Here is a 57,671-nt window from a genome sequence, read left to right as displayed (position 1 = left end):
CGCCCAGCGCGGACAGTACCTGCCGGGCGTACCTGACCTCGTCGCTCGTACGGTGGAAGTTGGACACGTTGGTGAAGACGCCGTCGGAGGAGGCGGCCGAGGCGGCGCCCGCCTGTTTCAGCAGGGCGGCCTGTCTGCCGGGCGGGTTCCACGCGGAGTGGCCGGCGTCGTAGTAGACGCGGGCCCGCGGATCGGCGGCCTTGAGGACGCGGCCCGCGCGGGCCAGCGAGGCGAAGCGGGCGGCCCGGTCACGGGCGGGGAGGCAGCCGGCCTGGGCGATCGAGTCGGGCTCCAGGACGACGATCACCTCGTCGTCCCCGAGGCCCGCCGCGAAGTCGTCGATCCAGCCGTCGTACGCGGCGAGGTCGGGCGCGCCGCCCTGCGAGGCACCTCCGCAGTCGCGCTGCGGGACGGCGTACGGCACGAGGACCGGGACCCGGTCCTCGGCGGCGGCGCTCGCGGTCACCGCCGCGACCCGCGCGGTGATGGTGGCCGGAGCGAAGTCCGCGAACCAGACGGCGGCCGGGCGGTCGGCGATCCGGGACTCGATGACCGCGCGCCGGAAGTCACCGGGATGGGCGGCGACCCAGTCGAGGACCTGGGAGTCGGGGTGGCGGTAGAGCAGGGCGGGGGCGATCACGGGCGCCGGCTCCTCCCGGCTGGGGAAGGGCGTCGGGCTCGGCTTCGGGGAGGGGGCGTGCGACGACGAGAGTGGTGCGGACGAGGCCGAGGACGAGGCCGGTGCCGGTACGGGGGTCGGTACGGCGGGCCGCGGCTGGAGGCTGGGCGAGCGGGCCACCAGCGGTGTCGCCGCGGCGGAGGGGCGCCCGCCGTCGAGCGCGGACATCATCCCCGTCACCGCGCCGACCGCGACGACGACCGAGGCCGCCGCGACCATGGCGGCACGCCGGGCCGCCCGCCTGCGCTCGGCCCTGCGTGCGGCCAGGCGCTGGGCACGTAAGCCTGACACGTGGTGCTCCCCCCGGTTTTCCGCCATTTCCCGCTGTCGCCTGCCGCTCCCGGCCGGCCCCTGCCCCCGCCGTTCCAGGCCGTTCCGGGGCCGGTTCCGCGCCCCCGACACCCGCATGTTCCCCCGTTCTGGGGATGCGCCCGGCCAGGCGGCACTCCGGTCAGCCTAGGACTGGGACCCTGCCCCCATGACGCAGTTGGAACAGTTCGCCCATTCCGTGCGCGCCGTGGACACGGTCGTCTCCCGGATGCGCACGCTGGGGGCGGGCCTGCCGGAGCGGGACGGGGTCGCGGTCTTCAACCGCGTCTACCTCGCCGTCACCGAGGAGGTCGACCGACGTCTGGACGCCGGGGAGTTCCCGGACGGCGAGGCCGCGGTCACGCTGGATGTACGTTTCGCCGAGCGCTATCTGAGGGTGGCCGAGGAGGGGTCCCCGACCGCCTGCTGGCGTCCGTTGTTCCAGTTCCGGCGCCATCCCGGGGTACGCCCGCTGCAGTTCGCGCTCGCGGGTGTCAATGCGCACATCGGGCACGATCTGGCGCTCGCCGTCGTGGACGCCTGTCGTACGCTCCACTGCGAACCGGCCGACCTGGAGGACGAGTTCGACCGCGTGGGTGACCTCCTCGTCTCGCTGGAGGAGCGCGTCCGCGAAGATCTGATGCCGGGCCCCGATCTCCTCCAGATCGCCGATCCGCTCACGCATCTGCTCGGCTCGTGGAGCCTGGAGCGCGCCCGTGACGCCGCGTGGTCCGCGGCGCGGGCGCTGTGGGCCCTGCGCGGACTCCCCTGCCTCGCCCAGGAGTTCGCCGACCGGCTCGACGCCGCGGTGGGCCTGACCGGCCGGATGCTGCTCACGCCGCTGGGTGACTGATTCCGGCCCCTCCCGGCGCCCACCTCGAACTCCTTTGTGAACGTTATACGTTCGAGCTGAGAAGATCTCTCGCGAAGGAGCACACAGTATGGCGACGCGGCTCGGGCTGGGCCTTCCTCAGATGCGGCAGTACGACATCGGAAAGGACGTGCCCGACGTGGCGCGGGCCGCCGAGCGGATCGGTTACGAGAGCCTGTGGGTCTTCGAACGGGCCCTGTTTCCGGAGCCCGCCACCCAGGGCCTGTACGGCATGAGAGGCCTCCCCTGGCCCGACCAGTACCGGAGCGTGGCCGAACCGCTGGTCACCCTCACGCTGGCCGCCGCGGTCACCGAGCGGGTCCGGCTGGGCACGAGTGTGCTGATCGCGTCGCTGCACGTGCCCATCCAGCTCGCCAGGGCGCTCGCCTCGCTGGACGCGGCGAGCGGCGGCCGGGTGGTCGCGGGCCTGGGCACGGGATGGTCGTTGGACGAGCACGCGGCCGCGTCCGTCCGGCCGTTCGAACAGCGCGGGCAGATCCTCGACGAGCTGATCGAGGTGTGCCGGGCGGTGTGGGGACCGGATCCGGTGTCGTACCACGGGCGGCGCACCCGGATCACCTCGGCCGTGGTCGGCCCCAAGCCCGCCCGGCCCATCCCCATACTGCTCGCCGCGGGCACCAGGAAGGCGCAGCGCAGGCTTGTCGACCACGCCGACGGGTGGCTTCCGGTCGGCCTGGACCTCGAAGAACTCGCCGCCCAGTGGCGGCAGTTGCAGGAGCTGGCCGCCGAGCGCAGACGTCTCAAGCCGCTGCGGTCGGTGCTGCGGATCAACGCGCAGTACCAGGCCAAGGCGTACGGCGGCGCGGACCGCAATCCCTTCCAGGGCAACGCCGACCAGATCGCCGAGGACCTGGCCGTCCACTCCGAGATCGGCCTCGACGAGATTCTCCTCGATCTCCAGGGCAGTCTGCGGGACGCCGAGGAGCTCAAGGACGTGGCCGCCAAGGTGTACGAGACGGCGCGGACGGCCGGGGTCTGAAGCGGTTCAGTCCTCCGGGAGTTCCACCGGCGCGATCTCGTCGTAGACGTCGCCGGGCCCGGGGTTGGTCGGGTCGGTCGCCCCGCCCAGCTGGTGCATGACACCCCAGACCGCGTTCAGCGCGGTCTGTACGGCGCCCTCGGCCCAGCCGGCCGTCCAGGAGATGTCGTCACCGGCGAGGAAGATGCCCCGCTTGTCCTCGGGCAGCGCGTCCTGCATGAAGTGCGTGAACAGACGGCGCTGGTAGCGGTAGTGGCCCGGCAGGTTGGCCTTGAACGCGCCCATGAAGTAGGGCTCGTTCTCCCAGGAGACGGTCACCGGGCTGCCGATGATGTGCTTCCTGATGTCGACCTTCGGGTAGATCTCGCCGAGCGACTTCAGCATGACCTCCATCCGCTCGTTCGCGGACAGCGGCAGCCACTTCAGGCTGTCGTCGCACCACGTGTACGAGAGGCAGATGACGGCGGGCTTGTCCGGGCCCTCGTCCAGGAGGTAGGTGCCGCGGGTCATGCGGTCGGTGAGCGTCATCGACATGACGTCACGGCCGGTCGGATTTCCCCTGTCGTCGACGGCCTTGTCCAGCCAGAACGGCCGGTCGACGGGGACGAACAGCTTCGAGCTCTCCATGTAGTGGGTCCGCTCGATGGCGGTCCAGTGGTCGATCGGGAAGAGCGAGTCGTCACAGGCGATCTTGGAAAGCAGCATCCAGGACTGGGCGGTGAAGATCGCCGCCCTGAAGGTGCGGATGTCGCCGTTCGCGTCCGTCACCGTGATCCGGTGGCCCGCGGTGCGGTGCAGCCGGGTCACGGCCGGGCGCGGGGCGCCGTCGTGCAGCGTGGCGAGCGAGGTCCCGTACGCCCAGTGCACGATCTTCTCCGGCTCGCGCTCCCACAGGCGCAGCGGGAGCTGCTGGGAGCCGCCGACGATGCCGCGGTGGTGGTCGTCGGCCTCGGTGTAGACGACCCGCAGGATCTCCAGGATCGAGTTCGGGAAGTCCGTGTCCCAGCCGCCCGTGCCGAAGCCGACCTGGCCGAAGATCTCGCGGTGCCGGAAGGACTTGAAGGAGTCCGAGTCGCAGAGGAATCCGTAGAAGGTCTGGTTGTCGAGCTTCTCGACGAGCTTCGCCCAGATCTCGCGGATGCGCGGCACATCGCGCTCCCGCATGGCCTGGTTCATGTCGGAGAAGTCGGCGCCCTCTTCGAGGCAGGCGTTCCAGGCGTTCATCACGTCGCGGTAGACCTGCGGCAGGTCGTCGACGGTGGTCGCGTAGTGCGACTCGCCCTTGAGGTCGACGACCGTGGAGGGCGTGGACTCGGCGAGGGGGTTGGGGAACGGCCGGGTCTCCAGGCCCACCAGGTCGATGTAGTGCTGGAGGGCGGTGGAGGAGGGCGGGAAGCGCATGGCGCCCATCTCGGCGGTGAGGGAGGGGTCGCACCCCTCGAAGCCCACGGTCCGCAGGCGCCCGCCGATCTCGTCGGCCTCGTACACGACGGGCTTGAGGCCCATCTTCATCAGCTCGTACGCGGCCACGATGCCGGACAGGCCACCGCCGATGACGGCGACCTCGGTGCCGTGCTCGGTCGCGGGTATCTGGCCGAGGCCCGCCGGATGGGCGAGGAAGTCGTCGTACGCGTACGGGAAGTCCGGGCCGAACATGGTGATCGGCGGCTGCTGCGCGTCGGCGTGCTGGACGGCGGTGGGCACCGTGGACGTCATGGGGTACGGACTCCTTGCGGGAACGCTGGTGAGGGGAGGCGCCGGGGGCGGCCGGGTGTCAGACGAGCGACCCGTAGAGGCCGGGGCGGCGGTCCTTCAGATACGGGTTCGCCTCGCGCGAGGCCGCGAGGAAGTCGGGGTCGGCGTCGGCGAGGACGAGTTCCTCGCCGCGTCCGGCCCGGGTGCGGGCGATCCCGTCGGGGCCGGCCAGCGTGGACAGTCCGACGAACTCGAACTCACCCTCCGGGCCGACCCGGTTGACGTAGGCGACGTACATCTGGTTCTCGAAGGCGCGCACCGGGACGACGGACTCGGCGACGAACTGGAAGGGGTGCATCTGCGCGGTCGGCACGACGAGGAGGTCGGTGCCGGCCAGGGCGTGCGCGCGGACGTTCTCCGGGAACTCGACGTCGTAGCAGATCATGAGGCCGACACGGAGGCCGTTCAGCTCGGCCTGGACGACGGGCTGCTCGCCGGGCGTGAAGTGGTCGCGCTCGAAGCAGCCGAAGAGGTGGGTCTTGCGGTAGTTCGCGAGCCGGGTGCCGTCGGCGGAGATGAGCTGCGCGGAGTTGTAGACCGTCTCGCCCTCGCGCTCGGGGTAGCCGTAGACGACGGCGACGCCGTGGCGGCCGGCGATCTCGGCGATCGCGTCGGCGGAGTCCCCGTCGGCGGGCTCGGCGAGGCGGGCGATGTCGTCGCCGATCGCGTACCCGGTGAGGAACATCTCCGGCGCGGCCACGAGCCCGGCGCCGCCGGCCGCGGCGCGGCCCGCGGCCTCGTCGAGGACCTTCAGGTTCTCGACGACCGAGCCGGGGCGGCCGGAGCTCTGGAGCAGGGCTGTGCGCATGCGTGATCCTCACCGGTACGGAGGGGGTTTCGGGGGCCGTTTAGACGGTACGGGCGGGGGGCTCGGGGGGACAAGGCGGAGCCGTTGCGTGCCGGTGGCCGAATCGTTGCGTGCGACCGGCCTTGGGCGGTGATTCGTTGCGCGTCCTCGGGCGGCGCCCGGAACCCCCTGAGGCGCAGGTCACAGCCGCCGTGACGAGCCGTCCCGGCCTCCTGGCCCGGGTCCGGTTCTCACAGCTCGCGCAGTCGCCGCACGATCTCGCGCAGCAGCTCCGGGTCGGCCGCCGGGCCGCCGCCCGCGGCCGGCCGCGGCGGTGCGTCGATGCGCACCAGACCGGCCTCGGCCAGGTCGCCCAGCAGCACGCGTACGACGGTCAGGGGCAGGTCGGCATCGGCGGCGAGCTCGACGACCGGGCGGGGACCGTGGCGCACCAGGGCCAGCAGGGCGGCACGGGCGTGGTCGACACCTGGCCGGCCCTCTTCCGTCGTCAGGGCGGTGACCCGCGACATCAGATCGATCGTGTGCCGGTCCGAGGGCCGGGTCCGGCCCCGCGTCACGGTGTAGGGCCGCACCATCGACCCGGTCTCGTCCTCGTACCAGTGGTCGTCGGTCACTGCCGGGTCAGGGGCCCGCGGGGTCCGCGGCGGACCGTACGGCGGCGGTCATGTGGCGGCCGACGCGGCGGACGAGCAGCGCCATCTCGTGGGCGAGCTGTCCGACGTCCGTCTGCACCTCGCTCAGGACGGCCAGCCGGCTGCCGTCGCCCGCCGGGGTGATGAACAGGTAGGCGTCGTCGAGCATCACCATGGTCTGGCGCACCTCCCCCGCCTCGAAGCGTTCGCCTGCCGAGCGGGCCAGGCTGTGGAAGCCGGAGCAGACGGCGGCGAGGTGCTCGATGTCCCGTCTGCGCATCCCGACCGAGCAGCTCAGCGGGAGGCCGTCGGCGGTGAGGAGGACGGCCTGCCTGACATGGTCGGTCCGTGCCACGAGGTCGTCGAGCAGCCAGCCGAGATCCGTGCCGGGTGCTTCGGGGGCGGTGGCCGGGGGCTCGGAGTGCTCGGGGGTCTGGTCACGGAGCATCGTCGGCGTCCGTCCCTTCCTCGGTGTCGGTTCGCTGCGCGGGGCCGGATCCGGTGGACAGTCCCTTGCGTCCGCGATCGAGGCCGCGCTGGAAGGCGCCGAAGACCGCGCGGACCTCCTCGGGGGTGACCTCGCGCTCCGGCGTGTGGTCGGCGGGCGGGCCCTCGGTGCGCAGTTCGGGGGCGAGGGAGGTCTGCCGGACGCGGGTGGGCAGGGCGGGCGGGCTGCTGGCGGGAGCGCTTTCCGGTACGCGGTCCACGTGCCGCTCCCGCGCCTCCCGCTGTTTCTGCAGCACCGCGGTACCCGTCCGGGCGGTCCGAGAGGTACGGGAGGTACGGGAGGTACGGGAGGTACGGGAGGTACGGGAGGTACGGGCGGTACGGGCGGGCAGGTCCCGCCGGTCCGTGTCCGTCACCGCTTCCGGCCGCCCGGGTTCGACCGGCGCGAGGACCGCCTCCGGCAGCAGCACCACCGCCGTCGTCCCGCCGTACGGCGACCGGCACAGCGTGACCTCGATGCCGTGCCGTGCGGCGAGCCGTCCCACCACGTACAGCCCGAGCCGGTCGTGCCGGGTCGGGTCGAAGTCGTCCGGCGTGCCGAGGGTGCGGTGGGCCTCCTCGATCTGTTCGGGTTCGAGACCGAGGCCCCGGTCGTCGATCTCCAGGACGAACCCGCCCCCGGCCCGGCCGGTGCGCAGGGTGACCTGGCTCCCGGGCGGCGAGAACACGGTGGCGTTCTCGACGAGTTCGGCGATCAGATGGACGACGTCGGCGACGGCGTCCGCCGCGACGCCCACCTCCGGCATCGGCGGGACCACGACACGCGCGTACTCCTCGATCTCGCCCACCGCGGAGGACACCACGCGGGCGATCGGCACGGGCCGCCGCCATCTGCGGCCGGGCGCGGAGCCGGAGAGGATGATCAGGCTCTCCGCGTGGCGTCGCATCCGGGTGGTGAGGTGATCGATCCGGAACAGGTCGTCCAGGACGTCCGGGTCGTCGGTGCGCCGCTCCAGGGTGTCGACGAGTTTGAGCTGGCGGTGGACGAGGGCCTGGTTGCGGCGGGCGATGTTGAGGAGTACCGCGAACAGCCCGCGGCGCAGGGTGGCCTGTGTGACGGCGGCCTCGACGGCCGCGAGGCGGGCGGTGTTGAAGGACCGGCCGACCTGGCCGATCTCGTCGGCCCCCGCCTCCCCGTCGGCCAGGGGCGGTGCCTCGGTGGCGGCGTCCACGTCCTCGCCCGCGCTCAACCTGCGCATCACATCGGGCAGTTGGTGGGTGGTCAGGAGGTCGGCGGCGTCCCGCAGCGTCTCCAGGCGGCGCGAGACGCGCCGGGCGCCGCGTACGGCGAACCACAGGGACAGCCCCACGGCGGCGAGTCCGAGCACACCGACGATCGCGGCCCTGGCCAGCTCCTGGTAGGCGAACGTCCGTCCGCGTTCGGCGGAGTTGACGGCCGACCGCGTGCACAGCTCCATGTACCGCTTGACGGCCCGGTCGGTGGTGGTCCGCCAGGAGCCCGCCACGACGGCCTCGCCCGCACCCCGCGCGCCCGCCCGCAGCAGGGCGTCCTCGCCCCGCGTCAACTCCCGGTGCAGCGAGCCGCGCCGGAACGTCTCGAAGAGCGCGCGCGAGTCGGCGGGCAGGTCGGGCACATAGGTCCGCTCGAAGACCCGGCGGTCCTCGATCGTGGCGGTGAGCGTGTCGTACTGGCGGTCGGTGAGCGATCCGGCGGCCCGTGCCCCGGCGACGAGGGCGTCCTCGCGCGACACGAACTCCCGCACCCGCACCAGCTCGATGACGACCTGGGCCTCGCGCGCCAGCTGTCCGGCCTGCAGCGCGGTGAGCGCGGACTGGACGTCGAAGCCCGGCTCGACGAGGGCGCCGTACTCGGTGACGGCCCGGTCCCAGGAGATGCCGCGGGACAGCACACGCCCCCGCAGCCCCTCCAGTCCGTCGAACGAGCGCAGCACGGCGTCGAGCGTCTGCCGCTGTCTGCCGGAGAGCCGGCCGCGGTCCCCGTCCCGGATCGCGGTCCGCATGGCGGTCACGGCGCGGTCGGTGCGGCGCTGCTGCTCCATCAGGTCGAGGGCCGCCGCCGTACGGTGGTCCGCGCCCAGGTACGCGGCCGCGAGCCGCCGTTCGATCTGGATCTGGCCGATCGCCGTGTCGACCGGCGTGCCGAAGGCGTCGTACACCCCCTGGACCCGGACGAGCGCGCGCAGTTCGCCGGTGACGGACACCATGGCGAAGGCCCACAGCGCCATGAGGGCGAGCACCGGGGCGAGTGCGAGCGCGACGATGCGCGTACGGACCGTGGTGGGACGGCCGAAGGGCCTGCGCATGGACTCCCCAGAACGGCAGGACGGTCGGGTTGGCCGGGCTACGGTTGGTTACCCATCGGTGTTACTCGTTGGTGCTACTCATTGGTGCTACTCGTTGGTAGAGAGTGCGGGTCAACTTACGGGACGGCACACCGGGGCCGCAATGGCTTCCTGGACCGACTCCCGGTTCGACGCCCGGTCCCACCCCGGTCGCCGCCGGCACCCGGCCGTGCTCGGTCAGTCGGTGAAGTCCGCGCGGGGCACGGCGAAGGTGGTGACGACGGCGGCGTGGTCCGACGGCCAGTCGTTGCCGGCGACATCGGGCCAGGACCGCGGGCTGCCGCTGACGAGCGCCCGGGAGTCGAGCACCGTCAGCCCCCGGTGCAGCACGAAGTCGATCCGGTCCTGCGGCTCGGGCCGCCCGCTGCCGTCCTCGTGCTCCGGGTGGATCGGCGACCAGGTGTGCCCGGGCTCCCGCACGGGGTCGGGGTGGGCCTCGCGGTAGGAGTCGCGCAGTCCCGCCGCCTCGGCGGCCTTCGTCACGGGCCACTCGACGTCCGGCCAGTCCAGGTGCGAGGGGGTGTTGAAGTCGCCGACGAGGACGACGGGGACGGTGGTGTCGGCGGTGGACTCGGCGATCCGCCGCAGGATCTCCCTCATCTGCTCCAGCCGGACGCCCTCGTGGGCGATCAGTTCGGCCGCCGGGAGCCCGTCGAAGCGGGCCTCGTACGGGCCGTACGGCGTGTAGTCGAGGTGGGCGCTCCAGAGGTCCACCTCCTGGCCGCCCGCCAGCCGGACGCGCACTCCGGTGCCGCCGTAGAAGCCGACGTCCAGGTCGCCGTGGCGGGCGGTGATCGGGTACCTGCTGATGATGCCGAGGTTCTCGCCGGCCCGGTGGTGGTGCCAGCCGAGGGCCGCGGCCAGCTCCTGAGCCGAGGTGCCGTACGTCTCCTGGAGGCCGACCACGTCCGCGCCGCTCGCCGCGATGACCTTGAGCTGCTTCTCGCGGTGGTCGTCGACCTTCGTACCGCCGTACCAGAGGTTCCAGCTCATCACCCGCAGCTCACGGGGCGCGACCATGGCGCGCAGCCGGGCCGGGGTCACCTCCTCCAGGCTGGTCAGGACGGTGCGTCCGGGGACGGAGGCGATCGGCGCGAGCGAGGGCACGGCCAGCACGACGCACCCGGCGGCCTCGGCGGACGCCACGCCCGTCTCGGTGTCCTCCACGGCCACACACGCGGCCGGGTCGACGCCGAGGGCGCGGCAGGCGGCGAGGTAGGGATCGGGGGCGGGCTTGGTGCGTTCGGTGTCGTCGGCGGTGACGGAGACCGCGAAGTGCTCGGCGCCGAGGGCTTCCAGGACGGTGTCGGCGACGGCGCGCGGCGACGCGGTCACCAGGGCGGTGGGGACGCCCGCGCGGACCAGTTCCCCGAGGAGCCGCAGGGCCCCCGGGCGGGGCACGATGCCCGTGCGGACGCGGTCCGCGAACTCCCGGTGCAGCTGGGCGGCGATCTCCGCCGCCCCGGCGCCCGTGCTCGCGTCCAGCCAGGCGGCGGTGTACTCGACGGGCCGGCCGAGCACCTCCGGCTGGTCGGCCCCGGTCACCCGGCGCCCGAGCCCGTCGGCCACCTGCTCCACCGCCTCCCACCACAGTCGCTCGGTGTCCACGAGCGTGCCGTCCATGTCGAACAGGACGGCCTGGAGCGGGAGGTGGGGGGAGGTGGTGCGGAGGGTCACGGTGCTCTCTTTCATTCGGCGGGCATTCAGAGCGGGCATTCGGTGGGGGCATTCGGTGCGGGGGTTCCGGGTCGCTGCGCGTGCCCCGGGCTACCGGGTGCGCTCGGCGACCAGCACCGGGCGTTCCGGCAGGCTCACCGTCACGGCGGCGCCCGAGCCGAGCGCGGCGGCCTCGTGGGTGGGCAGGTCGGCCTTCACCTCGGTGGTGTCCGCGAGCCGGACGGTGACGCGGGTGACGGCCCCGAGGAAGGCGGTGGCGACGACACGGGCGCTGCCGGCGTCGTCCGCGCGCACCCGCACCGCCTCGGGCCGTACCAGCACCTCCACCTCCGTCGCGGCGGGCGCGTCCCCGTCGACCGGCAGCCGCTGCCCGAGCACCTCGACCACGCCGGAGTCCAGTCTCCCCGGAATCCGGCTCATCGTGCCCACGAACTCGGCGACGAACGCGGTCGCGGGCCGCCCGTACAGCTCGGCGGGCGCGGCACACTGTTCGAGCCGCCCGGCCCGCATCACGGCGACGCGGTCGGCCATCGACAGCGCCTCCTCCTGATCATGCGTCACGAACAGTGTGGTGATGCCGAGTTCCTGCTGGAGGCGGCGGATCTCCTCGCGGAGCGTGAGCCGCACCTTGGCGTCGAGGGCGGAGAGAGGTTCGTCGAGCAGCAGCACCCGCGGACGCAGGGCGAGCGCACGGGCCAGCGCGATGCGCTGCTGCTGACCGCCGGAGAGCTGGTGCGGGAAGCGCTCACCCTTGTCGGCGAGCCCCACGAGATCGAGCAACTCGGCGGCGCGGGACCGCCGTTCGGCCGTACGCACCTTGCGCATCCGCAGTCCGAACGCCACGTTGTCGAGGGCGCTGAGGTGCGGGAAGAGGCTGTACGACTGGAAGACCATCCCGGCGTCGCGGCGATGGGCCGGAACCCGGGTGACGTCCTCGCCGTCGACCAGCACCGCGCCGGAGTCGGGGTGTTCGAACCCGGCGAGCATCCGCAGCGCGGTGGTCTTGCCGCAGCCGGACGGGCCGAGCAGGGCGAGGAGTTCACCGGGCCGGACGGTCAGGTCGAGGCCGTCGAGGGCGACGGTCTGGCCGAACTCCCGGCGCAGTCCGCGGAATTCTACGGTGGCGGCCTTGGCGTCGGCGGCCTTCTCAAGCGTGGTGGCAGTCATGGTTCATCCCCGGGAGGCCGAAGCGGAAGCGGAACGGGAGCGCCCGCCGAGCCCGGCGAGCGAGAGCAGCAGGGCCCAGGTGACGAGCAGGCTGAGCACGGAGACGGCGACGGAGAGCTGGGCCTGCGAGCCGCCGACGCTGTAGATCCACACGGCGAAGGGCTGGAAGCCGAGCAGCTGGGCGACGGTGAACTCGCCGAGCACCAGGGCCAGCGTGAGGAAGGAGGCATTGAGCAGCGCCCCGCGCAGATTGGGCAGCACGACCCGCACCAGCGCCTGCGGCCAGTTCGCCCCGCAGCTGCGCGCGGCCTCGACGAGGGTGCGTACGTCGACGGCGCGCAGCCCGGCGTCCAGGGCCCGGTACACGAACGGCAACGCCATCACGACGTACGCGAGGACGAGGACGACGGGGAAGTCGGGGTTCTGCAGGGCCACGAACGTCTCGAACAGCGGGGTGCGGGAGAGGTGTTCGGGGCCCCACTTGAGGACCGTGGCGATCCCGGCGACGAACGCGATCGGCGGGACGACCAGCGGCAGCGAGCAGATCACCTCGACGACGGGCCGCAGCTTCGGCGCGCCGAGCCGCAGCGCGACCATCGCGGGCACCATCAGCAGCAGCACCACGGCGATGGTGGCGGCGGCCAGTTCCAGCGAGAGCAGCAGGCTGGAGACGAAGCCGTCGGCGGAGACGATCTGGCTGTACGCGTCGAAGGTGATCCCCTGGTTCGGCACGTCGACCGTGAAGATCACGGACGCGGCCAGCGGGACCAGGAAGTAGAGCCCGGCGCCGACGAGGACGACCCCGCGCCAGGGACGTACGCGTGCCGTCTTGTTCAGGCTTCCAGCCATCGCGCGCTCCGTCGTTGCAGGGGCAGATACACGGCCATGACCAGGCCCGCGACAAGGACCATGTCGAGGCTGAGGGCGAGCGCCACGTTCTCCTGGCCGACCAGGACGTTGCCGGAGATGGCGTCGGCGATCTGCAGGGTGACCAGCGGGACCGCGCTGCCCACCATGGCGGCGGCGGTGGCGTACGCGGCGAAGGCGCTCCCGAAGAGCAGGACCAGGCCGCCGAGGAGTGAGGGCGCGAGGACGGGCAGTGCCACGTGCCGCCAGTACTGGACGGAGGTGGCCCCGTTGTTCTGCGCGGCCTCGCGCCACTGGGAGCGCAGGCCGTCGAGGGCGGGGGTGATGGTGAGGACCATCAGCGGGATCAGGAAGTACAGGTAGACGATGACCAGGCCCCAGAAGCTGTAGAGGTTCCAGCCCTTGTCGGTCAGGCCCAGGTGCCGGGTCAGGACACCCGCGTTGCCGAGCGTGGCGACGAACGCGAAGGCCAGCGGGACGCCGCCGAAGTTGGCGAGGACACCGGACGCGGTGAGGACCGCCTCGCGCAGCGCGCGGAAGCGGGAGGTCACCACGGCCTGCGCCAGCAGCAGTCCAAGGACGGTGGCCACGGCCGCGGAGACGGCGGACAGCTTCACGCTGCCGATCAGGGCGGTGAAGTAGGCGCCCTGGAGCGAGGCGGTCAGATTGGCCGTGGTGTACGAGGTGGCGCCGGTGGTCTGGTCCTTGACCGTGAAGGCGCCGTTCAGCATGGCCAGGGCGGGGATCCCGAAGGCGATCGCGACGAAGACGAGCAGCGGGAGGACGGCGAGCCGGCCGGGGGCGCGGCGCCGCCGCCGCTGGGGAGCGGCGGCGGGCACCACGTCGGCCTCGGCCTCGGTGAGGGCGGTGGTCATCCGGAGACGGCCTTGCCCCAGCCCTGCGCGAGGACCGTCTTGGCCTTGGCCTGCTGGGCCTCGGTCGGGAAGCTGGGCGTGCCGGAGACCTCGGGGAGCTTGGCGGCGGCGGTCTTGTCGAGGGTGCCGGCCGTCTCCATGGCGGTCATCAGGGCCGGGCGGGCGTAGCCCTTGAGCCAGAGGTTCTGGCCCTCGGCGCTGTAGAGGTACTCCTGCCACAGGCGGGCGGCCGCCGGGTGCGGGGCGTCCTTGTTGACGGCCTGGGAGTAGTACTGGGAGAACTTGCCGTCCGAGGGGACCGTGACCGTCCAGTCGACGCCCTTGGACTTGAACTCGTCGGCGTAACCGGCGTTCAGGTAGTCCCAGTCGATGCTGATCGGGGTCTCGCCCTTCTCGACGGTGGCCGGGGTCGACTCGACGGGCGTGTAGTTGCCGTTCTTCTTCAGCGTGGCGAAGAAGTCCAGGCCGGGCTGGATGTCGTCGAAGGAACCGCCATTGGCGAGTGAGGCCGCGTAGACGCCGCCGAAGGCCGAACCGGACTTGGTGGGGTTGCCGTTGAGGGCGACCTTCCCCTTGTACTCCGGCTTGAGCAGGTCCTTGAAGGTCTTCGGGCACTCCTTGACCTTCTTGGCGTCGCAGCCGATGGAGATGTAGCCGCCGTAGTCGTTGAACCAGCGGCCCTGCGCGTCCTTCTGGCCCTCGGGGATGTCGGCGAAGGCGGTCACCTTGTACGGCGCGAGCAGCCCCTGCTGGGCGGCGCTGAGCGCGAACGAGCTGCCCAGGTCGAGGACGTCCGGGGCACGGTCCTGCCCCTTCCTCGACGTCACGGCGTTGATCTCGTCCTGGCTGGAGCCGTCCGGGTTCTCCACGTCGATCTTGATGCCGTACTTCTTCGTGAAGCCGTCGATCAGGGCGCCGTAGTTGGCCCAGTCGCGGGGCAGGGCGATCGCGTGCAGCGCGCCCTCCTTCTTGGCGGCCTTCACCAGGGCGTCGAGGCCGCCGAAGTCCGCGGCGGAGGTCGCGGTGGCCGCGCTCTTGCCGTCGGCGGTGGTCGCCTTGTCGTCGGGGGCCGCGCCACAGGCGCTGAGGGCGAGGGCGGCGGCGACGGCGATGCCGCCGGTGAGGACGGCGGTCCTCGGCAGGAACACGGTCACGGTCTCTCCAGGAGTACGCACGAGGGTTCGGGTAATGCGGAGAACTTGTCTGAACAAGTTGGCCCCAGTAGGCCCGCCGTCGGTGTCGTGTTCGTAAACACCGGAGAAACCCTGAGCCCTGATTCCCTGCACAATCCCGGCCGGTGTGGATCACGGTCGGATCTCGATTAGGCTGATCACGCTGTGCACAGCAGTCGAGTCAGAGGGGAAGCATGCCGGCGCGACACGAGGAGATCGCCGACGAACTGCGGCGGGCGATCGACCGCGAGGAGTACACGGTGGGCAGTCTGCTGCCCGCGGAGACGGACCTCGCGGCCCAGTACGGGGTGGCGCGCGGCACGGTCCGCCAGGCCGTCGCGGCGCTGACCGCCGAGGGACTCATCGGCTCCCGCCAGGGCGCCCGCCGCGTGGTCCTCGCGAGCCGCCGCAGCCAGAGCTTCGCCGAACTGCGCAGCTTCGCCCAGTGGGCGCGCGCGATGGGGCGCGAGGCGACGGGACACGTCGTCGAGCAGGAGCACCGCCCGGCGACGACGGAGGACTCCGTACGCCTCCAACTCCCCGAGCGGACCATCGTGTTGCACGTCCTGCGGGTCCGCGGTCTGGACGGCGAGCCGGTGCTCCTGGAGCGGACCGTGTACGCGGACTGGATCTCCCCCGCCGTCGAGGCCATCGAGCCCGACTGCCCCTCCGTCACCCAGCGGCTCTACGAGGACACCGGCCTGGTCTTCGCCTACGGCGAGCACGTCATCGACGCGGTGGCGGCGGGCGCCCAGGACGCCGACCTCCTCGGCGTCCGCCGCACCAGTCCCCTCCTGAGGGTCCGCCGCGTCACCACCACCCGCGAAGGCCGCCCGGTGGAGTGGTCCGACGACCGCTACCGCTCGGACTCGGTGAGCTTCAGCGTCCACAACTCGATCGGCAACAACGCGTTGGCGAGAAAAACAGCGGAGTAAGGGTTCCTTGCCGGAGGGCGCAGGGTGCAGCGCCCCGTCAGGGGCGCGGGGCTGTGACATATAGCGGCTCCGCCGCGGGGCGCGCCCAGCCGCAACGAACCCGCACCCGAACAACGCGCCCCCAGCGGAGCGCCTACGTGGGCGACCCCGAAGAAAACCGCCGCAGCAACGGAGACAACACCAGCACCGACTTGGTCCGCTCGACGAACGGCTCCCCGGCAATCCGCTCCAACACCCGCTCGAAGTGCCGCATGTCGGAAGCGAAGACCTGCACCACCGCGTCCGCCTCCCCCGTGACGGTGGACGCGGCCACCACCTCCTGGTACCGCTCCAGCCCGCGCTGGATGGTCTCCGGCGAGGTGTTCCGGCGGCAGTAGATCTCGACGAACCCCTCCGTCTCCCATCCCAGCGCCGCCGGATCCACCCGCACGGTGAATCCGGTGATGGCTCCGGTGGCCCGCAACCGGTCCACCCGGCGTTTCACGGCAGGAGCGGACAGGCCGACCAGGTGGCCGATGTCGGCGTAGGAACGGCGGGCGTCCTCGGCGAGGGCGTGCACGATGCGTTCGTCGAGATCGTTCAGCACTGCGGGTGTTTCACTTTTCTGATGGTGCGAGACGGGAGCGGCGATAGCCGTAACTGAAGTAGAACACGAGCCCGGCGGCCATCCAGACTCCGAAGACCACCCAGGTGACGGCCGCGAGGCTGCCCATCATCCACACGCACAGCGCGAAGCCGATCGCGGGCAGCAGCGGCGACAGCGGCACCCGGAAGGTGCGCGGCATCTCCGGGCGCGTCCGGCGCAGCACCACGACGGCGACATTGACCAGTGCGAAGGCGAAGAGGGTGCCGATGCTGGTGGCGTCGGCGAGTTGGCCGAGCGGGATGGCGGCGGCGAGGACACCGCAGAACAGCGAGACGATCACGGTGCCTGCCCGCGGCGCCCCCGTCCTCGGGTGGACGCGCGAGAACACCTTGGGCACGAGCCCGTCGCGGGACATGGCGAAGAGGATGCGGGTCTGGCCGTAGAGCACGGTCAGGACGACGCTCGCGATGGCGATGACGGCACCCGCGGCGAGCAGCGTGCCCCAGAACGACTGCCCGGTGACGTTCTTCATGATCTCGGCGAGGGCGGCCTCCGAGTCGTTGAACTTCTGCCAGGGCTTCGCGCCGACGGCGACGGCCGCGACGACGACGTACAGCGCCGTAACGACGACCAGCGAGAGCATGATCGCGCGCGGCAGGTCACGCTGGGCGTTCTTCGCCTCCTCACCGGCCGTGGAGGCGGCGTCGAAGCCGATGTACGAGAAGAACAGCGTGGCCCCGGCGGCGCTGACGCCCGCCATGCCCAGCGGCATGAAGTGCTGGTAGTTGCCGGACTCGAAGCCCTGGACGCCGATCGCGCAGAACAGCAGCAGCGCGACGATCTTCACGGCCACCATGATCGTGTTGGCGCGTGCGGACTCCTTGGCGCCGCCGAGCAGGAAGGCCATGGCGAGCAGCACGACGATCAGGGCGGGCAGGTTGAAGACGCCGCCGTCACCGGGCGGGGCGGAGAGCGCGCTCGGGATGGTGACGCCCATCGTGCCGTCGAGCAGCTCGTTCAGGTGTTCGCCCCAGCCGACCGCGACCGCGGCCACCGACACGCCGTACTCCAGGACCAGACACCAGCCGCAGATCCAGGCGATCAGCTCGCCGAGCGTTGCGTACGCATACGAGTACGAGGAGCCGGCGACCGGGATGGTGCCGGGCCGGCTCGGCGTACGAGAGGGCCGAGAACAGCGCGGTGAGACCGGCGATCACGAAGGACAGGGTGACCGCGGGTCCGGCCTTGGGGACGGCCTCGCCGAGGACCACGAAGATGCCGGTGCCGAGGGTGGCCCCGATGCTGATCATGGTGAGCTGCCACAGTCCGAGGGAGCGCCTGAGCGAGCCGCCCTCACCCTGGCCACCCTCGGCGACCAGGCGTTCCACGGGTTTGCGGCGCATGAGGCGCGCGCCGACACCCGGGGACGGTGCGGCGGACGGTGTGCGGGACTGCGGGGGTGCGCCTTGATCGAGCACGCGGTGGCTCCCTCGTCGCTGCCGGTCGGTACGGCGGGGACCGGCGGCACCCCCGGCAGCGGGGACCCACCGAGCGGGGTCCCCGCCACGCCATGTACAGCGCTCGACCCTACGAGTCCGGCCTTCACGGGCGTAATGCAGCAACCTTGCGCATCTCCGCAAGATCGTTGCGTTCCTCGCAGCTCGGCGCGTGTTCGTTGCGCGGGGCCATTCGACGGTTGCGCAGGCCCCCGTACGGCGATCCGCGGCGGGTACGCCGACGGCCCCCGTGGGCGCACCACAGGGGCCGTACGACGGTGGAACGGGTCAGCTCCAGCTGGCGTGCAGGGGCTTGCCCTCGGCGTAGCCGGCGGCGCTCTGGATGCCCACGATCGCGTTCTCGGCGAACTCCTCCAGGGAGTTGGCGCCCGCGTAGGTGCAGGAGGAGCGGACGCCCGCGATGATCGAGTCGATCAGGTCCTCGACGCCCGGGCGGCCCGGGTCGAGGAACATCCGCGAGGTGGAGATGCCCTCCTCGAAGAGGGCCTTGCGGGCGCGGTCGTACGCCGACTCCTCGCTCGTACGGTTGCGGACCGCGCGGGCGGAGGCCATGCCGAACGACTCCTTGTAGAGGCGCCCGTTGGCGTCCTGCTGGAGGTCGCCCGGCGACTCGTACGTCCCCGCGAACCAGGAACCGATCATGACGTTGGACGCGCCCGCGGCCAGCGCCATGGCGACATCGCGGGGGTGGCGGACGCCGCCGTCGGCCCACACGTGCTTGCCGTACTTCTTCGCCTCGGCGGCGCACTCCATGACGGCCGAGAACTGCGGCCGGCCGACGCCGGTCATCATGCGGGTGGTGCACATGGCGCCGGGACCGACCCCGACCTTGATGATGTCCGCGCCCGCCTCGATGAGGTCCTTGACCCCCTCCGCGGCGACGATGTTGCCCGCGGCGATCGGGACGTGCGGGTCGAGCGCGCGGACGGTCCTGATCGCGCTGATCATCGACTCCTGGTGGCCGTGTGCCGTGTCGATGACGAGCGTGTCGACGCCCGCGTCGAGCAGCTGCTTGGCCTTGCCCGCCACATCGCCGTTGATGCCGACGGCGGCCGCTATGCGCAGCTTGCCGTGCGCGTCGGTGGCCGGGGTGTAGAGCGTGGCGCGCAGGGCGCCCTTGCGGGTGAGGATGCCCGCCAGCTTGCCGTCGGCGTCCACGGCGGGGGCGTAACGGCGGTTGGCGCCGTCCAGCTTGTTGAACGCCTCGCGCGGCTCGATGTCCGCGTCGAGCAGCAGCAGGTCGCGGGACATCACCTCGTTCAGCTGGGTGAAGCGGTCCACGCCCGTGAGGTCGGCGTCGGTGACCACACCGACCGGGCGGCCGTCCTCGTCCACGACGACGCCCGCGTTGTGCGCGCGCTTGGGCAGCAGCGCCAGCGCGTCGGCGACGGTCTGGTGGGGGGCCAGGACGATGGGGGTGTCGAGCACCAGGTGGCGTCCCTTGACCCAGGAGACGACCTCCGTGACGACCTCGATCGGGATGTCCTGCGGGATGACGACGAGGCCACCGCGGCGGGCCACGGTCTCGGCCATCCGGCGTCCCGCGATCGCGGTCATGTTGGCGACGACCAGGGGGATCGTGGTGCCCGTGCCGTCCGGGGCGGTGAGGTCGACGCCCTGCCGCGAGCCGACGGCGGAGCGGCTGGGGACCATGAAGACGTCGTCGTACGTCAGGTCGTACGGAGGCTGGATGTCGTTGAGGAAACGCACGTGCTGCACATCCCGGTCGATCAGAGGTGGCCCCCGGACCGGTCAGCCAGGGGGAAGAGCACGTACTTCATTGTCCCATGACGGCCTGGCTGTCGTGCCCGGACGGATCATCCAGGCTGGTCAGGGGGCCATTGGGCGGATCCTCCAAGGGCCAGGACGACCGACAGCGCGGCGTCGTGCTCCTCGTAGTGCCCGGCGGCCGATTCCAGCACCTCCTGGGCGATCTCCCACTCGTCGGGGCGGGCCTTGGCGAAGGGCCGCCAGCCGCTCACCAGGAGGAGGCGGCCGGGGCTGGCGGGGCCCCAGTCTGGGTCGCCCAGGCAGTCCGCGAGGGCGTCCCAGTTCCGGCCGAACCACTCCGGCAGGTCGAGGGCGCGTACACAGCGCTCCATGAAGCCGGCCTTGTCCAGAACTCCGGTCAGGTCGAGCACGGTGACCTGCCATCCGACCGCGCGTGCCGCGCGGAACACCTCCGTCAACGGGCCGTCCGTCATCTCAGCACCGCCTTGAACGACTTGTTGTGATCACCGCTGTAGTAGATCTCACCGCCCTCCCCGGTGACAATGCGGCGGGCTCCCCGATCACGCGGGCCGGGCGATTTGACCGTGTACTCGTGGTACTCGTGGCCATTCCGCCGCGGCCCGCGTGCGCGTCAGGTGGTGAAGCGGTGGGTGCCGGAGCCGACCTGATACACCGCGCAGCCGTCCTCCTGGCGCAGGAGCGTCGCGTGGGTGTGGGTGACCGTGTCCGGATCGTCCGCGGGGATCCATACCTCGGCGGTGGTGTTGGGAGGCACGGTGCACGTCAGGACGAAGCCGCCGGACCGCTGTCGCCACTGCGTGGCGATCGGGCCGTGGACCGAGGCGAACGTGGCGCGGGCGGAGGTGACCCCGCCGCCCGGGCGGGGGCGGACGACGATCTCACGGTAGCCGGGCCGGCCCGCCGAGATGCCGGCGATGTTCGTGTACATCCACTCGCCCACCGAGCCGTACGCGTAGTGGTTGAAGGAGTTCATGGCCGGGGTCTGGAAGCTGCCGTCGGGCTGGATGGAGTCCCAGCGTTCCCACATCGTGGTGGAGCCCTTGTCGATCTGGTAGCCCCAGCTGGGGAAGGAACGTTGCTGGAGCAGCCGGTAGGCGACGTCGGTGTGGCCGGTGTCGGTGAGGACGGGCAGCAGCCGGGGCGTACCGAGGAATCCCGTGGACAGGTGCCAGTCCTTGGCTTCGATCAGCGCGACAAGACGGTCGGCTGCCGCCTTCCGCAGCGCGTCCGGCAGCAGGTTCATCGACAGGGCGAGGACATAGGCCGTCTGTGTGTCGCCCTTCACCTTGCCGGCGGCGGTGACGTAGGCGTTCTGGAACGCCGTGCGTATGCGCTCGAAGAGGCCGAGGTAGGGGGCGGAGTCCTTGCCGAGTCCGTCGGCCATCCGGGCCGCGAGGTCGGCACTGTGCGCGAAGTACGCGGTGGCGATGACGTCCTTGGGTGTCTCGTCGGAGACGTTCAGCCAGTCGCCGTATCCGGCGGCCGGCCGCAGCAGGTCGGCGCTGTTCTTCTCCAGGTACTTCAGCCAGGCCAGGACGGACGGCCAGGCATCCTCCAGGACCTGCCGGTCCCCGTACGCCTGGTAGAGGGACCAGGGGACCGTGACGCCCGCGTCGCCCCATCCGGCTACGCCGTTGCCGACCGTGCCGACCATGGGCGCCACGTCCGTGAAGGCGCCCTCCGCGGTCTGGGCGTCGCGCAGGTCCACGAGCCACTTGGTGAGGAAGCGGGCCGACTCCATCGTGTACGCGGCCGTGGGCGCGAAGACGTTGATGTCGCCCGTCCATCCCAGGCGCTCGTCGCGCGCGGGTGTGTCCGTGGGGACGGAGAGGAAGTTGCCGCGCTGGCCCCAAGTGATGTTGCTGTGCAGCTTGTTGAGCATCGGGACGTCGGTCTCGAACGCGAAGGTGAAGGGGGCGGACGTGTGCATCACGCGACCGGTCACGGCCTTCGCCGAGGGGGTGCCGGGGAACCCGGTCACCTCGACATAGCGGAAACCGTGGAAGGTGAAGCGCGGCTCGTACGTCTCCTCGCCGCCGCCCTTGAGGGTGTACGTGTCGGTGGCCGCGGCGGAGCGCAGATTCGCGGTGTAGAGGGTGCCGTCCGGGTTGAGGACCTCGGCATGCCTCAGCCGTACGGTCGTTCCCGCGTCACCCGAGACCCGCAGCCGTACCGACCCGACCATGTTCTGGCCCAGATCGAGGACGAAGACGCCCGGCTCGGGTTCGGTCACCTCCTTGACCGGGAGTTCCTCGGCCACCCGGACCGGGCCGTCCACCTGCGCGACGATTCTGTCGGGAGCGGCGTCGCCCGCGGCGCGGACGTCGAGCCAGGTCCGGTCGTCGAAGCCGGGTGAGGTCCAGCCGGAGGTCTCCTTGCGCGCGTCGTACGTCTCGCCGCCCAGCAGGTCGGCGGAGACGATCGGCCCGGAGGTGGCCCGCCAGTCCGTGCCCGACGTGATGCGCTCACTCGTCCCGTCGGCGTACTCGACCTCCAACTGCGCCAGCAGGGCGGGGCGTTCGCCGTACTGGTGAGGTCCGAACATACCCACGTTGCCCGCGTACCAGCCCGGGGCCACATACGCGCCGATGGCGTTGGCGCCCGGCCGCACGAGGGTGGTGACGTCGTACGTCTGGTACTGGACACGTTCGCGGTAGTCGGTCCAGCCGGGAGCGAGCTGGTCACGGCCCACACGGCGGCCGTTGAGGTGGGCTTCGTAGAGACCGAGCGCCGTGGCGTACAGGCGGGCGCGTGACACCTTCTTGCGCGGCAGCGCGAACTCGTGCCGCAGCTGGTTGGCGGCGTACGAGGCCGGGACGACCCGTCCCCACGGGCCGGCTCCCCAGGCGGCCGCCACCTTCGCCGCCCGCCAGCCGCTGTCGTCGAAGCCCGGCTCGCGCCAGCCGTCGGCGGGTTCGCCGTCCGTCGACCTCCAGGAGGCATCGGTGACGATCCTCTGTTCGCCGGATGCCGTGTGGAGGGTGAGGACGGCGACCAGGCCGGCGGGGCCCTCGGTCGCGTTGGTCGCGGAGACCGCGAGGACGTTCGTCCCGGAACGCACCTGGGCGAGGACGTCGACGACGGCCGGCCGACGCCAGCCCTCGTTGTCCGTCGCCAGATCGGTGCGGGCCACCTCGGTGCCGTTCACGGAGACGGCGTACACGTTGTCGGCGGTGATGGCCAGGGTCGCCGCCATGACCCCGTCCGGGAGGTCGACGGCGCGACGGAACCAACGGGTGGCCGCGGGCGCGCTGTTGGCCGGTTCGCCTTCGGGGAACCAGATCCACGCGCTGCCCTCCAGCGACGGCGCGTCCGTGAGAACCGCAGGAGCGGAGATCCATTCCGCGGACCACTGCGCGGCGTCCATGAGGCCCGTCTCCCACCACGCCGGCGCGCTCCAGCCGGAGGCCACGCCCTGGGCGTCCCATACGCGCACGGACCAGAAGTAGCGCGTCCGCGGCTCCAGTTGGGGGCCCGTGTACGGGACGAGGACGGACTCGCCGGAGGTGACCTTTCCGCTGTCCCAGACATCCGGGTGCGACAGGCCCGACGCACTGGAGGCGACGCGGATCCGATAGGCGCTCTGCCGCGCGCCCGGCCGGTCCGAGGCCATCGGCCAGCTCAGCCGCGGGTGTCGCGCGTCGAGGCCGAGGGGGTGTTGAACGTACTCGACCGTCGGCGCGGTGACGCGCAGGGCGCCGTGCCGGGTCCGCGCCTGGGCCGGCATGGACGCCGGTTCGGCCACCGCTGATCCGGCGTCGGCGGCCGCGGCGGCCACTGTGGCAGCCGCGGCCGCCAGGATGTTCCTCCTGCTGATCACTACGGCCCCTCACGTAGAAACGATGAATCGATTCACGGCGTGAAGGTAGGGGCGTACGGGATGAGGGTCAATGAGTGTGCGGGGTTTTCTTGACAAGTCATCGGGCAGGCACGCTCCTTCGCTGGAGCCTGACGCATCCCCGGTACGCGGGCACGGGCAATTGAACGGTTTCAATCGACCCGCCTCATCGCGACTTCCGAGGGCGGCGGGGCGGGCCGGCGCCGGGCGCACGGCTTGACGGCGGTGCCACATCCGAACCCCACCCTGTGACTCAGATCACATAAAGGCCGTGCTGCAAACGAGAGAGCTTCCACGTCGAGGAGGGGTGACAGGAAGGGAGCAGCATGTGGATCTGGCATCTGAGTGGAGACTGGGAGCCGGCCGCGATGAGGTCGTGACGGCGGAGATCGAGTTCCATGACTTCGTCGCCACCCGGTCAGCCGCTTTGTTCCGCGGCGCCCTCGCCTTGACGGGGAATCGTGACGCGGCGGAGGACCTGGTCCAGGAAACCCTGGAGCGGGTCTGCCGCAAGTGGCGCACGATCACCGCCAAGGATGTTCCGGACGCCTATGTGCGGCGGATCATGGTGAACCTGGCCAACGACCGGTGGCGGAAGTTCCGCCGCACGGCTCCGCACCAGGACAGCGGCGACAGGGCGGCCCCGGGGGACGAGTACGGGCGTATAGACAGCAGGGACCAGTTGGTCCGCGCCCTGCAGCGTCTGCCGATGCGTATGCGCACGGTCGTCGTACTGCGGTACTTCCACGACCTGTCCGATGCCGAGATCGCTGCCGACCTGAGGATCTCGCCGGGCACCGTACGGTCCCAACTCGCCCGCGCCATGGAAAAACTCAGAAGCCAGTTCCCCACGCTCGCCGACCCTTCGCCGAAGCAGCCCACGGAAGGAACCCGATGACTTCGTATGATTCGCCGCCTTCAGGCTGCGCCGGTAACACACCCTTCGAAGAGGAACTGGTGAACGCCATCAACGACTTCGTGAACGCCTCGGACACGCCGGGCTTCGATGCCGCCGCCATCGCACGCCGGGCCCGCCGCAGGCGGACCACCGCCATAGCCGGCGTAGCCGCCGCCCTCATCGTGGCCGGCGGCGGCACCGCCCTGGCCTCCGCCCTCACCCACAGCTCGAAGCCCGCCGCTCCCACCAAGGTCACCACCGCCGCCTCGAAACCCGCCACCACAAAGACCACCCAGCCCGCGAAGACCACCCAGCCCACCCAGCCCACCGACAACGGCGAGGGTGACGCCGTGCTCCTTGTCATCGACGCACGCGGTGGCAGCAGCTCCACCAAGCTGGGCGGCCTTTCCCTGGAGATGGCCCAGATGTACATCACGAAGCTCGATCTCAAGCTGGGCACCGTCAGCAAGACGGCCTGCAACGGCACGCCGAACACGGTGGTCACGGTCACCCCGCACAGTCCGAAGGCCGCGGTCGCGGGCAAGGACACGGTCAACCTGACCGTCTGCTCCGGCTGACCGCAGACGCCTCCCGCCCTGTTCCTCCCGGCCCCGGTGCCAGGAGGAACGGGGCGCCGTCGAGGCGACCCCAACCGGTCACGCAACGGCGGCCGCAAGAGGCCCACCGCGTCGGCGCGTCCGACCCAAGCCCCTGTGCGGCGGCCGCCCCCGGCGAAGGCGAGTGCCGCATCGACGGCGTCACGAGAGCGCGTGTCACCAGCAGCAGGAAGACCGCAGGTCGCCCATCGGTTCGGAGCGAGCAGCCCAAGCTCCCCGACCTCGCGGCGCAAGCACCTGCTCGCGCTCCATGAGGCCGGCGCCGAAGGAGCCTCGATCTCGACGCCGCGGCCCACTGACGCCGACCGTCCACATCCCGCCGGCCCGGTACGGGACCGACGTCGGTCGGCCGCGCGGGAGGGAAGCCGGGCGAGACAGTGACAGCCCTGCGGGGACGCCAGGTCTGCCCGAGGAGCCAGACCGGACAGCCCTTGCAGCCACGCCCGGTCGCCCGGAGGGCACAAACCGGTCGGGCCCCGAGGGCACAAGCCGGACGGCGTGGAGAGGCCACCGCCTGTCAGCCCGGAGGAACCGCGGCATCGCGACCCGAAGAAGGCCACGGCGGCTCCGCCCCACAAGGCACAAAGCCCAGCCCCTCCCCCAGACCAGTCACAGCACCGGCCCACGCCCGGGGAAAGGCACAGCCATCAGCCGGGGAAAGGCACAGCCCCCACCCCGCACGCCAAGCCGAGGCAACACCCCTGACCGACGCCCGGAAACCTACGGCCGTCATCCCCGGCGTGTCACGGCCCGTCCGGGTCCGCGCGGTTCAGGGCCGGGCGGGGCGTCGGGCCCGCCGTCATCAGATAGTCCGCGGCGGACGTGTCCGTCACCAGGCTGGTGACGAGCCCGGACCGCAGCACCGCGTCGATGGCGGCCGCCTTGCGCTGTCCGCCCGCGATGGCGACGACCTCGGGGATGCGGCGCAGCCGGTCGGCCTCGACGGTGATGCACCGCTCGCCCAGGTCACGGCCGACCCGCCGGCCCTCGGCGTCGAAGAGGTGCGCGGACATCTCGGCGGCGACGCCGAGGGTGGCGTAGTGGGCGCGCTCCTCCTCGGTGAGCATGTCGTGCACCGTCGAGATGCCGGCCTCCCAGGAGCCGATCGACACACAGGCGACCGTGACCTTGTCGAAGTACTCGAAGGCGCGGGCGATCCCCGTCTGGCTGCGCAGCGCGGCCGCGGTGGCCACGTCGGGCAGCAGCATCGGCGCGTAGATGGGGTGGGCGTCGCCGCCCGACACCTGTGCCGCGCGCCGCACCGCCTCCACCGAACCGCGCTCGGCGGTCCCGGCGTCGTACACACCCGTCAGCTGCACCACCGTGCACGGCGGCAGCCGGTCGAGGGCGGCCGCCATGTGGATGGTGGAGCGACCCCAGGCCAGGCCCAGTACGTCGCCCTCGTTGACCAGCTCGCCGAGCAGGTCGGCGGCGACTTCGCCGAGGTTCTCGGGGTCGGGCGACTCCTCGGCGTCGGCCGGGGACTCGACCACGACGGCGTGCCGCAGGCCGTAGCGGGCGCGCAGCGCGTCGGAGCGCTCCGCGTCCAGCTCGGCGGGCACCCGGATCTCGATCCGCACGAGATCCCGTTCGAGAGCGGTCTCCAGGACCCGGGCCACCTTGAAGCGGCTGACGCCGAACTCCTCGGCGATCTGGATCTTGGACTTGCCCTCAAGGTAGAAGCGGCGGGCCATGGCCGCCGCCTGCACCAGCTCAGCGGGTCCCATCCGCATGGCTGACCGGCCCGCCGACATACCCGACACGGCGCTCTCCTCACTGCTGTTCACACTCTGGGTTCGCCGTTCATCCTTGCAGATCCGGCGTACTTGATCAGCCCTGATGGGCGCCGTTCACGTTCCCTTGGTTCAGTGGTCGCACGCCCACGCCGCATGGGCCGTCACCGCCTGAGCCTGGGTGCGCAATGCACGTACCGCGTGGGCCGGGTCCGCCGCCCCGTACACCGCCGAACCGGCGACGAAGACGTCCGCGCCCGCCTCCGCGCACCGCTCGATGGTGGACGCCGAAACACCGCCGTCGACCTGCAGCCACAGTTCGAGGCCGTGCTTGCCGATCAGCTCACGGGTGCGGCGGATCTTCGGAAGCATGATGTCCAGGAACGCCTGGCCCCCGAAACCGGGCTCGACCGTCATGATCAGCAACATGTCGAGCTCGGGGAGCAGATCCTCGTACGGCTCGATGGGGGTCGCGGGCTTGAGCGCCATGGAGGCGCGGGCGCCCTTGGCCCGGATCTCGCGGGCGAGCCGCACCGGCGCGGCGGCGGCCTCGGCGTGGAAGGTGACCGAACCGGCACCCGCTTCCACGTACTGGGGTGCCCACCGATCGGGGTCCTCGATCATCAGATGACAGTCCAGCGGCGTGTCCGTAGCCCGGGCCAGGGACTCTACGACCGGTACACCGAGCGTGAGGTTCGGTACGAAGTGGTTGTCCATGACGTCGACATGGAGCCAGTCCGCGCCCTCCACCGCCCTTGCCTCCTCGGCAAGACGGGCGAAGTCCGCGGACAGGATGCTGGGGTTGATCTGCACTGCCATGCCCCAAGCGTGCCATGCCCCGGGCCGGTTGCTCTCCTCGGTCCGGCCCCGGGGTCCCACCTTGGCCGTACCGGAGCCGGAGCCGTACCGTACCGGAGCCGTACCCGCGCCATACCTGGGCCGCACCCGCGCGCCGTACCCGGGCCGCACCGTTGAGCCTCACAGATCCAGCACGACGGCCTCGCTGGGCCTGGAGCAGCAAATGAGGATGTTGCCTTCGGCCGGCGGCTCGACCGGATCCGGGGAGTAGTCGACGGCGCCGGACATCAGCGCGAGTTCGCAGGTGTGGCAGACGCCGGTGCGGCACGACCACTGGACGGGGACGTCGCAGGCCTCGGCGAGTTCGAGCAGGGAGTCCCGCTGGTCGTCCCAGGGCACGGTGAGCCCACTGCGCGCGAAGGAGACGGCGGGACCGGTACCGGCGGGGCCCGCGGGCCGATGGGGCGCGGGTGCGGTCGAGTCGCCTCGCACACCCGGGGTGAGGGAGGCCCCGGCGCCGAAGATCTCGGTGTGCACCCGGGACGCCTGCAGCCCGGCCTCGACGAGCGCGGCGGTGACGCCGTCCATGAAGCCCGCGGGCCCGCAGAGGTAGGCGTCGGCCTCGGTGGGCAGACCGAGCCCGAGGATGCGGTCCGCCGAGAGCCGGCCCGCCTCCGTGTAGTCGACGCCCCGGCGGTCCGTGTCGTTCGGTCTGCTGTAGTAGATGACCGACCGGGCGTTCGGCAGGAGTCCGAGCAGCTCGCGGCTCTCCCTGGCGAAGGGATGCTCGGTGCCGTCACGGGCCGCGTGCAGCCACCACACCCGGCGCGAGGAGCGGTCCCGCGCGAGCGCGTGCAGCATGGCCAGCACGGGGGTCACCCCCACTCCCGCGGACAGCAGCACCACCGGGTTGTCGCCCTTGGACAGGAAGAACGTTCCGCGGGGCGCTGCGGCGTCGAGACGGTCGCCGACCCGGACGTGGGCGCGCAGCCGGTTGCCGGCCGCGCCGTGCGGTTCGACCTTCACGCTGATCCGGTACGTGCCGGTGCCGGGCTCGCCGGACAGTGAGTAGCTGCGGATCAGCGGCGGCGCGTCTCCCCCGGACCGGACCTTCACGGTGAGGAACTGCCCCGGCAGCGCGGTCGGCAGCGCCGAGCCGTCGGCCGCGGCCAGGACCAGCGAGAACACGTCCCGGCTCTCGGGCCGGATGTGGGTGACCGTGAGGGGGCGGAAGCCCGGCCAGCCGGGTGGCGGGGCGCCGCCCGCCGCCGTGAGCCCGGCGCTGCCGGAGGAGCCGGCCGTATCGCCGTCGGCCTGCTCCAGGAGCGTACGCATGGAACTCTGCCATCCCGGGCTGAGTGCCGGGATGCGCAGCGCCCGCTCGACCTGTTCACGAGTGTGTCCGGGCAGGTAGAGCACCCCGTCGATCTCCTCGACGGTCATCGCCTCCGGGCCGGTGGAGACCTTGACGATCTCCTGGCCGGCCTCCACCCGGCCTTCCTCGATCACCCGCAGATAGAAGCCCGGACGGTGGTGGGACACCAGCAGCGCCGCCATCTGCGGCTCGCCCATGCGCAGTCCCACCCGGTAGCAGGTCACCCGGGGCTGTGTGACCTCGAAGAGCGCGTCCCCGATGCGGTACCGGTCCCCGATGCAGACCTCGCTGTCCGGCAGACCGTCCACGGTGAAGTTCTCACCGAGTGGCCCGGCTCCAGGTCCTCGCGTCCCAGCTCCTCGGCCCAGAACCGGTAGGAGTCGGTCTGGTACACCAGCACCGCCCGCTGCTCGCCGCCGTGCCCGCCCAGATCGCCCTGACCGTCCCCGTCGATGTTGAGCCGCCGCACCATCCGCGGCCCGGTGACGGTCTGCTTGTACACCCCGGTGTGCACCGTCCTGCCGTGCCAGGGCACGTCCTGGGGCATCCCGACGTTCACCGCCGTCAGCCTGGCCACCACGCCACCCGATCGTTCCGCCCCGCGCCTCGGTCCCTGAAATGGATTCCTGTGTCGTCCTTCGTCGAAATAAAAGGCATGGTGTAACTCTTTCGATGGAGTCATGCATCATGCATGGATCTGGCTTCGGTACGTTTCCAGCAGGCGGAGCCAGATTTCACTGGCGGTCGGATAGCTGGGTACGACATGCCACAGCACGGAAATCGGGACTCTGGCGACAATGGCCGTCGTGGCGGAGTGGACGAGTTCCGCGACTCCCGACCCGACGAACGTCGCGCCCACCACCGTGTCGGTCCCCCGGTCGATGACCAGTTCGGCGCGCCCGAGGTAATCCTCACGCATCACATAGGTGCCGGCCAGGGCGGCCATGTCGTACTCGACCGTCGCCACGTCGAGCCCCTCCGCACGGGCCTGTCGCTCGGTCATGCCGGCCGATCCGACCTCCGGGTCGGTGAAGGTCACCTGCGGGTTGCCCCGATGCCCGTCGGCGGCGCCCAGCGCCCCGCTCGGCGCGTCGGCCGGCGTCCGTCCGGTGGCCCGGGCGGCGATCACCTCGCCGGCGACCCGCGCCTGGTACTTGCCCATGTGGGTCAGCAGCGCCCGTCCGCAGACATCACCGACCGCGTACAGCCAATGGCCGCCCACCGCCCGTACGGCCTGCTCGTCGTCGACCTCCAGAAAGCCCCCGTCGGGGCAACCCACCGACGACAGGCCGATGTCCTGGGTGTTCGGTGTGCGGCCGGTGGCGAGCACCAACTCGTCGGCGACGAGCGTGCTGCCGTCGTCCAGCCGGACCGTGACCTCCGCGCCGTGCGGCCGCCCGACTCCCGTGTCCCGCGGATCGTCGCGTCGTACCTCGGTGATCGATCTGCCGGGAAGCAGCCGCACTCCCGCGGCGGTCAACTGGTCGGCGACCATGCGTCCGGCGAAGGGTTCCGCCCGCGGGAGCAGGCCGGCGCGCCGGTACACGACGCTCAACTCCTCGACGCCCAGCGCCCTCAGCCAGGTCGCCGCCTCGCACGCGACCACCCCACCGCCCAGCACGACGACCCGGCGCGGCACCTCGTGCAGATTCGTGACGTCACGGGAGGTCCAGGGGCGTGCCTCGCTCATGCCCGGGATCGTCGGTACGGCGGTGCAGGAACCGGTGTCGATGACCACCGCGTGACGTGCGGTCAGTACACGCGTGCCGCCCGCGGCCCTCTCGACGGCCACCGAGCGTTCCCCGTCGAGTCGCCCGTACCCGCGTACGACGTCGATGCCGACGCCGAGCGCCCAACGGATCTGCGAGGAGTCGTCCAGCCCGTTCACGACGGCGTCCCGGCGGGCCAGTACCGCCGGGACGTCCAACCCTCGGCCGGCGAGCAGCGAGGCCACACCCGGCACATGCCCGGCATTGCCCAGCAACTCGGCGGGCCGCAGCAGGGCCTTGCTGGGCATGCACGCCCAGTACGAGCACTCACCGCCCAGCAGCTCGGCCTCCACCAGCACCGCGTCCAGACCCGAGAACTGCGTCGCGTACTGAGCCGCGTTCTCGCCCGCCGCCGCGCCGCCCAGGACGATGACGTCCCACTCGGAGCGATCAGGATCCACATGCGCTGCCATCATTCACGCCCTCGTAACCGGCATCGTTCACGCCCTCGTACACGAGAATTATGAAATCAGAGGACGGCGGCTCTCATATTTCTTCCGGGACGGCGATACCTACTCCTCGCGCTCGAGCTCCGCCTGAGCGCGCTGGGCATCGAGTTCTTTCTGGGCTGCCGCGTAAAGGTCGTGAACGAATTTCTCGGCCTTTTCTCCGGCCTTTTCTCCGGATGAATCACGCGTGAGATCCTTCAGCCGATCGACCCACATGTCGGCGGATTCAGTCATGTCAGCCTCCCATCCCGGACGCCATGACGTACTAAGGTTTGCCTGGGTTGCCCTTCCCCACAGGGAAAAGGCTACGCCTTCAGCCTGTTCTTGGCGCTGGGAGGTCACGCCGTCCGGCGGATCAGCGCCAGATACATGGCGTCCGTCCCGTGCAGATGCGGCCACAGCTGTACGTCGGGACCCTCGCCCAGCGCCGGGACGCCCGGAAGGAGCGGGCGGGCGTCGAGAAGTTCGGCGGAGCCGCCCTCGTAGTGCTTGAGCACGTCGTCCACGACCGCGCGGGTCTCGGCGAGGTGCGGCGAGCAGGTCGCGTACCCGACGACTCCGCCGATCCGCACGGAGTCCAGGGCCGTGCGCAGCAGCCCCCGCTGGAGCGGCGCGAAGCCCTCCAGATCCTCGGGGCGGCGCCGCCAGCGCGCCTCGGGACGGCGCCGCAGGGCGCCCAGACCGGTGCAGGGCACATCCATGAGCACACGGTCGAAGGTGCCGGGCAGCCACGGCGGGCGGGTGCCGTCGGCGGCGATGACCTGGTAGGGGCCGGGGTTACCGGCCAGCGCCTTGGCGACCAGACCGGCCCGGTGCGGCTGTTTCTCGGAGGCGAGCAGCACGGCGCCGCGCTCGGCGGCGATCCCGGCGAGCATGGCCGCCTTGCCGCCGGGTCCCGCGCAGCCGTCCAGCCACGCCCGGTCGGGCCCGTCGAGCGGGGCGTTCGCGAGGGCGAGCGCCACCAGCTGGCTGCCCTCGTCCTGGACGCCCGCACGGCCCTCCCGCACGGCGTCGATGGCACCCGGCTCGCCGCCCTCGGTGAGCCGCACGGCGTACGGCGACCAGCGTCCCGGCAGCGCGGACTCCTCCCCGAGGGCGTCGAGGAGTTCGTCGGCGGTGGAGCGCCCGGGCCTGGCCACGAGCGTGACCTCGGGCCGCTCGTTGTCGGCTTCGAGCAGATCCTCGATCCCGGCGCGAGGGCCGCCCAGCGAGTCCCACAGCGCCGAGACGACCCAGCGCGGATGCGAGTGCACGACGGCGAGGTGGTCCTCGGGGTCCTCGTCGTAGGGCGGCGCGACCTGCTCCAGCCAGCCGTCGAGGTCCTGCTGGGCGACCTTGCGCAGGACGGCGTTGACGAACTTGGCACGCCCGTCGCCGAGCACGACCCGGGCCAGCTCGACGGAGGCGGAGACGGCGGCGTGGGTCGGGATGCGCGTCCCGAGCAGTTGGTGCACACCGAGGCTGAGCACGTCGAGCACGGGCGGGTCCACCTCCCGCAACGGCCGGTCCACGCAGGCCGAGATGACGGCGTCGTACGTGCCCTGGCGGCGCAGCGTCCCGTACACCAGCTCGGTCGCCAGCGCCGCGTCCCGTCCGTCGAAGCCGCCCTTCTCTCGCGCCTTGCGCAGCAGCGGCGGAAGGACGAGGTTCGCGTACGCGTCCCGCTCGTCCACGGCCCGCAGCGCCTCGAAGGCGAGCATGCGGACCGGGTCCTTCTGGGGACGGCGGTAGGGCTTGCCGGGCTTGCGCGGCCCACGGGACTGCTCACTCACGAAAAAGGTGCTCCGGATCCTGGATGGTTCGACCCGTCCAGCCTACGTCGGCACGGCCGCGCGCGATCGATACGGTCCGGGCCCGCGCCCCGCGGGAGAACGCGGACGTCCGCCCGCCGCTCAGCCGCCCGGGATCACCAGTCCCGTCTCGTACGCGATCACGACCGCCTGGGCCCGGCTGTCCAGGTCGAGCTTGGTCATGGTGCGGTTGAGGTGGGTCTTGACGGTGGCCTCGCTGATGCAGAGACGGTCGGCGATCTCCAGGTTGGACAGGCCCCGGGCGGTCAGCTTCAGCACCTCGACCTCACGGGAGGTCAGCACGCCCAGGTCGGGTGGCGCGCCGTCCTGGGCCGGTCCGTGCTGCCGGGCGAAGGCCTCGATCAGCCGGCGGGTCACGCTGGGCGCGAAGAGGGCGTCGCCGCCGTCGACCGCGGCCACCGCGGCGAGCAGCCGCTCGGGGGCGTGGGCGCGCCCGTCGGGTTCGGGCCAGCCCTGGGCCGCCCGTGACACATGCCCCAGCAGCATGGCCACCGCGGTCATGGCCAGCGCGATCAGCGTGTCGACGACGAACGGCCGGGGCGTCCTCAGGCGCATCGCCGCAGCCTAGCTCCGGATCCCGGACGGTGCGTCAACCTCGGGCGCTACCACGGGAGTTGTACAACCTCGCGGCTACCACGCACGGTGCGGCGGAAGTTCCACCCGCGGTGGGACGCCGCGGCCGGGCCCCCTCTCCTACCGTCAGGACACAGCGGCACCACCCGTCGAGCGGAGCCGCAAGGCCCATGGGCTGTCCGGGGTGCCCGACCAGGGAACCGGCCCACGGCCCAAGGAGCCGGCATGACCCTGCGCAAGCGCATCGCCCTGGCCGCGGCCGTCCTCGCCCTGGGCGGCGGCCTCGCCGTACTGCCCGCGACCGGGGCATCGGCGACGACGTACACCTGCCACTACTCGCTCTCCGGCGACTACGCGTACGCCGGCTACTACGAGGACGTCAAGGTGCAGCCCTCGGCCGGCGTCGTGACCGCCGCGGGCATCGAGGCACAGTGCCTGCTCCGCCGGTCGGGCTACAACCCCGGCACCATCGACGGGGTCTTCGGAACCAACTCCCAGGCGGCGGCCACCCAGTTCCAGAAGGACATCAACCCCTACTGGAACGCCGACCTGGACGAGGACGGCAAGATCGGCCCGCAGAGCCGGCCCTGGCTGCGCCGCTTGGCCCACCTCTGAGCTGTCCGCACCGCCCGATCCGCCTGATCGCCCGATCCGCCCGATCCGCCCGATCCGCCCGATCCGCCAAAGAGCTGATGGCCCGCACCCACCGGGGGAGGTGCGGGCCATCGCGGTACGGCCGTGCACGGACGGGCCAGGGCCCTGTCCGGCCTCACGGTGCGTTCCCGCCGGTCAGACCCCGAGCCGCTCCCCGGAGGCGATGCGCACCCCGCGTGCCCAGTCGGCGGCGCGCATCGGCTTCTTGCCCTGGGCCTGGACCCAGAGGAGTTCGACGGCGTACGAACCGGTCCCCACATGCACGTTGTTCTTGCCGACGGACAGCTCGCCCGGCGCGAGGTCGGTGCGCTCGGGCACGGGCGCGGCCTGGATGAGCTTGAGCCGCTCGCCGCGGAAGACCGTCCAGGCACCGGGCGCGGGAGTGCACCCGCGCACGACCCGGCCGACGCGCAGCGCCGGCGTGGACCAGTCGACGTGGGCGTTCTCCACGCTGATCTTCGGCGCCAGGGTGACGCCGTCGACGGGCTGCGGTACGGCCTTCAGGGTGCCGTCCTCGATACCGTCCATGGTCGCGACGAGCAGCCCGGCACCGGCGAAGGCGAGCCGGGTGAGGAGATCCCCGCTGGTGTCGGTGGGCCGGACCTCCTCGGTGACGGTCCCGTACACGGGCCCCGAGTCGAGCCCCTCCTCGATGAGGAAGGTGGAGGCACCGGTGATCTCGTCCCCGGCCATGATCGCGTGCTGCACGGGGGCGGCGCCGCGCCAGGCGGGCAGCAGCGAGAAGTGCAGATTGACCCAGCCGTGGGCCGGCACGTCGAGGGCGACCCGGGGCAGCAGCGCCCCGTAGGCCACCACGGGACAGGCGTCGGGCCCGATCTCCCCGAGCCGCGTCAGAAAGTCCTCGTCCCGTGGCCTGACCGGCTTCAGCACCTCGATCCCGGCCTCCTCCGCCCGTTCGGCGACCGGGCTCGCGACCAGCCGCCGACCGCGCCCGGCCGGCGCGTCGGGCCGGGTGACGACGGCGGCCACCTCGTGCCGCCCGGAGGCGATCAAGGCGTCCAGAGCGGGAACGGCGACCTCGGGGGTACCTGCGAAGACGAGCTTCATGGGTGGCGGTTGGCCTCTCGGGCGGGAACGCTTCAGAGCCCTGTACGCACGCCGGCAAGGACGGGGTACGGGGCAGCGCACCAGTCTAAGCGGCGATGGGGCGTGCGGGCTCGGGTGCCGTTCGGACCCCGTACACACGAGCCCCTTCCGAACACGCGATCCCCTTCTGGAGATCCACGCGAGCCGACGGCGCACCGGGGGCGTACGCCCCCGGACGCGCCCTGTGCATATGCCCTTACGCCCCCGCAGCGTGACCACTCACCCCCGAACGCGTTGGTCAAGAGAGAGTTGACCACAACGGGCCGCGATCGCGGCCCGATCCTTTTCAACGCCGGTTCGAGAGGCTTGTTCATGGCCGACCACGCAACCCACGACGCCCAGGCTCGGGCCAGCCTGCACTTGCTGGTGCGGGACATCGAGCGGGTCCGCCGGCAGGTGGACGCACTGCGCACGCTCACCGCCCAACTGGGCAACGTCTACCGCCCGCGCCGCTCCGGCCCCTCCACGGGCTTCGTCGTCTACGGACGCGCCCCCGCCCCGACCGTCCGCCTCGCCCAGGAGCTGCGGGACAGCGTAGAGACCCTGGTCACGGCCGCCGTGGACTTCGACCGCTCACTGGGCTTCTCCTGGGACGCGGTGGGCTCGGCCCTCGGGGTCACCAAGCAGGCGGTGCACCGCCGTTACGGCGCCCGCCGCGCCGCCGCCCAGGCCGCCGCCGACGCCGAGCGGGCCACGGAGACGTCGGGCACCCGCACGGTCGCCGTCAACACCGGCATCCCCGCGGTACCGACGGTCCCGGCGGCCCGGTCCATGCCGACCCAGCCGACGGCGGGCAGCCCGACCCTCCGCGACGAGGCAAGGCCCACGGCATTCCCGGGCCCGCGCAACGGCTGACCCGCTCCTCGGCTGCCTCCCGGCACCGCCGAACCCGGGAGGCAGCCCTCAGCCCCACGTCACCCGATGTCCGGCGGATCGATCCGGATCCGTACGGGCTCGCTCCCCCCACGCGCCATCCGCGCCGCCTGCGCGGCCTTCAGCGCGGCCGCCAGCGCCGCCCCGCTCCCGGGGGGCACCCGGACAAGCACCCGCTCCCACCGCTCACCAGGCGGCGGCGCCCCCACCCGCCGCGGCCGCCCGGCATCCGTGACCGGCAGCGGCACCGGCCCCAGCACCTCGGCATCACCGGGAAGTTCGACCACGGCGAGAAACCCGGCGAGCGCCTCCGCCGTACCCGAGACGGCCGCCATCCGGGACACCGGCGGAAACCCCAGCTCGGCCCGCTCGGAGAGCTCACGCACCGCGTGCCCGACGGGATCCCACCGTACGAGCGCCTGCACGGGCCGCAGCGTCGGCTCCGCGACGACCACGACCGTGCCCCCCGCCCCCTGCCCGCGCACCAGCGCCGCCGCCCCGATCCAGCGCCGCAGCGCGTCCTCACCGGCCCGCAGATCGGGCCGCGACAGCATCGCCCAGCCGTCGAGCAGCAACGCGGCCGCGTACCCGCCCTCGGCGACGGGTTCGGCCCCCGGTGTGCTCACCACCAGCGCGGGCGCGCCCGGCACCGTGTCGAGCACCTGCTCCCGCCCCGAGGTCCGCACGGGCACGGCCGGAAAGGCCCGCCCCAGCTCCTCCGCGGTCCGCCGCGCCCCCACGACCTGGGCCCGCAGCCGGAAGCCGCCGCACTCCGGGCAGTGCCAGGCCGCCTCGTCCCGCCCGCACCACGCGCACACCAACGCCCCGGCGTCCCGGGCTTCCAACGGCCCGGCGCAGTGCCGGCAGCGGGCCGGAGCCCGGCACTGCGCACAGGCCATCCGCGGTACGTACCCACGCCGCGGCACCTGCACCAGCACGGGCCCGTGCCGCAGTCCCTCTCTCACCACCTGCCAGGCGACCGTCGGCAGCCGGGCGGCCCGCGCCGCCTCGTCGCGCGCGAGATCCCCGTCCCCCACGGTCCGCACCAGCGGCGCGCTCGCCCGCACCTGCTCCCGCTCGGCGACCAGCGGCAGCGCCCACCCGCTCTCGACCAACTGCGCGGCCTCGACGGTGCAGCCCCAACTGCCCAGCAGAAAGGCGCACTTGTCATGGGCTGCGCGCAGCAGCAGCACTTCGCGCGCATGCGGCTGCGGCGCGTGCTGCTCGCTGTGGCTGTCGTCCCCGTCGTCCCAGATGACGACGAGCCCCAGATCCCGTACGGGCGCGAACATGGCGGCCCGGGTCCCCACGACGGCCCGTACGGACCCACGCCGCACGGCGAGCCACTCCCGATACCGCTTCTCGGGCCCGGCCTCGGCGGTGAGCACCGCGTGCCGCCCCTCTCCCAGCAACGAGGTCAGCGCGGCATCGACACGAGTGACAGCCCGCCCGTCCGGTACGACCACGAGTGCGCCCCGCCCCGAGGCGAGCGTCGCGGCCACGGCTCCGGCGATCTCCTCGGCCCAGCCCGGCCCCGGCAACGCGTTCCACACGGCCCGGGGCGCCCCGCCCGCCGCGAGCGACTCCAGAAAGGCGGCCCCCCGCCCGTACCGCGCCCAGGACCCGGCCTCGGGCACTCCGGGAACGGGGAGCGGCGCCGGGGAGGGCTTGCCCTCGGCCCGTGCGTTGCGTGGTGGCACGGCGAGCTGCAGCACATCCGCAAGACTCCCGGCGTACCGATCGGCGACGGCTCGCGCGAGCCCCAGCAGCTCGGGCCCGAGCACCGGCTCGGGAGACACCACCTGGGCCAGCGCGGCGAGCGGCCCGGAGTAGTCGGACTCGGCGAGCCGCTCGACGAGGAACCCGTCGATCAGGCCCCCGCCTTCTCGCCGTCCCTCCCGCACCCGATGCCGCCCGGCCCCGAACCGCACCCGCACCCGCACGCCCGGCTGTGCCTCGGCGTCCATCTCCTCGGGCACGGCGTAGTCGAAGTACCGATCGAGATGGAGCACACCTTTGTCGACAAGGACACGCGCGACCGGCAGCTCCTTGGCGAGCGCGGCTCCCCGCCACGTCCGCGGCTTCGCCTTGGGTGCCCTGGCCTGCCGCACCCCTTCCCGAATCAACGCAAGCTGCTCGGGCGGCGCACCCTCCGCGCCGCCCTCACCCCACCCGTTCGCGCTGCTCACAGCAACATTCCTACCAGACCCCACTGACACCGCCGCGCGCCCGAGATCAGGCCGGCCACGGATCGCGAACGCCCCGAGGGCGCTTCTGCCATGGGCCACTCGGCCATACCCGTCCAAGGACCGGCAGCAGGATTCGAACCTTCGAGGGGATCACCCGGAAGTACCCGCGACCATCGCACCGGACGTCACGACGCCGGCTCTCCCGAGATCCAGGCGGCAGCGGACCATGATCCAGATTCATCGCGCACCCTTGGGCGCACTCCACCGAAGTAACCGCGGCCATCGCACCGGGAGACCCCGACCCTACGAACCCCGACCCCACCCGCACCACCGATTTACCCACCCGCCGCGACCGGCCCCTCGCTGACTCCCGCCGGGAAACGCTGAGGCCCGGCGCCCCCGAAGGGGTACCGGGCCTCACCGTGCAGGCGTTGCTTACAGGCCGACGGCCTTGCGCAGGGCCTCCACCCGGTCCGTGCGCTCCCACGTGAAGTCGGGGAGCTCGCGGCCGAAGTGGCCGTACGCGGCGGTCTGCGCGTAGATCGGGCGCAGCAGGTCGAGGTCGCGGATGATGGCCGCCGGGCGGAGGTCGAAGACCTCGGCGATGGCGGTCTCGATCTTCTCGGCGTCGACCTTGGCGGTGCCGAAGGTCTCCACGAAGAGACCCACGGGCTCGGCCTTGCCGATGGCGTAGGCGACCTGGACCTCGCAGCGGGTGGCGAGACCCGCGGCGACGACGTTCTTGGCGACCCAGCGCATCGCGTACGCGGCCGAACGGTCGACCTTGGAGGGGTCCTTGCCCGAGAAGGCACCGCCGCCGTGACGGGCCATGCCGCCGTACGTGTCGATGATGATCTTGCGGCCGGTCAGGCCCGCGTCGCCCATCGGGCCGCCGATCTCGAAGCGGCCGGTCGGGTTCACCAGGAGACGGTAGCCCTCGGTCTCCAGCTTGATGCCGTCGTCGAGGAGGGCCTTGAGCTCCACCTCCACCACGAACTCGCGGATGTCGGGGGCAAGGAGGGATTCGAGGTCGATGTCGCTCGCGTGCTGCGAGGAGACGACGACCGTGTCCAGGCGGACCGCCTTGTCGCCGTCGTACTCGATGGTGACCTGGGTCTTGCCGTCGGGACGGAGGTAGGGGATGGTCCCGTTCTTGCGGACCTCGGAGAGGCGGCGCGACAGACGGTGCGCGAGGTGGATCGGGAGCGGCATCAGCTCCGGGGTCTCGTCCGTCGCGTACCCGAACATCAGGCCCTGGTCGCCGGCGCCCTGCTTGTCGAGCTCGTCCTCTTCTTCACCTGCGGCGGCACCCTCGACCCGCTGCTCGTACGCCGTGTCGACGCCCTGCGCGATGTCGGGCGACTGCGAGCCGATCGACACCGACACACCGCAGGAAGCTCCGTCGAAGCCCTTCTTCGACGAGTCGTAGCCGATTTCCAGGATCTTGTCGCGGACCAGCTGGGCGATCGGCGCGTACGCCTTGGTGGTGACCTCGCCGGCCACGTGCACCAGGCCGGTCGTGATCAGCGTCTCCACGGCGACCCGGGACTTCGGGTCCTCGCGCAGAAGCGCATCGAGAATGGTGTCGCTGATCTGGTCAGCGATCTTGTCGGGGTGGCCCTCGGTCACGGACTCCGAGGTGAACAGGCGACGGGACACAACGCTCCCTGTGGTTGCAGCGGCTGCTGGCTGATCATTGGCGGACGGGACGAGAGCTGCGCTCGGCGTCGTCCGAGAACAGTTTATCGGTCACACTCGCCCGCAGGCCCCCCTGTCTCGCTTCTCGGAAGCGCTGTGACCTGCGGCACGGGCATTCTGTGCCATGACAAGCGGTCTGCACCAGGGTCGTCACACTCGATTTCACGAGATTGGACGCGCCTGTTGGGGTTAATGAGACTTTCATATGAGACGGCGTGTCACCAGGTCCCACACAGTCTCGGCCAGTGCCTCCTTGGGGCCGTACGGCACCGGGGTCTCACTGCCGTCCGCTCCCAGCACCACGGCCTCGTTCTCCTCGGAACCGAAGGTCTTGCGCTCGCCCACCTCGTTCACGACGAGGAGGTCGCACCCCTTGCGTTCCAGTTTCGTACGGCCGTTGGCGAGGACGTCGTCCGTCTCCGCGGCGAAGCCGACGACCACCTGACCGGGGCGGGGACGGTCCGCCGAGATCTCCGCGAGGATGTCCGGATTACGGACCAGAACGATCGGCTCCGGTTCCTGGCCGTCCTTCTTCTTGATTTTCCCGGCGGCGTACGCGGCCGGACGGAAGTCCGCGACCGCCGCCGCCATCACCACGGCGTCGGCGTCCGAGGCCGCCTTCAACACCGCCTCGCGCAGCTGTACGGCGGTCCCGACCTGGACGATGTCCACGCCCGCCAGTTCCGGCAGCCCGGTGTTCGCGGCGATCAGCGTGACCCGGGCGCCCCGCGCGGCCGCCGTGCGCGCCAGGGCGTACCCCTGCTTGCCGGAGGAGCGGTTGCCGAGGAAGCGGACGGGGTCGAGCGGCTCGCGGGTGCCGCCCGCGCTCACGACGACATGGCGGCCGGCGAGATCGGGCTCGGTCGCACCGCGCGCCAGCACCCTGCGGCAGACCTCGAAGATCTCCGCCGGATCGGGCAGCCGTCCCTTGCCGGTGTCGACACCCGTCAGACGTCCCACCGCGGGCTCGATGACGACGGCGCCCCGGCGGCGCAGCGTCGCCACGTTCTCCCGGGTGGCCGGGTGCTCCCACATCTCGGTGTGCATGGCGGGCGCGAAGACGACCGGGCAACGGGCGGTGAGCAGGGTGTTCGTGAGGAGGTCGTCGGCCAGGCCGTGGGCGGCCCTGGCGAGCATGTCGGCCGTCGCGGGGGCCACCACCACCAGGTCGGCGTGCTGCCCGATACGGACGTGCGGGACCTCGTGGACGTCCGACCAGACCTCGGTGGCGACGGGGTGGCCGGAGAGCGCGGACCAGGTGGCGGCGCCCACGAAGTGCAGGGCGGAAGCGGTGGGGACGACGCGTACGTCGTGGCCCGACTCGGTCAGCCTGCGCAGCAGTTCACAGGCCTTGTACGCGGCGATGCCACCGCTGACCCCCAGCACGACCTTGGGCTTGTCCACCGTCTCTCCCCGAACTCGGAAACGTACGACTCCATGACACACCACAGGCCCGACGGTCGCGCCGCCGGGCCTGGGATGAGTGATTGAACGACTACTGCGCGGGGCCCTCGACGGCCTCGGACGTCAGCAGACCCGCGTTGATCTCGCGCAGGGCGATCGACAGCGGCTTCTCGTGGACGTGGGTGTCGACGAGCGGACCGACGTACTCGAGGAGGCCCTCGCCGAGCTGCGAGTAGTACGCGTTGATCTGGCGGGCACGCTTGGCCGCGTAGATCACGAGGCTGTACTTCGAGTCGGTGGCCTCGAGGAGCTCGTCGATCGGAGGGTTGATGATGCCCTCGGGAGCGGTGATGGAAGAGGACACGCTCTGCCTTCCGAAAGGTGGAAAATGACCTGAAAGATCAAACAACTTCCACCAAGGCTAGCAGCTCGCGCGCCACGTCCTCGACGGAGGTGTTGACCAGGGTGACATCGAACTCCGGCTCGGCCGCCAGTTCGATCTTGGCGGCCTCCAGGCGGCGCTCGATCACCTCGGGCGGTTCGGTGCCCCGCCCGGTGAGCCTGCGCACCAGCTCCTCCCAGGAAGGCGGAGCCAGGAACACCAGCAGAGCCTCCGGCATGGACTCGCGGACCTGCCGGGCACCCTGAAGGTCGATCTCCAGGAGGACCGGGACACCGGCCTCCAGGTGTTCGAGGACGGCCGTACGGGGCGTCCCGTAGCGATTGCCGGCGAATTCGGCCCACTCCAGCAGCTCGCCGTTGGCGATCAGCTTGTCCATCTCCTCGTCGGAGACGAAGAAATAGTGCACTCCGTGCTTCTCACCGGGGCGCGGCTTACGGGTCGTCGCCGACACCGAGAGCCATACCTCGGGGTGTTCCTTGCGCATATGAGCGACGACCGTGCTCTTACCGACCCCTGAGGGGCCGGAGAGCACGGTCAGCCGCGGACGTTCACTCATGCAGCGATTATTCCAGCAATCCCGGTATGCCCAGGACTCAGGCGCCGGAGCCGCCGAACTCGCGCTCCAGGGAAGCGATCTGGTTCGAACCGAGGCCGCGCACGCGGCGGCTTTCGGAGATACCGAGTCGCTCCATGATCTGCTTGGCGCGGACCTTGCCCACGCCCGGCAGGGATTCGAGGAGAGCGGAGACCTTCATCTTGCCGATGACGTCGTTCTCCTGGCCCTGCTTGATGACCTCGTGAAGGGAGGCGCCGGAGTGCTTGAGTCGATTCTTGACCTCGGCCCGCTCCCGGCGAGCCGCGGCGGCCTTTTCGAGCGCGGCTGCGCGCTGTTCAGGGGTAAGGGGCGGAAGAGCCACGCCTACGTCACCTCGGATGTCGAACTGTCGGATACGGACCGGTGAGGAACCTAGTCGCCCCACACCTGGCGAGCTACGAGCAACACGCTTGCCCATTCGCTCTCGACGGAGACTAGCGGGCAAGTGCGCCAGAGTCAGCGAGAACAGAGGAAAAGTCCTGGTCAGCCTCCCTGGAGCCGGACATTTACGACATACTGCCCCGGATTTGAGGATGTATTCAGACTCGGGCCGCTCCGGAGCCACTCATCGGAGGACTGTCGACCGCCCCTCGAAGGTCTCAGACGGCGGCCACGGCGGCCCTGATCTCCTCCGCGAAGCGGTCCGCGGACTCCCGCAGCGCGAGGACGTCGGGTCCGTGACGCAGAACACCTCGGCTGACGTTCGGGACGACATTGCGCACCGCGGCGCCGAAGACACCCGCGAGATCCCCGGCCTCGGCCCCCTGGGCGCCGATCCCGGGCGCCAGGAGCGGTCCGTTGATGTCCAGGTCGTAGGAGGAGAGATCCCCCAGCGTGGCGCCGACGACCGCTCCGAAGGACCCCAGGGGCGTCTCTCCGGCGTTCTCCTCGGCAAGGTGGGCCAGCATGGTCGCTCCGACGTCGCGGCCGTCCCCGCGGACCGCGTGCTGCACCTCGCCGCCCTCCGGGTTGGAGGTCAGGGCGAGCACGAAGAGCCCGGCGCCGTTCTCGCGGGCCAGCTCGACCGCGGGCCTCAGCGAGCCGTAGCCCAGATACGGCGAGACGGTCAGCGCGTCCGAGAAGAGCGGCGCGTCCTTGCGCAGGAAGGTCTCCGCGTACGCGGCCATGGTCGAGCCGATGTCACCGCGCTTGGCGTCCATCACGACCAGCGCCCCGGCCGCCCGCGCCTCCTCGACCGACTTCTCCAGTACGGCGATGCCGCGCGACCCGAACCGCTCGAAGAACGCGCTCTGCGGCTTGAGGACCGCGACCCGCTCGGCCAGCGCCTCGACGACCGTGCGGCTGAACCGCTCCAGGCCCGCGATGTCGTCGCCGAGTCCCCAGTCGGTGAGCAGGGAGGCGTGCGGGTCGATGCCCACGCACAGCGGCCCGCGCTCGTCCATGGCGCGGCGCAGACGTGCGCCGAAGGGTTCCGGGCTCATGCCGCCCACCTCGCTCATACGGACTTCCTCACGTCGGCGCCGACCGCGTCGGCGAGGGTGGCGTACGGGCTCGTGCGAAGGCGTGCGGCGAGCCCCTTGTGGATGCCGCGGCCCCAGAACGGACCCTCGTAGATGAAGGCGCTGTATCCCTGGACCAGCGTGGCGCCGGCCAGGATGCGCTGCCAGGCGTCCTCGGCGTTCTCGATGCCGCCCACGCCCACCAGGGTGATCCGGTCGCCCACGCGCGCGTAGAGGCGGCGCAGCACCTCCAGGGAGCGTGCTTTCAGCGGCGCCCCGGAGAGCCCTCCGGCCTCCTTGACCAGAGAGGGTTCGGACTTCAAACCGAGTCCCTCGCGCGCGATGGTCGTGTTCGTGGCGATGATCCCGTCCAGGCCGAGTTCCACGGCGAGGTCGGCGACCGCGTCGACGTCCTCGTCGGCGAGGTCGGGCGCGATCTTGACGAGCAGCGGCACACGGCGGTCGGTGACCGCGCGGTCGGCGGCCTCGCGAACGGCGCTCAGCAGCGGCCGCAGCGCTTCCGTGGCCTGCAGATTGCGCAGGCCGGGAGTGTTCGGGGAGGACACGTTCACGACCAGGTAGTCGGCGTGCCGGGCGAGCCGCTCGGTCGACTTCACATAGTCGCCGACGGCCTCGGCCTCGGGGACGACCTTGGTCTTGCCGATGTTGACGCCCACCACGGTCCTGAAGACGGCCGTACGGGCCGCCAGGCGCTCCGCCACGGCCGCGGAGCCCTCGTTGTTGAACCCCATGCGGTTGATCAGCGCCCGGTCCGGCACAAGGCGGAACAGCCGCTTCCTGGGGTTGCCGGGCTGCGGCTCCCCCGTCACCGTGCCGATCTCGACATGGTCGAAGCCGAGCATCGACATCCCGTCGATGGCGACGGCGTTCTTGTCGAAGCCCGCCGCGAGGCCGAAGGGACCGTGCATCCGCAGCCCGAACGCCTCGGTGCGCAGTTCCTCGTGGCGGGGCGCGAGCGCGGCGGCGATGAACGTGCGCAGGACGGGGACGTGGACGGCGAGCCGGATCCAGCGGAAGGCGAGGTGATGGGCCTTCTCGGGGTCCATCCGCTTGAAGACGAGGTGGAAGAAGAGCTTGTACATGGTCATGTCCTCGAAAGGGCCCGCTGAAGGAGCCTCATGGCTGAAAGGGCCTCATGGCTGAAGGGACCTCATGAAGAGGGGGACACCGTTTCCGGTGTCCCCCTCGGGGCCGCTAGTCGCGGGCCGCGGTCAGATGCTCGGCGTGTTCCTGGAGCGAACGCACGCCCACGTCGCCGTGGTTGAGCGCGTCGATGCCCTGGACGGCGGCGGCGAGCGCCTGGACGGTCGTCAGGCACGGCACGGACCGGGCCACGGCCGCCGTACGGATCTCGTAGCCGTCGAGGCGGCCGCCGGTGCCGTACGGCGTGTTGACGATGAGGTCGACCTCGCCGTCGTGGATCAGCTGGACGATGGTCCGCTCGCCGTTCGGGCCGGTGCCCTCGGACTGCTTGCGCACGACCGTCGCGTTGATGCCGTTGCGCTTGAGCACCTCGGCCGTGCCGGAGGTGGCCAGCAGCTCGAAGCCGTGCGCGACCAGCTCGCGGGCCGGGAAGATCATCGAGCGCTTGTCGCGGTTGGCGACGGAGATGAACGCGCGGCCCTTGGTCGGCAGCGGACCGTACGCGCCCGCCTGCGACTTGGCGTACGCCGTGCCGAACACCGAGTCGATGCCCATGACCTCACCGGTGGAGCGCATCTCCGGGCCGAGCACCGTGTCGACGCCGCGCCCGTGGATGTCGCGGAAGCGCGACCACGGCATGACGGCCTCCTTGACGGAGATCGGCGCGTCGAGCGGCAGTTCGCCGCCGTCGCCGTGGGCCGGGAGCAGCCCCTCGGCCCGCAGCTCGGCGACGGTCGCGCCGAGCGAGATCCGGGCGGCGGCCTTCGCCAGCGGCACCGCGGTCGCCTTCGAGGTGAAGGGCACGGTGCGGGAGGCGCGCGGGTTGGCTTCGAGGACGTACAGAATGTCGCCCGCCATCGCGAACTGGATGTTGATCAGGCCACGGACACCGACGCCCTTGGCGATGGCCTCGGTGGAGGCCCGCAGACGCTTGATGTCGAACCCGCCGAGCGTGATCGGCGGCAGTGCGCACGCCGAGTCGCCGGAGTGGATGCCGGCCTCCTCGATGTGCTCCATGACACCGCCGAGGTACAGCTCCTCGCCGTCGTACAGCGCGTCGACGTCGATCTCGATCGCGTCGTCGAGGAACCGGTCGACCAGGACGGGCCGGGAGGGGCTGATCTCGGTCGACTCGGCGATGTACGAGGACAGCCGCGTCTCGTCGTACACGATCTCCATGCCCCGCCCGCCGAGCACGTACGAGGGCCGTACGAGGACGGGGTAGCCGATCTCGTCGGCGATGGCCTTGGCCTCGGCGAAGGTGGTGGCCGTGCCGTGCTTGGGGGCCGGGAGACCGGCCTCCGCGAGGACCCGCCCGAAGGCGCCGCGGTCCTCGGCGGCGTGGATCGCCTCGGGGGGCGTGCCGACGACCGGCACGCCGTTGTCCTTGAGCGCCTGCGACAGGCCCAGCGGGGTCTGGCCGCCGAGTTGCACGATCACACCCGCGATCGGGCCCGCCAGCGACTCGGCGTGGACGACCTCCAGCACGTCCTCCAGCGTCAGCGGCTCGAAGTAGAGGCGGTCGGAGGTGTCGTAGTCCGTGGAGACGGTCTCGGGGTTGCAGTTGACCATCACGGTCTCGTAGCCCGCGTCGCTGAGCGCGAAGGAGGCGTGGACGCAGGAGTAGTCGAACTCGATGCCCTGGCCGATGCGGTTCGGGCCGGAGCCCAGGATGATGACGGCCGGCTTCTCGCGCGCCGCGACCTCCGTCTCCTCGTCGTAGGAGGAGTAGAAGTACGGCGTCTTCGCCGCGAACTCGGCGGCGCAGGTGTCGACCGTCTTGTACACCGGACGCACGCCCAGCGCGTGCCGCACCTCGCGCACGACGTCCTCGCGCAGCCCGCGGATCTCGCCGATCTGCGCGTCGGAGAAGCCGTGCCGCTTGGCCTCCGCCAGCAGCTCCGGGTCCAGCTTGTCGGCGGCGGCCAGCTCGTCCGCGATCTCCTTGATCAGGAAGAGCTGGTCGACGAACCACGGGTCGATCTTCGTCGCCTCGAAGACCTCCTCGGGTGTGGCGCCCGCGCGGATGGCCTGCATGGCGGAGTTGATCCGGCCGTCGGTCGGGCGAACGGCCTCCCGCAGCAGTTCGTCCTTGTCGCCCGGCTCGCCGACGAACGTGAACTGGCTGCCCTTCTTCTCCAGGGACCGCAGCGCCTTCTGCAGCGCCTCCGTGAAGTTGCGGCCGATCGCCATGGCCTCGCCGACCGACTTCATGGTGGTGGTGAGGGTGGAGTCGGCGCTCGGGAACTTCTCGAAGGCGAAGCGCGGGGCCTTCACGACCACGTAGTCGAGCGTCGGCTCGAAGGAGGCCGGGGTCTTCTCCGTGATGTCGTTCGGGATCTCGTCGAGCGTGTAGCCGACTGCCAGCTTCGCGGCGATCTTGGCGATCGGGAAGCCGGTGGCCTTGGAGGCCAGCGCGGACGAACGCGAGACACGCGGGTTCATCTCGATGACGATGACCCGGCCGTCCTCGGGGTTCACCGCGAACTGGATGTTGCAGCCGCCGGTGTCGACGCCGACCTCGCGGATGACGGCGATGCCGATGTCCCGCAGGATCTGGTACTCGCGGTCGGTCAGCGTCATCGAGGGCGCGACGGTGATCGAGTCGCCGGTGTGCACGCCCATGGGGTCGAAGTTCTCGATGGAGCAGACGACCACGACGTTGTCGTGCTTGTCGCGCATCAGCTCCAGCTCGTACTCCTTCCAGCCGAGGATGGACTCCTCCAGGAGCACCTCGGTGGTCGGGGAGAGCGTCAGGCCCTGGCCCGCGATGCGGCGCAGCTCCTCCTCGTCGTGCGCGAAGCCGGAGCCGGCGCCGCCCATGGTGAAGGAGGGGCGGACGACCACGGGGTAGCCGCCGAGCGTCTCGACACCCCCCAGCACGTCGTCCATGGAGTGGCAGATCACGGACCGGGCGGACTCGCCGTGCCCGATCTTCGCCTGCACCGCCGCCACGACGCCCTTGAAGAGATCGCGGTCCTCGCCCTTGTTGATGGCCTCGACGTTGGCGCCGATCAGCTCGACGCCGTACTTGTCGAGGGTCCCCGCCTCGTGCAGCGAGATGGCCGTGTTGAGGGCCGTCTGGCCGCCCAGGGTGGGCAGGAGCGCGTCCGGGCGCTCCTTGGCGATGATCTTCTCGACGAACTCCGGGGTGATCGGCTCGACATAGGTGGCGTCGGCGATCTCCGGGTCGGTCATGATCGTCGCCGGGTTGGAGTTGACCAGGATGACCCTCAGGCCCTCGGCGCGCAGGACGCGGCACGCCTGGGTGCCGGAGTAGTCGAACTCGGCGGCCTGGCCGATGACGATCGGGCCGGAGCCGATGACCAGGACGGACTGGATATCGGTGCGCTTAGGCACGCTGGCCCTCCATCAGGGATACGAAGCGGTCGAACAGGTAGGCGGCGTCGTGCGGCCCCGCTGCGGCTTCGGGGTGGTACTGGACGCTGAAGGCCGGCTGGTCGAGCAGCTGCAGCCCCTCGACGACCTGGTCGTTCAGGCAGACGTGGGAGACCTCGGCGCGACCGTAGGGGGTCTCGGAGACCTTGTCGAGCGGCGCGTCGACGGCAAAGCCGTGGTTGTGCGCGGTGACCTCGACCTTGCCCGTCGTACGGTCCTGCACCGGCTGGTTGATGCCGCGGTGGCCGTACTTCAGCTTGTAGGTGCCGAAGCCGAGGGCGCGGCCGAGGATCTGGTTGCCGAAGCAGATACCGAAGAGCGGCGTCTTGCGGGCGAGGACTTCCCGCATGACGGCGACGGGACCGTCGGCGGTGGCCGGGTCACCGGGGCCGTTGGAGAAGAAGACCCCGTCGGGGTGCACGGCGTACACGTCCTCGGCCGTGGCCGTCGCGGGCAGCACATGCACCTCGATGCCCCGCTCGGCCATGCGGTGCGGGGTCATGCCCTTGATGCCCAGGTCGACGGCGGCGACGGTGAACTTCTTCTCGCCGAGGGCGGCGACGACGTACGCCTCCGTCGTGGCGACCTCTTCGAAGAGGCTGGCGCCCTTCATCTCGGGGGCCTGGCGCACCTCGGCGAGCATGGTGCCCTCGTCGGGCAGCGCGTTGCCGGAGAAGATGCCGACGCGCATGGCGCCGCGCTCGCGCAGGTGGCGGGTGAGGGCTCGGGTGTCGACACCGCTGATGCCGACGACGCCCTGGCTCCGCAGCTCCTCGTCCAGCGAGCGCCGGGCGCGCCAGTTGGAGGGCACGCGCGCGGGGTCGCGCACGACGTATCCGGCGACCCAGATCCGCTTCGACTCGGGGTCCTCGTCGTTGACGCCGGTGTTGCCGACGTGCGGGGCGGTCATCACGACGACCTGACGGTGGTACGACGGGTCGGTGAGGGTCTCCTGGTAGCCGGTCATCCCGGTGGAGAACACGGCTTCGCCGAAGGTCACCCCCACGGCCCCGTAGGCACGGCCACGGAACGTCCGGCCGTCCTCCAGGACGAGTACGGCGGAAACCTTGGCGGCTCCCCTGGTGGAGGTCGTCATCGTGCGCCTTCCGTGTCGATGCTCTTGTTGATCATGGCGTTGAGGGTGTCGACCCACTCGGTGTGCTCGGCGGCGCGGTCGGAGCGGAAGCCGGAGTCGATCAGCTTGTCGCCGTGCGCCCAGGTGACGACGAGCAGACCGCCCTCGCTGAGCACCTTCCCGGCGATGCCCTTGCCGAGCAGGGCTTCGCGCAGTGCCTCGGCCGGGATGAAGAAGTCGGTGGCCCCGGGGCGTACGACGTCCAGTCCCGCGTCCGTGAGCGTGAGCTCGACCCGGCTGCGGGTGCCCAGGCCGTGTGCCACGATGCGGTCCAGCCACTGCCCGGCCGTGGTGGAGCCGTGGTAGCGGCCGCTCATGCTCAGTGTCACCGGCCCGAGGTCTTCCGGCGCGGTCGGCAGCTCCGGCAGGTCACCCTGAAGGGTGCCGCGCCACTTCCAGCCCTCTCGCATCAGCCAGTAGACGAGGGCGACGAACAGGGCGAGGCCGACGAGCCAGCCGACCCGGGCGGCCCAGTCGGTCACTTCGGCCGACTTCTGTTCGGCAGCCACGGAGGCGGCCATCGGGATGAGAGGTGTCACGCGAGCTTCCCGTCGACGAGGGTGGCCTTGCCCCGCAGCCAGGTGTGCGTGACCCGGCCCGGCAGCTCACGGCCCTCGTAGGGAGTGTTGCGGCTGCGCGAGGCGAAGCCCGCGGGGTCCACGGCCCCACGGTATGCCGTGTCGACGAGCGTGAGGTTGGCGGGCTCACCTGCCGAGACGGGACGTCCATGACCGGCGGCCCGCCCGATCCGCGCCGGTTTGACCGACATGCGGTCCGCGACACCGGCCCAGTCCAGCAGTCCGGTCTCGACCATCGTCCGCTGCACTACGGACAGGGCCGTCTCCAGCCCGACCATGCCCATGGCGGCGGCGGCCCACTCGCAGTCCTTGTCCTCGTGCGGGTGCGGCGCGTGGTCGGTGGCGACGATGTCGATGGTGCCGTCGGCGAGCGCCTCGCGCAGGGCCGTCACATCACGCTCGGTGCGCAGCGGCGGGTTGACCTTGTAGACCGGGTCGTACGTGCGGACCAGTTCGTCGGTGAGGAGGAGGTGGTGCGGGGTCACCTCGGCGGTGACGTCGATGCCCCGCGACTTGGCCCAGCGCACGATCTCGACACTGCCCGCGGTGGACAGGTGGCAGATGTGGACGCGCGAGCCGACGTGCTCGGCGAGCAGGACATCGCGGGCGATGATCGATTCTTCGGCCACCGCGGGCCAGCCCTCGAGCCCCAGCTCGGCGGAGACGACGCCCTCGTTCATCTGGGCGCCCTCGGTGAGGCGGGGCTCCTGCGCGTGCTGCGCGACCACACCGCCGAAGGCCTTCACGTACTCCAGGGCCCGGCGCATGATCACCGCGTCGTCCACGCACTTGCCGTCGTCCGAGAAGACGGTGACGCCGGCCGCGGACTCGTGCATCGCGCCCAGCTCGGCGAGCTTCTTGCCCTCCAGGCCGACCGTGACGGCGCCGATGGGCTGCACATCGCAGTAGCCGTGCTCCTGGCCGAGCCGGTAGACCTGCTCGACCACACCGGCGGTGTCGGCGACCGGGAAGGTGTTGGCCATGGCGAACACGGCGGTATAGCCGCCGCTCGCCGCCGCCCGCGTACCGGTCAGCACGGTCTCGGAGTCCTCACGGCCGGGCTCGCGCAGATGGGTGTGCAGGTCGACGAGGCCCGGCAGGAGGACCTTGCCTTCGGCCTCGACGACCTCGGCGCCCTCGTCCGAGAGGCCGGTACCGACCGCCTCGATGACGGCGCCGTCGATCAGCACGTCCTGCGGCTCGCCGCCGAGCACCCTCGCACCACGGATCAGGATCTTGCTCATTCTTACTTCTCCTCGGTACGCGTGTGGGTGACGGCGGGCTCGTTGCCGCCCAGGAGCAGGTAGAGCACGGCCATGCGGATCGAGACGCCGTTCGCCACCTGCTCGACGACGGTGCAGCGGTCGGAGTCGGCGACCTCGGCGGTGATCTCCATGCCGCGGACCATCGGGCCGGGGTGCATCACGATGGCGTGCTCGGGCATCTTCGCCATGCGGTCGCCGTTGAGGCCGTAGCGCCGCGAGTACTCGCGCTCGGTCGGGAAGAACGCCGCGTTCATCCGCTCCCGCTGGACGCGCAGCATCATCACCGCGTCGGACTTGGAGAGGGTGCTGTCGAGGTCGTACGAGATCTCGCAGGGCCAGGACCCGACGCCGACCGGCACCAGGGTGGGCGGGGCGACGAGGGTGACCTCGGCGCCGAGCGTGTGCAGCAGGTCGACGTTGGAGCGGGCGACCCGGCTGTGCAGGATGTCACCGACGATCGTGATGCGCTTGCCGGACAGGTCCTGGCCGATCCCGGCGTCCCGGCCGACCAGGCGGCGGCGCATGGTGAAGGCGTCGAGCAGCGCCTGCGTGGGGTGCTGGTGGGTGCCGTCGCCGGCGTTGATCACCGCGGCGTCGATCCAGCCGGAGGTGGCGAGGCGGTAGGGGGCTCCGGAGGCGCCGTGCCGGATGACGACGGCGTCGACGCCCATGGCTTCGAGGGTCTGGGCGGTGTCCTTGAGGGACTCGCCCTTCGACACCGAGGATCCCTTGGCGGTGAAGTTGATGACGTCCGCCGAGAGGCGCTTCTCGGCGGCCTCGAAGGAGATCCGGGTGCGGGTCGAGTCCTCGAAGAAGAGGTTGACGACGGTGCGGCCGCGCAGGGTCGGCAGTTTCTTGATCGGCCGGTCGGCGACCCGGGCCATCTCCTCGGCGGTGTCGAGGATCAGGACGGCGTCGTCACGGGTGAGGTCGGCGGCCGAGATGAGATGACGCTGCATCTGTCAGGCTCCGTAAGGCAGTTCAGGAGAATTCGGGCAGGCGGGCGCGCGGCGGCGCACTCGGGGGCGTACGGCAGTGGCGCACACCGGAGTGCGGCTGCTATGCGTCCGGGGAGTTCCGCTTCACACCGAGCAGCACGGTGTCGCGACCGTCCTCCTCGGCGAGCTGGACCTTGACCGTCTCCCGCAGCGACGTGGGGAGGTTCTTGCCGACGTAGTCGGCGCGGATGGGCAGTTCGCGGTGGCCCCGGTCGACGAGGACCGCGAGCTGCACGGCGCGCGGACGGCCGATGTCGTTCAGCGCGTCGAGCGCGGCGCGGATGGTGCGGCCGGAGAAGAGCACGTCGTCGACGAGGACGACCAGCCGGCCGTCGATGCCGTCACCGGGGATGTCGGTGCGGGCCAGCGCACGCGGCGGGTGCATCCGCAGGTCGTCGCGGTACATGGTGATGTCGAGCGAGCCGACCGGGATCTTGCGATCGGTGATCTCCTGGAGCTTGTCGGCCAGTCTGCGGGCCAGGAAGACGCCCCGGGTCGGAATGCCGAGGAGCACCACGTCGTCGGCGCCCTTGGCGCGCTCGACGATCTCGTGGGCGATACGGGTCAGCACCCGCGCGATGTCGGGAGCCTCCAGAACGGCCCGCGCATCGGCTTCGTACTGCTGCTTGTCGTGCTCTGTGTCCATACGAAACGGACCTCCTTCTCCGCCTCACGGGACGGATCATTAAAGGACGTCGGATTTGCGCCATCCACGCTACCAGCCCGGCAACGCGCCTGATCACCCCCCTTTGAGCCACCATCGGTGACCCCCGCCGAAGGGCCGGTCCGGACCATTCGGCTTGACGGGGAAGAGTAACGCTGCGTAACCTCACAGTGAGTCACCAGAGTCACCAGCCGCGCGGCGGAGCCGCACGTTGATACAGCGTCCGGGGAGCTATATGTCCAGCGAATACGCCAAACAGCTCGGGGCCAAGCTCCGGGCCATCCGCACCCAGCAGGGCCTTTCCCTCCACGGAGTCGAGGAGAAGTCACAGGGACGCTGGAAGGCGGTCGTGGTCGGGTCGTACGAGCGCGGCGACCGCGCCGTCACCGTGCAGCGCCTCGCCGAACTGGCGGATTTCTACGGGGTCCCCGTGCAGGAGCTGCTGCCCGGCACCACTCCGGGCGGCGCCGCCGAGCCGCCGCCGAAGCTCGTCCTCGACCTGGAGCGCCTCGCCCACGTGCCGGCCGAGAAGGCAGGCCCCCTGCAGCGCTACGCCGCGACGATCCAGTCGCAGCGCGGTGACTACAACGGCAAGGTGCTGTCGATCCGCCAGGACGACCTGCGCACCCTCGCCGTCATCTACGACCAGTCGCCCTCGGTCCTCACCGAGCAGCTGATCAGCTGGGGCGTCCTCGACGCCGACGCGCGCCGCGCCGTCGCCCACGACGAGGGCTGACCCCTTCGGGCAGTTCAGCAGAAACGTGCCGCCGGGGTGGCCGGAACCGAGAGGGTTCCGGCCACCCCGGCGGTTTTGTGCGCGCCTCAGGGAGCTCCGACGCCCCTCTGGGCCCGGGAGTGCCCCAGGTACGCCGGAGGGCCCGCAGCGACTGCTGCGGGCCCTCCGTGATGGCCTCTACGAGTGGCGGCCAGGTGCGGCCGGGCGACAACGGCACACCTCCGCCGGTACCCGCCCTCCCGCCCCGCGGCGGAACGCCTACGCCTCGTCGCGGCGCAGCGACGGCTTCAGGTCCTTCAACCGGCCCAGCAGACCGTTCACGAACGAGGGGGACTCGTCCGTGGAGAACTCCTTCGCCAGCTGCACCGCCTCGTCGAGCACCACGGCGTCGGGGGTCCCGTCGACCCAGATCAGCTCGTAGGCGCCGAGGCGCAGGATGTTGCGGTCGACGACCGGCATCCTGTCCAGCGTCCAGTCGACGGCGTAGGTCGCGATGAGCTCGTCGATCCGCTTCGCCTTCGGGGCGTAGCCCTCGACCAGCTGCATCGTGTACTCGCTGACCGGTGGTTGCCGGGTGTCGGTCCGGGAGTGCCGGATCCAGTCCGCGAGGACCGTCAGGACGTCCACGCCGCGCTGGTCGCCCTCGAAGAGGATCTGGAAGGCGCGCTTGCGGGCCGTGTTGCGGGCAGCCACGGTTAGCTGTTCACCCGGCCGAGGTAGTCGCTCGTGCGGGTGTCGACCTTGATCTTCTCACCGGTGGTGATGAAGAGCGGGACCTGGATCTGGTGGCCGGTCTCCAGGGTGGCGGGCTTGGTGCCACCGGTGGAGCGGTCGCCCTGGACGCCCGGCTCGGTCTCCTGGACGACCAGCTCGACGGCGGCCGGCAGCTCGACGAAGAGCACCTCGCCCTCGTGCTGCGCGACCGTGGCGGTGAAGCCCTCGATCAGGAAGTTCGCGGCGTCGGCGACGGCCTTGCGGTCGACCATGAGCTGGTCGTAGGTCTCCATGTCCATGAAGACGAAGTACTCGCCGTCCATGTACGAGAACTGCATGTCGCGCTTGTCGACAGTGGCCGTCTCGACCTTGACGCCGGCGTTGAACGTCTTGTCGACGACCTTGCCGGAGAGCACGTTCTTCAGCTTGGTGCGCACGAAGGCGGGGCCCTTGCCGGGCTTGACGTGCTGGAACTCGACGACGGACCAGAGCTGGCCGCCTTCGAGCTTGAGCACCAGGCCGTTCTTGAGGTCGTTCGTGGAAGCCACGGTTGCGGAATCTCCTGGACTGACGTGGACGACCCCGGGGCACGCGCGTAGCTCTGAGGCTAGAGCGCGAGCAGTTCCTTGGTCGTAATGGTGAGTAGCTCGGGTCCGCCGTCCGCCTCGGGGCGTACGACGAGCGTGTCATCGATCCGGACACCGCCCCGGCCCGGGAGGTGGACCCCCGGTTCGACGGTGACCGGCACGCAAGCGTCCAGTTTACCCATGGCGGCGGGGGCAAGCTGCGGGTCCTCGTCGATTTCGAGCCCCACACCGTGCCCGGTCAGCGGAGGAAGGCCTTCCGAGTGGCCCGCGGAGTCGAGTACCTGGCGGGCCGCCCGGTCCACGTCACGGTAGGCGACGCCGGGCGCCAGCGCCTCGCGTCCGGCACGCTGGGCGGCGAAGACGAGGTCGTAGAGCTCGATCTGCCAGTCGGCGGGCGAGGTGCCGATCACGAACGTACGGCCGACCTCGCAGCGGTAGCCGCGGTAGGTCGCGCCGAGACAGACGGACAGGAAATCGCCCTCCTCGACCCGGCGGTCGGTGGGCCGGTGCCCGCGCCGCCCGGAGTTCGGGCCGGTGCCCACCGAGGTCGCGAAGGCGGGGCCGTCGGCGCCGTGGTCGACGAGGCGGCGCTCCAGTTCGAGCGCGAGATGACGCTCGGTGCGGCCGACGAGGATGGATTCGAGGAGCTCCCCCAGCGCCTGGTCGGCGATCTCGGCGCCGATCCGCAGACAGGAGATCTCCTCCTCGTCCTTGATCACCCGCAGCTGCTCGACCGCGCCGCACAGATCGCCGAGGCGCAGCCGCGGGGCCACCGAGCGGATGGCGCGGTGCCGGGTCACGGTCAGATGGTGTTCCTCCACCGCGAGGGAATCGGCGCCCTGGCCGAGGGCGACATCGGCGGCGGCGACGGCGGGGTCACCACCGGCGCGCGGCAGCATCTGCATGCGCAGCGCCTCGTCGGGTCGTCCCTCGTCGGCCTCGCTGCTCGGCGGCCCACCGCAGAACAACAGGTCCTCGCCCCTGCCCAGCAGGAGAACGGCACCACGCGGGGCGGCCCCCGCGAGATACCTCACGTTGGCCGGGCGCGTGACCAGCGCTGTCGCACTCCCGCCCGCGGTACAGCGCTCCCGAAGCCGCTCGCGGCGCGCCGCGTACACCTCTGACATAAATCGAGCCTACGAGCGCTGGGGCGATGTCGCCGTTCCAGCGGGGCCGGATGGGCGGCAGGGACGGACAGATGCACCGCTGTTGCCCGATGGCATGGTGCGCGCCGGCGTCGTGCCCGTCGCCGGGTCACTCCTGAGGCGACCGGTCTACCACTGGGGTGGGCTGGCGATGGAGCGGGCGAGTACGTCGTCCAGGACGCGGGCCGTGGTCGGTATGTCGAGCTGGGAGTTGTCGATGATGGGCAGCCCGGAGCCGTACCAGCCGGCCATCCGGCCGTGGATGCGGGCGACCTCCTCGTCGGAGAGTCGGCGGTTTCCGGAGCGCTCGGCGTTGCGCTCCAGGACTATCTCCAGGCCGGGCAGGAGGACCACGGGCAGCAGGCCGGGCCCGACATGCCGCTTCCAGCCGCCGAGGCCGACGACCGGGCGGTCCGGGAAGACCGCGTCGTCGAGGATGCAGGAGATGCCGTTGGCCAGGAAGTTCCGCGCGGCGAAGCCACAGGTGCGGCGGGCCAGGCGGTACTGCGCCTCGGAATGGTCGTTCCACCCCGACTGCGGGTCGGCGAAACCCGAGCGCACCCATTCACGTACGTCGTCGAGGCTGATGTGGGCCGTCGGGACCCGGCGGTGGTCCGCCCAGTACTTGGCGACGCTGGTCTTGCCGGCGCCGGCGGGACCGATGAGCAGCACCGCGAGCGTGGTCGCCGTGGGGTCGGAGACGCCCGTGGCGGGCGGCGCGCTCGGCATGCCGACGGGACCGCCCGGGGGAAGCTGCACATGCCCCGTGGTGTCCGCTGCGGGCGGTACCAGCGGCACGGGGGCGTGCTGCGGGGGCGCATGAAGCTGCGGTGCGTGGGGGGGAGGCGGCGGGGCGGGCGGACTCGTGGGTGCCGGACCCGGGTGCCCGCCCGGGTGTCCGGGGTGGTGCGCGGCCGGCGACCAGCCGGCGGCGGATCCGTGCCCCGGCTGGTGGGGCGGCGGCAGCGGAGCCCCCACTGCGTGCTGCATCCGGTGCCACTCCGTCTCGTGTCTCTTGGCTCATCGCCTCCGGAACGCCTCAGTCGCGACAGGCGATTGACGCTACCGAACGGTACCTTCCCCGGCCGTCGTTGTGTGAACGGCCGGGGAAGCTGTGGAGTGCCGTTCGAGGCCGGGCAGAACGGGCCGACTGCGGGCCCGCCGGGAGCTACTCCCCCACTTCGCCGTAGGCGGCGAGGAGCACGGCCGGGTCGGGTCCCTCCAGGACGGTCGGCTTGGCCAGGCCGTCGAGGACGATGAAGCGCAGCACATTGCCGCGCGACTTCTTGTCGACCTTCATGTTCTCCAGGAGCTTGGGCCACTGGTCGTAGCGGTAGCTCAGCGGGAGGCCGACGGATTCCAGGATCGTGCGGTGACGGTCGGCGGTCGCATCGTCCAGCCGGCCGGCGAGGCGGCCGAGTTCGGCGGCGAAGTGCATACCGACGGCGACGGCCGCGCCGTGCCGCCACTTGTAGCGCTCGTTCTTCTCGATGGCGTGCGCGAGGGTGTGGCCGTAGTTGAGGATCTCGCGGAGCCCCGACTCCCTGAGGTCGCCGGAGACGACCTCGGCCTTCACCTTGATGGAGCGCTCGATGAGCTCGGCGGTGTG

At 71.3% G+C, this 57,671-nt stretch carries 49 protein-coding genes and 4 pseudogenes (2 of these 53 running past the window's edge); 8 read left to right on the top strand and 45 right to left on the bottom strand.

Features of this window, described 5'->3' with window-relative positions:
- Positions 1 to 898, bottom strand: the 5' portion of a protein-coding gene (locus tag RV986_RS42490) for a glycoside hydrolase family 6 protein (protein WP_475924638.1). 233 nt of this gene lie to the left of the window's left edge; 898 of the gene's 1,131 nt are visible here — the first part of the coding sequence; the start codon lies at positions 896 to 898; its stop codon lies beyond the left edge, outside the window.
- A 259-nt stretch (positions 899 to 1,157) separates the two neighbouring features.
- Here RV986_RS42490 and RV986_RS42485 point away from each other — a divergent pair, with 259 nt between their 5' ends.
- Complete coding sequence (locus RV986_RS42485) at positions 1,158 to 1,841, top strand: DUF5995 family protein (protein ID WP_475922485.1); 684 nt, start codon at positions 1,158 to 1,160, stop codon at positions 1,839 to 1,841.
- 88 nt (positions 1,842 to 1,929) lie between these two features.
- Complete coding sequence (locus RV986_RS42480; protein WP_475922484.1) at positions 1,930 to 2,859, top strand: LLM class F420-dependent oxidoreductase; 930 nt, start codon at positions 1,930 to 1,932, stop codon at positions 2,857 to 2,859.
- 6 nt (positions 2,860 to 2,865) lie between these two features.
- Here RV986_RS42480 and RV986_RS42475 read toward each other — a convergent pair whose 3' ends face one another.
- The 10 genes from RV986_RS42475 to RV986_RS42430 all read right to left on the bottom strand — a co-directional run bounded on the left by RV986_RS42475 (position 2,866) and on the right by RV986_RS42430 (position 14,625).
- On the bottom strand, positions 2,866 to 4,575 hold the full coding sequence (locus RV986_RS42475; RefSeq protein ID WP_475922483.1) for a flavin monoamine oxidase family protein: 1,710 nt from the start codon (positions 4,573 to 4,575) through the stop codon (positions 2,866 to 2,868).
- A 58-nt stretch (positions 4,576 to 4,633) separates the two neighbouring features.
- Positions 4,634 to 5,422 carry a carbon-nitrogen hydrolase family protein gene (locus tag RV986_RS42470; protein ID WP_475922482.1) on the bottom strand — a complete coding sequence of 263 codons (789 nt, stop codon included), beginning with the start codon at positions 5,420 to 5,422 and terminating at the stop codon, positions 4,634 to 4,636.
- Positions 5,423 to 5,652: 230 nt separating this feature from the next.
- Positions 5,653 to 6,036, bottom strand: coding sequence for a DUF742 domain-containing protein (locus RV986_RS42465; RefSeq protein WP_475922481.1), 384 nt, complete (start codon positions 6,034 to 6,036; stop codon positions 5,653 to 5,655).
- A 7-nt stretch (positions 6,037 to 6,043) separates the two neighbouring features.
- Positions 6,044 to 6,502, bottom strand: coding sequence for a roadblock/LC7 domain-containing protein (locus RV986_RS42460; RefSeq protein WP_475922480.1), 459 nt, complete (start codon positions 6,500 to 6,502; stop codon positions 6,044 to 6,046).
- Positions 6,492 to 8,846: a sensor histidine kinase gene (locus tag RV986_RS42455; RefSeq protein ID WP_475922479.1), complete on the bottom strand. Its 2,355-nt coding sequence runs from the start codon at positions 8,844 to 8,846 to the stop codon at positions 6,492 to 6,494. Before RV986_RS42455 ends, RV986_RS42460 begins: the two co-directional genes overlap by 11 nt.
- 216 nt (positions 8,847 to 9,062) lie before the next feature.
- Positions 9,063 to 10,577: an HAD-IA family hydrolase gene (locus tag RV986_RS42450; protein WP_475922478.1), complete on the bottom strand. Its 1,515-nt coding sequence runs from the start codon at positions 10,575 to 10,577 to the stop codon at positions 9,063 to 9,065.
- A 75-nt stretch (positions 10,578 to 10,652) separates the two neighbouring features.
- Positions 10,653 to 11,729 carry an ABC transporter ATP-binding protein gene (locus RV986_RS42445; protein WP_475922477.1) on the bottom strand — a complete coding sequence of 359 codons (1,077 nt, stop codon included), beginning with the start codon at positions 11,727 to 11,729 and terminating at the stop codon, positions 10,653 to 10,655.
- 3 nt (positions 11,730 to 11,732) lie between these two features.
- On the bottom strand, positions 11,733 to 12,578 hold the full coding sequence (locus RV986_RS42440) for an ABC transporter permease (protein WP_475922476.1): 846 nt from the start codon (positions 12,576 to 12,578) through the stop codon (positions 11,733 to 11,735).
- Positions 12,563 to 13,471 carry an ABC transporter permease gene (locus RV986_RS42435; RefSeq protein WP_475922475.1) on the bottom strand — a complete coding sequence of 303 codons (909 nt, stop codon included), beginning with the start codon at positions 13,469 to 13,471 and terminating at the stop codon, positions 12,563 to 12,565. Before RV986_RS42435 ends, RV986_RS42440 begins: the two co-directional genes overlap by 16 nt.
- A complete protein-coding gene (locus RV986_RS42430) occupies positions 13,468 to 14,625 on the bottom strand; it encodes an ABC transporter substrate-binding protein (RefSeq protein WP_475924637.1) in 1,158 nt (385 codons plus the stop codon). The genes RV986_RS42435 and RV986_RS42430 overlap by 4 nt, the downstream gene beginning before the upstream one ends.
- Positions 14,626 to 14,837: 212 nt before the next feature.
- Here RV986_RS42430 and RV986_RS42425 point away from each other — a divergent pair, with 212 nt between their 5' ends.
- A complete protein-coding gene (locus RV986_RS42425) occupies positions 14,838 to 15,578 on the top strand; it encodes a GntR family transcriptional regulator (protein WP_475922474.1) in 741 nt (246 codons plus the stop codon).
- Between the two features lie 133 nt (positions 15,579 to 15,711).
- Here the strand turns inward: RV986_RS42425 and RV986_RS42420 are convergent, their stop codons facing one another.
- From RV986_RS42420 to RV986_RS42395, 6 genes and pseudogenes are all read right to left on the bottom strand, one after another.
- Positions 15,712 to 16,164: an Lrp/AsnC family transcriptional regulator gene (locus tag RV986_RS42420; RefSeq protein WP_266697673.1), complete on the bottom strand. Its 453-nt coding sequence runs from the start codon at positions 16,162 to 16,164 to the stop codon at positions 15,712 to 15,714.
- A 10-nt stretch (positions 16,165 to 16,174) separates the two neighbouring features.
- Positions 16,175 to 17,642: pseudogene (locus RV986_RS42415) on the bottom strand (amino acid permease).
- 306 nt (positions 17,643 to 17,948) lie between these two features.
- Positions 17,949 to 19,391: a GuaB1 family IMP dehydrogenase-related protein gene (locus RV986_RS42410; protein WP_475922473.1), complete on the bottom strand. Its 1,443-nt coding sequence runs from the start codon at positions 19,389 to 19,391 to the stop codon at positions 17,949 to 17,951.
- A gap of 107 nt (positions 19,392 to 19,498) precedes the next feature.
- On the bottom strand, positions 19,499 to 19,885 hold the full coding sequence (locus RV986_RS42405) for a barstar family protein (protein WP_475922472.1): 387 nt from the start codon (positions 19,883 to 19,885) through the stop codon (positions 19,499 to 19,501).
- Positions 19,882 to 20,013: pseudogene (locus RV986_RS42400) on the bottom strand (ribonuclease domain-containing protein); the annotation flags it as partial. The gene RV986_RS42405 and the pseudogene RV986_RS42400, both read right to left, overlap by 4 nt.
- 30 nt (positions 20,014 to 20,043) lie before the next feature.
- Positions 20,044 to 23,253, bottom strand: a complete 3,210-nt coding sequence (locus tag RV986_RS42395) for an alpha-L-rhamnosidase (RefSeq protein WP_475922471.1) — start codon at positions 23,251 to 23,253, stop codon at positions 20,044 to 20,046.
- Positions 23,254 to 23,599: 346 nt separating this feature from the next.
- Between RV986_RS42395 and RV986_RS42390 the strand changes: the two genes are divergently transcribed.
- Positions 23,600 to 24,169 carry a SigE family RNA polymerase sigma factor gene (locus RV986_RS42390; RefSeq protein WP_475922470.1) on the top strand — a complete coding sequence of 190 codons (570 nt, stop codon included), beginning with the start codon at positions 23,600 to 23,602 and terminating at the stop codon, positions 24,167 to 24,169.
- A 59-nt stretch (positions 24,170 to 24,228) separates the two neighbouring features.
- Positions 24,229 to 24,747, top strand: a complete 519-nt coding sequence (locus tag RV986_RS42385) for a hypothetical protein (protein ID WP_475922469.1) — start codon at positions 24,229 to 24,231, stop codon at positions 24,745 to 24,747.
- A gap of 782 nt (positions 24,748 to 25,529) precedes the next feature.
- Here the strand turns inward: RV986_RS42385 and RV986_RS42380 are convergent.
- The 8 genes and pseudogenes from RV986_RS42380 to RV986_RS42345 all read right to left on the bottom strand — a co-directional run.
- Positions 25,530 to 26,573 (bottom strand): sugar-binding transcriptional regulator, encoded by a 1,044-nt coding sequence (locus tag RV986_RS42380; protein WP_475922468.1) that lies wholly within the window; start codon positions 26,571 to 26,573, stop codon positions 25,530 to 25,532.
- Positions 26,574 to 26,651: 78 nt separating this feature from the next.
- Positions 26,652 to 27,338 carry a ribulose-phosphate 3-epimerase gene (gene rpe / locus RV986_RS42375; RefSeq protein WP_475922467.1) on the bottom strand — a complete coding sequence of 229 codons (687 nt, stop codon included), beginning with the start codon at positions 27,336 to 27,338 and terminating at the stop codon, positions 26,652 to 26,654.
- Positions 27,339 to 27,497: 159 nt separating this feature from the next.
- On the bottom strand, positions 27,498 to 28,652 hold the full coding sequence (locus tag RV986_RS42370; protein ID WP_475924636.1) for a 2Fe-2S iron-sulfur cluster-binding protein: 1,155 nt from the start codon (positions 28,650 to 28,652) through the stop codon (positions 27,498 to 27,500).
- A 39-nt stretch (positions 28,653 to 28,691) separates the two neighbouring features.
- A pseudogene (locus RV986_RS42365) lies at positions 28,692 to 29,164 on the bottom strand (MOSC domain-containing protein); the annotation flags it as partial.
- Positions 29,165 to 29,377: 213 nt separating this feature from the next.
- A complete protein-coding gene (locus RV986_RS42360) occupies positions 29,378 to 30,877 on the bottom strand; it encodes a dihydrolipoyl dehydrogenase family protein (RefSeq protein WP_475922466.1) in 1,500 nt (499 codons plus the stop codon).
- A gap of 96 nt (positions 30,878 to 30,973) precedes the next feature.
- Entirely contained in the window at positions 30,974 to 31,144 is a 171-nt protein-coding gene (locus RV986_RS42355; RefSeq protein ID WP_475922465.1) for a hypothetical protein, read from the bottom strand.
- 104 nt (positions 31,145 to 31,248) lie between these two features.
- Positions 31,249 to 32,682, bottom strand: a complete 1,434-nt coding sequence (locus RV986_RS42350; RefSeq protein ID WP_475922464.1) for an RsmB/NOP family class I SAM-dependent RNA methyltransferase — start codon at positions 32,680 to 32,682, stop codon at positions 31,249 to 31,251.
- A gap of 120 nt (positions 32,683 to 32,802) precedes the next feature.
- Positions 32,803 to 33,141 (bottom strand): annotated as a pseudogene (locus tag RV986_RS42345) (response regulator transcription factor); the annotation flags it as partial.
- Between the two features lie 378 nt (positions 33,142 to 33,519).
- On the opposite strand from RV986_RS42345, the gene RV986_RS42340 reads away from it, so the two are divergent.
- On the top strand, positions 33,520 to 33,909 hold the full coding sequence (locus tag RV986_RS42340) for a peptidoglycan-binding domain-containing protein (RefSeq protein WP_475922463.1): 390 nt from the start codon (positions 33,520 to 33,522) through the stop codon (positions 33,907 to 33,909).
- 174 nt (positions 33,910 to 34,083) lie between these two features.
- Here RV986_RS42340 and fmt read toward each other — a convergent pair whose 3' ends face one another.
- A complete protein-coding gene (fmt, locus tag RV986_RS42335) occupies positions 34,084 to 35,016 on the bottom strand; it encodes a methionyl-tRNA formyltransferase (RefSeq protein WP_475922462.1) in 933 nt (310 codons plus the stop codon).
- A gap of 351 nt (positions 35,017 to 35,367) precedes the next feature.
- On the opposite strand from fmt, the gene RV986_RS42330 reads away from it, so the two are divergent.
- The gene (locus tag RV986_RS42330; protein WP_475922461.1) at positions 35,368 to 35,910 is read left to right on the top strand and encodes a hypothetical protein; all 543 of its coding nucleotides are present in this window, start codon (positions 35,368 to 35,370) and stop codon (positions 35,908 to 35,910) included.
- Positions 35,911 to 35,969: 59 nt separating this feature from the next.
- Here RV986_RS42330 and RV986_RS42325 read toward each other — a convergent pair whose 3' ends face one another.
- From RV986_RS42325 to pyrR, 14 genes are all read right to left on the bottom strand, one after another.
- Complete coding sequence (locus RV986_RS42325) at positions 35,970 to 38,117, bottom strand: primosomal protein N' (RefSeq protein WP_475922460.1); 2,148 nt, start codon at positions 38,115 to 38,117, stop codon at positions 35,970 to 35,972.
- A gap of 435 nt (positions 38,118 to 38,552) precedes the next feature.
- Entirely contained in the window at positions 38,553 to 39,776 is a 1,224-nt protein-coding gene (gene metK / locus RV986_RS42320) for a methionine adenosyltransferase (RefSeq protein ID WP_475922459.1), read from the bottom strand.
- 240 nt (positions 39,777 to 40,016) lie between these two features.
- On the bottom strand, positions 40,017 to 41,219 hold the full coding sequence (gene coaBC, locus RV986_RS42315; protein WP_475922458.1) for a bifunctional phosphopantothenoylcysteine decarboxylase/phosphopantothenate--cysteine ligase CoaBC: 1,203 nt from the start codon (positions 41,217 to 41,219) through the stop codon (positions 40,017 to 40,019).
- Positions 41,220 to 41,310: 91 nt separating this feature from the next.
- Positions 41,311 to 41,583, bottom strand: coding sequence for a DNA-directed RNA polymerase subunit omega (gene rpoZ / locus RV986_RS42310; protein ID WP_003982715.1), 273 nt, complete (start codon positions 41,581 to 41,583; stop codon positions 41,311 to 41,313).
- Between the two features lie 37 nt (positions 41,584 to 41,620).
- Complete coding sequence (gene gmk / locus RV986_RS42305) at positions 41,621 to 42,178, bottom strand: guanylate kinase (protein WP_475922457.1); 558 nt, start codon at positions 42,176 to 42,178, stop codon at positions 41,621 to 41,623.
- 37 nt (positions 42,179 to 42,215) lie between these two features.
- Positions 42,216 to 42,539: an integration host factor gene (locus RV986_RS42300; RefSeq protein ID WP_016638838.1), complete on the bottom strand. Its 324-nt coding sequence runs from the start codon at positions 42,537 to 42,539 to the stop codon at positions 42,216 to 42,218.
- Between the two features lie 277 nt (positions 42,540 to 42,816).
- Entirely contained in the window at positions 42,817 to 43,659 is an 843-nt protein-coding gene (gene pyrF / locus RV986_RS42295) for an orotidine-5'-phosphate decarboxylase (protein ID WP_475924635.1), read from the bottom strand.
- A 14-nt stretch (positions 43,660 to 43,673) separates the two neighbouring features.
- Entirely contained in the window at positions 43,674 to 44,780 is a 1,107-nt protein-coding gene (locus tag RV986_RS42290) for a quinone-dependent dihydroorotate dehydrogenase (protein ID WP_475924634.1), read from the bottom strand.
- Positions 44,781 to 44,892: 112 nt separating this feature from the next.
- A complete protein-coding gene (gene carB, locus RV986_RS42285; RefSeq protein WP_475922456.1) occupies positions 44,893 to 48,201 on the bottom strand; it encodes a carbamoyl-phosphate synthase large subunit in 3,309 nt (1,102 codons plus the stop codon).
- Entirely contained in the window at positions 48,194 to 49,336 is a 1,143-nt protein-coding gene (gene carA / locus RV986_RS42280; RefSeq protein ID WP_475922455.1) for a glutamine-hydrolyzing carbamoyl-phosphate synthase small subunit, read from the bottom strand. The genes carB and carA overlap by 8 nt, the downstream gene beginning before the upstream one ends.
- Complete coding sequence (locus RV986_RS42275; RefSeq protein WP_475924633.1) at positions 49,333 to 49,896, bottom strand: PH-like domain-containing protein; 564 nt, start codon at positions 49,894 to 49,896, stop codon at positions 49,333 to 49,335. Before RV986_RS42275 ends, carA begins: the two co-directional genes overlap by 4 nt.
- A 14-nt stretch (positions 49,897 to 49,910) precedes the next feature.
- Positions 49,911 to 51,197: a dihydroorotase gene (locus tag RV986_RS42270; protein WP_475922454.1), complete on the bottom strand. Its 1,287-nt coding sequence runs from the start codon at positions 51,195 to 51,197 to the stop codon at positions 49,911 to 49,913.
- A 2-nt stretch (positions 51,198 to 51,199) separates the two neighbouring features.
- Positions 51,200 to 52,177 (bottom strand): aspartate carbamoyltransferase catalytic subunit, encoded by a 978-nt coding sequence (locus tag RV986_RS42265; protein ID WP_475922453.1) that lies wholly within the window; start codon positions 52,175 to 52,177, stop codon positions 51,200 to 51,202.
- Between the two features lie 100 nt (positions 52,178 to 52,277).
- The gene (pyrR, locus tag RV986_RS42260; RefSeq protein ID WP_475922452.1) at positions 52,278 to 52,862 is read right to left on the bottom strand and encodes a bifunctional pyr operon transcriptional regulator/uracil phosphoribosyltransferase PyrR; all 585 of its coding nucleotides are present in this window, start codon (positions 52,860 to 52,862) and stop codon (positions 52,278 to 52,280) included.
- 253 nt (positions 52,863 to 53,115) lie between these two features.
- On the opposite strand from pyrR, the gene bldD reads away from it, so the two are divergent.
- The gene (bldD, locus tag RV986_RS42255; protein ID WP_037621142.1) at positions 53,116 to 53,616 is read left to right on the top strand and encodes a transcriptional regulator BldD; all 501 of its coding nucleotides are present in this window, start codon (positions 53,116 to 53,118) and stop codon (positions 53,614 to 53,616) included.
- Between the two features lie 258 nt (positions 53,617 to 53,874).
- Here bldD and nusB read toward each other — a convergent pair whose 3' ends face one another.
- The 5 genes from nusB to aroB all read right to left on the bottom strand — a co-directional run.
- Complete coding sequence (gene nusB, locus RV986_RS42250) at positions 53,875 to 54,309, bottom strand: transcription antitermination factor NusB (RefSeq protein WP_475922451.1); 435 nt, start codon at positions 54,307 to 54,309, stop codon at positions 53,875 to 53,877.
- Positions 54,310 to 54,311: 2 nt separating this feature from the next.
- Positions 54,312 to 54,878, bottom strand: coding sequence for an elongation factor P (efp, locus tag RV986_RS42245; protein WP_475922450.1), 567 nt, complete (start codon positions 54,876 to 54,878; stop codon positions 54,312 to 54,314).
- Between the two features lie 59 nt (positions 54,879 to 54,937).
- Positions 54,938 to 56,044, bottom strand: a complete 1,107-nt coding sequence (locus tag RV986_RS42240; RefSeq protein WP_475922449.1) for an aminopeptidase P family protein — start codon at positions 56,042 to 56,044, stop codon at positions 54,938 to 54,940.
- 147 nt (positions 56,045 to 56,191) lie between these two features.
- Positions 56,192 to 57,052, bottom strand: a complete 861-nt coding sequence (locus tag RV986_RS42235; RefSeq protein WP_475922448.1) for a Pro-rich N-terminal domain-containing protein — start codon at positions 57,050 to 57,052, stop codon at positions 56,192 to 56,194.
- 178 nt (positions 57,053 to 57,230) lie between these two features.
- Positions 57,231 to 57,671, bottom strand: the final stretch of a protein-coding gene (gene aroB, locus RV986_RS42230) for a 3-dehydroquinate synthase (protein WP_475922447.1). The gene runs 651 nt beyond the window's last position; only the last 441 of its 1,092 coding nucleotides appear in the window; its start codon lies beyond the right edge, outside the window — the gene reads right to left on this strand; it ends in the stop codon at positions 57,231 to 57,233.

The organism is Streptomyces sp. RLA012 (assembly GCF_056270325.1).
The sequence above is the reverse complement of the archived record's forward strand: the minus strand, read 5'-3'. Positions and strand labels throughout refer to the sequence as shown.

Bases quoted from the DNA above. Each gene is read 5' to 3' on its own strand.
- RV986_RS42485 (WP_475922485.1), top strand. From the start codon at position 1,158: ATGACGCAGTTGGAACAGTTCGCCCATTCCGTGCGCGCCGTGGACACG.
- RV986_RS42480 (WP_475922484.1), top strand. From the start codon at position 1,930: ATGGCGACGCGGCTCGGGCTGGGCCTTCCTCAGATGCGGCAGTACGAC.
- RV986_RS42475 (WP_475922483.1), bottom strand. From the start codon at position 4,575: ATGACGTCCACGGTGCCCACCGCCGTCCAGCACGCCGACGCGCAGCAG.
- RV986_RS42470 (WP_475922482.1), bottom strand. From the start codon at position 5,422: ATGCGCACAGCCCTGCTCCAGAGCTCCGGCCGCCCCGGCTCGGTCGTC.
- RV986_RS42460 (WP_475922480.1), bottom strand. From the start codon at position 6,502: ATGCTCCGTGACCAGACCCCCGAGCACTCCGAGCCCCCGGCCACCGCC.
- RV986_RS42455 (WP_475922479.1), bottom strand. From the start codon at position 8,846: ATGCGCAGGCCCTTCGGCCGTCCCACCACGGTCCGTACGCGCATCGTC.
- RV986_RS42450 (WP_475922478.1), bottom strand. From the start codon at position 10,577: ATGAAAGAGAGCACCGTGACCCTCCGCACCACCTCCCCCCACCTCCCG.
- RV986_RS42445 (WP_475922477.1), bottom strand. From the start codon at position 11,729: ATGACTGCCACCACGCTTGAGAAGGCCGCCGACGCCAAGGCCGCCACC.
- RV986_RS42440 (WP_475922476.1), bottom strand. From the start codon at position 12,578: ATGGCTGGAAGCCTGAACAAGACGGCACGCGTACGTCCCTGGCGCGGG.
- RV986_RS42435 (WP_475922475.1), bottom strand. From the start codon at position 13,471: ATGACCACCGCCCTCACCGAGGCCGAGGCCGACGTGGTGCCCGCCGCC.
- RV986_RS42425 (WP_475922474.1), top strand. From the start codon at position 14,838: ATGCCGGCGCGACACGAGGAGATCGCCGACGAACTGCGGCGGGCGATC.
- RV986_RS42405 (WP_475922472.1), bottom strand. From the start codon at position 19,885: ATGACGGACGGCCCGTTGACGGAGGTGTTCCGCGCGGCACGCGCGGTC.
- rpe (WP_475922467.1), bottom strand. From the start codon at position 27,338: ATGGCAGTGCAGATCAACCCCAGCATCCTGTCCGCGGACTTCGCCCGT.
- RV986_RS42370 (WP_475924636.1), bottom strand. From the start codon at position 28,652: ATGCGTACGCTCCTGGAGCAGGCCGACGGCGATACGGCCGGCTCCTCC.
- RV986_RS42360 (WP_475922466.1), bottom strand. From the start codon at position 30,877: ATGATGGCAGCGCATGTGGATCCTGATCGCTCCGAGTGGGACGTCATC.
- RV986_RS42355 (WP_475922465.1), bottom strand. From the start codon at position 31,144: ATGACTGAATCCGCCGACATGTGGGTCGATCGGCTGAAGGATCTCACG.
- RV986_RS42340 (WP_475922463.1), top strand. From the start codon at position 33,520: ATGACCCTGCGCAAGCGCATCGCCCTGGCCGCGGCCGTCCTCGCCCTG.
- fmt (WP_475922462.1), bottom strand. From the start codon at position 35,016: ATGAAGCTCGTCTTCGCAGGTACCCCCGAGGTCGCCGTTCCCGCTCTG.
- RV986_RS42330 (WP_475922461.1), top strand. From the start codon at position 35,368: ATGGCCGACCACGCAACCCACGACGCCCAGGCTCGGGCCAGCCTGCAC.
- gmk (WP_475922457.1), bottom strand. From the start codon at position 42,178: ATGAGTGAACGTCCGCGGCTGACCGTGCTCTCCGGCCCCTCAGGGGTC.
- pyrF (WP_475924635.1), bottom strand. From the start codon at position 43,659: ATGAGCCCGGAACCCTTCGGCGCACGTCTGCGCCGCGCCATGGACGAG.
- RV986_RS42290 (WP_475924634.1), bottom strand. From the start codon at position 44,780: ATGTACAAGCTCTTCTTCCACCTCGTCTTCAAGCGGATGGACCCCGAG.
- carA (WP_475922455.1), bottom strand. From the start codon at position 49,336: ATGACGACCTCCACCAGGGGAGCCGCCAAGGTTTCCGCCGTACTCGTC.
- RV986_RS42275 (WP_475924633.1), bottom strand. From the start codon at position 49,896: ATGGCCGCCTCCGTGGCTGCCGAACAGAAGTCGGCCGAAGTGACCGAC.
- RV986_RS42270 (WP_475922454.1), bottom strand. From the start codon at position 51,197: ATGAGCAAGATCCTGATCCGTGGTGCGAGGGTGCTCGGCGGCGAGCCG.
- RV986_RS42265 (WP_475922453.1), bottom strand. From the start codon at position 52,177: ATGCAGCGTCATCTCATCTCGGCCGCCGACCTCACCCGTGACGACGCC.
- pyrR (WP_475922452.1), bottom strand. From the start codon at position 52,862: ATGGACACAGAGCACGACAAGCAGCAGTACGAAGCCGATGCGCGGGCC.
- bldD (WP_037621142.1), top strand. From the start codon at position 53,116: ATGTCCAGCGAATACGCCAAACAGCTCGGGGCCAAGCTCCGGGCCATC.
- RV986_RS42240 (WP_475922449.1), bottom strand. From the start codon at position 56,044: ATGTCAGAGGTGTACGCGGCGCGCCGCGAGCGGCTTCGGGAGCGCTGT.
- RV986_RS42235 (WP_475922448.1), bottom strand. From the start codon at position 57,052: ATGCAGCACGCAGTGGGGGCTCCGCTGCCGCCGCCCCACCAGCCGGGG.